At 37.0% G+C, this 57,671-nt stretch carries 60 protein-coding genes, 2 tRNA genes, 1 pseudogene and 1 riboswitch; of the genes and pseudogenes, 17 read left to right on the top strand and 46 right to left on the bottom strand.

The genetic code is table 11. From position 1 onward, the window contains the following. Positions 1–44 precede the first annotated feature (44 nt). The 9 genes and pseudogenes from G7084_RS01205 to G7084_RS01170 form a co-directional block, all read right to left on the bottom strand. Entirely contained in the window at positions 45–1,088 is a 1,044-nt protein-coding gene (locus tag G7084_RS01205; protein ID WP_166009284.1) for a hypothetical protein, read from the bottom strand. Between the two features lie 93 nt (positions 1,089–1,181). Then, positions 1,182–4,304, bottom strand: a complete 3,123-nt coding sequence (locus G7084_RS01200; RefSeq protein ID WP_166009282.1) for a Cna B-type domain-containing protein — start codon at positions 4,302–4,304, stop codon at positions 1,182–1,184. Positions 4,305–4,322: 18 nt separating this feature from the next. Next, on the bottom strand, positions 4,323–5,510 hold the full coding sequence (locus G7084_RS01195) for an Ig-like domain-containing protein (protein ID WP_166009280.1): 1,188 nt from the start codon (positions 5,508–5,510) through the stop codon (positions 4,323–4,325). Positions 5,511–5,976: 466 nt separating this feature from the next. Further along, on the bottom strand, positions 5,977–7,608 hold the full coding sequence (locus G7084_RS01190) for an ABC-F family ATP-binding cassette domain-containing protein (protein ID WP_166009278.1): 1,632 nt from the start codon (positions 7,606–7,608) through the stop codon (positions 5,977–5,979). 183 nt (positions 7,609–7,791) lie between these two features. Further along, positions 7,792–8,574 carry a metal ABC transporter permease gene (locus G7084_RS01185; RefSeq protein ID WP_166009276.1) on the bottom strand — a complete coding sequence of 261 codons (783 nt, stop codon included), beginning with the start codon at positions 8,572–8,574 and terminating at the stop codon, positions 7,792–7,794. Then, complete coding sequence (locus G7084_RS08175) at positions 8,567–8,812, bottom strand: P-loop NTPase family protein (RefSeq protein WP_246163903.1); 246 nt, start codon at positions 8,810–8,812, stop codon at positions 8,567–8,569. The genes G7084_RS01185 and G7084_RS08175 overlap by 8 nt, the downstream gene beginning before the upstream one ends. An 18-nt stretch (positions 8,813–8,830) precedes the next feature. Beyond that, a pseudogene (locus G7084_RS08170) lies at positions 8,831–9,243 on the bottom strand (ATP-binding cassette domain-containing protein); the annotation flags it as partial. After that, positions 9,240–10,157 carry a metal ABC transporter solute-binding protein, Zn/Mn family gene (locus G7084_RS01175; RefSeq protein WP_166009274.1) on the bottom strand — a complete coding sequence of 306 codons (918 nt, stop codon included), beginning with the start codon at positions 10,155–10,157 and terminating at the stop codon, positions 9,240–9,242. The pseudogene G7084_RS08170 and the gene G7084_RS01175, both read right to left, overlap by 4 nt. Before the next feature lie 6 nt (positions 10,158–10,163). Beyond that, positions 10,164–10,625 (bottom strand): MarR family winged helix-turn-helix transcriptional regulator, encoded by a 462-nt coding sequence (locus tag G7084_RS01170; RefSeq protein ID WP_166009272.1) that lies wholly within the window; start codon positions 10,623–10,625, stop codon positions 10,164–10,166. A gap of 839 nt (positions 10,626–11,464) precedes the next feature. Between G7084_RS01170 and G7084_RS01165 the strand changes: the two genes are divergently transcribed. Next, on the top strand, positions 11,465–11,989 hold the full coding sequence (locus G7084_RS01165; protein ID WP_166009270.1) for a GNAT family N-acetyltransferase: 525 nt from the start codon (positions 11,465–11,467) through the stop codon (positions 11,987–11,989). Between the two features lie 48 nt (positions 11,990–12,037). Here G7084_RS01165 and G7084_RS01160 read toward each other — a convergent pair whose 3' ends face one another. After that, entirely contained in the window at positions 12,038–12,646 is a 609-nt protein-coding gene (locus G7084_RS01160) for a cadmium resistance transporter (RefSeq protein ID WP_246163831.1), read from the bottom strand. Between the two features lie 59 nt (positions 12,647–12,705). Here G7084_RS01160 and G7084_RS01155 point away from each other — a divergent pair, with 59 nt between their 5' ends. Continuing rightward, positions 12,706–13,023 (top strand): ArsR/SmtB family transcription factor, encoded by a 318-nt coding sequence (locus G7084_RS01155; protein ID WP_166009268.1) that lies wholly within the window; start codon positions 12,706–12,708, stop codon positions 13,021–13,023. Positions 13,024–13,306: 283 nt separating this feature from the next. Here the strand turns inward: G7084_RS01155 and G7084_RS08330 are convergent, their stop codons facing one another. Continuing rightward, on the bottom strand, positions 13,307–13,429 hold the full coding sequence (locus G7084_RS08330) for a hypothetical protein (RefSeq protein ID WP_281346936.1): 123 nt from the start codon (positions 13,427–13,429) through the stop codon (positions 13,307–13,309). 16 nt (positions 13,430–13,445) lie between these two features. Between G7084_RS08330 and G7084_RS01150 the strand changes: the two genes are divergently transcribed. Together G7084_RS01150 and G7084_RS01145 are read left to right on the top strand one after the other, a co-directional pair. Further along, positions 13,446–14,515 (top strand): IS3 family transposase gene (locus tag G7084_RS01150; RefSeq protein WP_166009266.1). Its coding sequence is split into 2 segments (ribosomal slippage): positions 13,446–13,662 and positions 13,662–14,515, totalling 1,071 coding nucleotides; the frame shifts between segments, so codons are not numbered across the junction. A gap of 188 nt (positions 14,516–14,703) precedes the next feature. Continuing rightward, on the top strand, positions 14,704–14,853 hold the full coding sequence (locus G7084_RS01145) for a hypothetical protein (RefSeq protein ID WP_166009264.1): 150 nt from the start codon (positions 14,704–14,706) through the stop codon (positions 14,851–14,853). A 224-nt stretch (positions 14,854–15,077) separates the two neighbouring features. Here G7084_RS01145 and G7084_RS01140 read toward each other — a convergent pair whose 3' ends face one another. The 4 genes from G7084_RS01140 to G7084_RS01125 all read right to left on the bottom strand — a co-directional run bounded on the left by G7084_RS01140 (position 15,078) and on the right by G7084_RS01125 (position 20,460). Further along, complete coding sequence (locus tag G7084_RS01140; protein ID WP_166009262.1) at positions 15,078–16,910, bottom strand: acyltransferase family protein; 1,833 nt, start codon at positions 16,908–16,910, stop codon at positions 15,078–15,080. A gap of 83 nt (positions 16,911–16,993) precedes the next feature. After that, the gene (locus G7084_RS01135) at positions 16,994–17,731 is read right to left on the bottom strand and encodes a DUF975 family protein (RefSeq protein ID WP_246163829.1); all 738 of its coding nucleotides are present in this window, start codon (positions 17,729–17,731) and stop codon (positions 16,994–16,996) included. A 615-nt stretch (positions 17,732–18,346) separates the two neighbouring features. Beyond that, a complete protein-coding gene (locus G7084_RS01130) occupies positions 18,347–19,807 on the bottom strand; it encodes a peptide MFS transporter (RefSeq protein ID WP_166009260.1) in 1,461 nt (486 codons plus the stop codon). A 245-nt stretch (positions 19,808–20,052) separates the two neighbouring features. Next, positions 20,053–20,460 carry a MerR family transcriptional regulator gene (locus G7084_RS01125; protein ID WP_166009258.1) on the bottom strand — a complete coding sequence of 136 codons (408 nt, stop codon included), beginning with the start codon at positions 20,458–20,460 and terminating at the stop codon, positions 20,053–20,055. Positions 20,461–20,545: 85 nt separating this feature from the next. On the opposite strand from G7084_RS01125, the gene G7084_RS01120 reads away from it, so the two are divergent. Next, on the top strand, positions 20,546–21,280 hold the full coding sequence (locus tag G7084_RS01120) for an SDR family oxidoreductase (RefSeq protein WP_166009256.1): 735 nt from the start codon (positions 20,546–20,548) through the stop codon (positions 21,278–21,280). Positions 21,281–21,371: 91 nt separating this feature from the next. Here the strand turns inward: G7084_RS01120 and G7084_RS01115 are convergent, their stop codons facing one another. The 14 genes from G7084_RS01115 to rsmG all read right to left on the bottom strand — a co-directional run bounded on the left by G7084_RS01115 (position 21,372) and on the right by rsmG (position 32,870). Further along, positions 21,372–21,971 (bottom strand): MucBP domain-containing protein, encoded by a 600-nt coding sequence (locus tag G7084_RS01115; protein WP_343032829.1) that lies wholly within the window; start codon positions 21,969–21,971, stop codon positions 21,372–21,374. Then, positions 21,972–23,996 carry a MucBP domain-containing protein gene (locus G7084_RS01110; protein ID WP_166009252.1) on the bottom strand — a complete coding sequence of 675 codons (2,025 nt, stop codon included), beginning with the start codon at positions 23,994–23,996 and terminating at the stop codon, positions 21,972–21,974. Between the two features lie 37 nt (positions 23,997–24,033). Next, the gene (locus tag G7084_RS01105; protein ID WP_166009250.1) at positions 24,034–24,702 is read right to left on the bottom strand and encodes a Crp/Fnr family transcriptional regulator; all 669 of its coding nucleotides are present in this window, start codon (positions 24,700–24,702) and stop codon (positions 24,034–24,036) included. A 555-nt stretch (positions 24,703–25,257) separates the two neighbouring features. Beyond that, positions 25,258–25,329: transfer RNA gene (locus G7084_RS01100), tRNA-Gln, on the bottom strand. 5 nt (positions 25,330–25,334) lie between these two features. Beyond that, positions 25,335–25,420 (bottom strand) — tRNA-Tyr (locus tag G7084_RS01095). 68 nt (positions 25,421–25,488) lie between these two features. After that, entirely contained in the window at positions 25,489–26,295 is an 807-nt protein-coding gene (locus tag G7084_RS01090; protein ID WP_166009248.1) for a metallophosphoesterase, read from the bottom strand. 219 nt (positions 26,296–26,514) lie between these two features. Further along, complete coding sequence (locus G7084_RS01085) at positions 26,515–27,615, bottom strand: sensor histidine kinase (protein WP_166009246.1); 1,101 nt, start codon at positions 27,613–27,615, stop codon at positions 26,515–26,517. A gap of 5 nt (positions 27,616–27,620) precedes the next feature. Beyond that, positions 27,621–28,310, bottom strand: coding sequence for a response regulator transcription factor (locus G7084_RS01080; RefSeq protein WP_166009244.1), 690 nt, complete (start codon positions 28,308–28,310; stop codon positions 27,621–27,623). 21 nt (positions 28,311–28,331) lie between these two features. Next, on the bottom strand, positions 28,332–29,063 hold the full coding sequence (locus G7084_RS01075) for a DUF1129 family protein (protein ID WP_166009242.1): 732 nt from the start codon (positions 29,061–29,063) through the stop codon (positions 28,332–28,334). A gap of 26 nt (positions 29,064–29,089) precedes the next feature. Beyond that, positions 29,090–30,190, bottom strand: a complete 1,101-nt coding sequence (gene ychF / locus G7084_RS01070) for a redox-regulated ATPase YchF (RefSeq protein WP_166009240.1) — start codon at positions 30,188–30,190, stop codon at positions 29,090–29,092. Positions 30,191–30,211: 21 nt separating this feature from the next. Then, positions 30,212–30,403, bottom strand: coding sequence for a DUF951 domain-containing protein (locus G7084_RS01065; protein WP_166009238.1), 192 nt, complete (start codon positions 30,401–30,403; stop codon positions 30,212–30,214). Positions 30,404–30,419: 16 nt separating this feature from the next. Next, the gene (locus G7084_RS01060; protein WP_166009236.1) at positions 30,420–31,322 is read right to left on the bottom strand and encodes a ParB/RepB/Spo0J family partition protein; all 903 of its coding nucleotides are present in this window, start codon (positions 31,320–31,322) and stop codon (positions 30,420–30,422) included. After that, complete coding sequence (locus G7084_RS01055) at positions 31,309–32,088, bottom strand: ParA family protein (protein ID WP_166009234.1); 780 nt, start codon at positions 32,086–32,088, stop codon at positions 31,309–31,311. Before G7084_RS01055 ends, G7084_RS01060 begins: the two co-directional genes overlap by 14 nt. A 62-nt stretch (positions 32,089–32,150) precedes the next feature. Continuing rightward, on the bottom strand, positions 32,151–32,870 hold the full coding sequence (rsmG, locus tag G7084_RS01050) for a 16S rRNA (guanine(527)-N(7))-methyltransferase RsmG (protein ID WP_166009232.1): 720 nt from the start codon (positions 32,868–32,870) through the stop codon (positions 32,151–32,153). A 320-nt stretch (positions 32,871–33,190) separates the two neighbouring features. Here rsmG and G7084_RS01045 point away from each other — a divergent pair, with 320 nt between their 5' ends. Beyond that, the gene (locus G7084_RS01045) at positions 33,191–34,219 is read left to right on the top strand and encodes a tRNA dihydrouridine synthase (RefSeq protein WP_166009230.1); all 1,029 of its coding nucleotides are present in this window, start codon (positions 33,191–33,193) and stop codon (positions 34,217–34,219) included. 173 nt (positions 34,220–34,392) lie between these two features. Here G7084_RS01045 and G7084_RS01040 read toward each other — a convergent pair whose 3' ends face one another. Genes G7084_RS01040 through G7084_RS01035 form a run of 3 tightly spaced genes read right to left on the bottom strand, consistent with a single transcriptional unit; the run spans position 34,393 to position 35,528 of the window. After that, complete coding sequence (locus tag G7084_RS01040; protein ID WP_166009228.1) at positions 34,393–34,611, bottom strand: hypothetical protein; 219 nt, start codon at positions 34,609–34,611, stop codon at positions 34,393–34,395. Positions 34,612–34,626: 15 nt separating this feature from the next. Continuing rightward, positions 34,627–34,890, bottom strand: coding sequence for an alpha/beta hydrolase family protein (locus G7084_RS08165; RefSeq protein WP_246163828.1), 264 nt, complete (start codon positions 34,888–34,890; stop codon positions 34,627–34,629). Beyond that, a complete protein-coding gene (locus tag G7084_RS01035; RefSeq protein ID WP_246163827.1) occupies positions 34,887–35,528 on the bottom strand; it encodes an alpha/beta hydrolase in 642 nt (213 codons plus the stop codon). Before G7084_RS01035 ends, G7084_RS08165 begins: the two co-directional genes overlap by 4 nt. A gap of 145 nt (positions 35,529–35,673) precedes the next feature. Between G7084_RS01035 and G7084_RS01030 the strand changes: the two genes are divergently transcribed. Next, positions 35,674–36,081: a DUF6508 domain-containing protein gene (locus tag G7084_RS01030; RefSeq protein WP_166009226.1), complete on the top strand. Its 408-nt coding sequence runs from the start codon at positions 35,674–35,676 to the stop codon at positions 36,079–36,081. 113 nt (positions 36,082–36,194) lie between these two features. On the opposite strand, the gene G7084_RS01025 is transcribed toward G7084_RS01030, so the two are convergent. The 4 genes from G7084_RS01025 to G7084_RS01010 form a co-directional block, all read right to left on the bottom strand. Further along, on the bottom strand, positions 36,195–37,325 hold the full coding sequence (locus G7084_RS01025; protein ID WP_166009224.1) for an AI-2E family transporter: 1,131 nt from the start codon (positions 37,323–37,325) through the stop codon (positions 36,195–36,197). Between the two features lie 12 nt (positions 37,326–37,337). Beyond that, a complete protein-coding gene (locus G7084_RS01020) occupies positions 37,338–37,613 on the bottom strand; it encodes an acylphosphatase (RefSeq protein ID WP_166009222.1) in 276 nt (91 codons plus the stop codon). A 58-nt stretch (positions 37,614–37,671) separates the two neighbouring features. Next, positions 37,672–38,181, bottom strand: coding sequence for a YbhB/YbcL family Raf kinase inhibitor-like protein (locus tag G7084_RS01015; protein WP_166009220.1), 510 nt, complete (start codon positions 38,179–38,181; stop codon positions 37,672–37,674). An 88-nt stretch (positions 38,182–38,269) separates the two neighbouring features. Next, a complete protein-coding gene (locus tag G7084_RS01010) occupies positions 38,270–38,827 on the bottom strand; it encodes a TetR/AcrR family transcriptional regulator (RefSeq protein WP_166009218.1) in 558 nt (185 codons plus the stop codon). A gap of 383 nt (positions 38,828–39,210) precedes the next feature. On the opposite strand from G7084_RS01010, the gene rlmD reads away from it, so the two are divergent. Next, the gene (gene rlmD / locus G7084_RS01005) at positions 39,211–40,647 is read left to right on the top strand and encodes a 23S rRNA (uracil(1939)-C(5))-methyltransferase RlmD (RefSeq protein WP_166009216.1); all 1,437 of its coding nucleotides are present in this window, start codon (positions 39,211–39,213) and stop codon (positions 40,645–40,647) included. A gap of 52 nt (positions 40,648–40,699) precedes the next feature. On the opposite strand, the gene G7084_RS01000 is transcribed toward rlmD, so the two are convergent. Further along, positions 40,700–41,266: an ECF transporter S component gene (locus G7084_RS01000; protein WP_166011646.1), complete on the bottom strand. Its 567-nt coding sequence runs from the start codon at positions 41,264–41,266 to the stop codon at positions 40,700–40,702. Between the two features lie 157 nt (positions 41,267–41,423). Beyond that, positions 41,424–41,562: riboswitch (FMN riboswitch) on the bottom strand. 216 nt (positions 41,563–41,778) lie between these two features. On the opposite strand from G7084_RS01000, the gene guaA reads away from it, so the two are divergent. The 5 genes from guaA to G7084_RS08415 all read left to right on the top strand — a co-directional run bounded on the left by guaA (position 41,779) and on the right by G7084_RS08415 (position 44,746). Continuing rightward, the gene (gene guaA / locus G7084_RS00995) at positions 41,779–43,329 is read left to right on the top strand and encodes a glutamine-hydrolyzing GMP synthase (RefSeq protein WP_166009213.1); all 1,551 of its coding nucleotides are present in this window, start codon (positions 41,779–41,781) and stop codon (positions 43,327–43,329) included. Between the two features lie 94 nt (positions 43,330–43,423). Next, the gene (locus G7084_RS00990) at positions 43,424–43,714 is read left to right on the top strand and encodes a helix-turn-helix domain-containing protein (RefSeq protein ID WP_166009211.1); all 291 of its coding nucleotides are present in this window, start codon (positions 43,424–43,426) and stop codon (positions 43,712–43,714) included. 440 nt (positions 43,715–44,154) lie between these two features. Continuing rightward, a complete protein-coding gene (locus G7084_RS00985; protein WP_166009209.1) occupies positions 44,155–44,319 on the top strand; it encodes a transposase family protein in 165 nt (54 codons plus the stop codon). Between the two features lie 126 nt (positions 44,320–44,445). Continuing rightward, positions 44,446–44,643 carry an IS3 family transposase gene (locus G7084_RS08420; RefSeq protein ID WP_166009207.1) on the top strand — a complete coding sequence of 66 codons (198 nt, stop codon included), beginning with the start codon at positions 44,446–44,448 and terminating at the stop codon, positions 44,641–44,643. After that, entirely contained in the window at positions 44,630–44,746 is a 117-nt protein-coding gene (locus G7084_RS08415) for an IS3 family transposase (protein ID WP_166011644.1), read from the top strand. Before G7084_RS08420 ends, G7084_RS08415 begins: the two co-directional genes overlap by 14 nt. A gap of 54 nt (positions 44,747–44,800) precedes the next feature. On the opposite strand, the gene G7084_RS00970 is transcribed toward G7084_RS08415, so the two are convergent. The 5 genes from G7084_RS00970 to G7084_RS00950 all read right to left on the bottom strand — a co-directional run bounded on the left by G7084_RS00970 (position 44,801) and on the right by G7084_RS00950 (position 48,428). Beyond that, positions 44,801–46,006, bottom strand: a complete 1,206-nt coding sequence (locus G7084_RS00970) for an ArgE/DapE family deacylase (RefSeq protein ID WP_166009205.1) — start codon at positions 46,004–46,006, stop codon at positions 44,801–44,803. 93 nt (positions 46,007–46,099) lie between these two features. Then, entirely contained in the window at positions 46,100–46,543 is a 444-nt protein-coding gene (locus G7084_RS00965) for a threonine/serine exporter family protein (RefSeq protein WP_166009203.1), read from the bottom strand. 4 nt (positions 46,544–46,547) lie between these two features. After that, on the bottom strand, positions 46,548–47,324 hold the full coding sequence (locus G7084_RS00960) for a threonine/serine exporter family protein (protein ID WP_166009201.1): 777 nt from the start codon (positions 47,322–47,324) through the stop codon (positions 46,548–46,550). Between the two features lie 205 nt (positions 47,325–47,529). Further along, positions 47,530–47,850, bottom strand: a complete 321-nt coding sequence (locus G7084_RS00955; protein ID WP_166009199.1) for a DUF1801 domain-containing protein — start codon at positions 47,848–47,850, stop codon at positions 47,530–47,532. A 62-nt stretch (positions 47,851–47,912) separates the two neighbouring features. Continuing rightward, the gene (locus tag G7084_RS00950) at positions 47,913–48,428 is read right to left on the bottom strand and encodes a methylated-DNA--[protein]-cysteine S-methyltransferase (RefSeq protein WP_166009197.1); all 516 of its coding nucleotides are present in this window, start codon (positions 48,426–48,428) and stop codon (positions 47,913–47,915) included. A gap of 208 nt (positions 48,429–48,636) precedes the next feature. Here G7084_RS00950 and G7084_RS00945 point away from each other — a divergent pair, with 208 nt between their 5' ends. Together G7084_RS00945 and G7084_RS00940 are read left to right on the top strand one after the other, a co-directional pair. Next, complete coding sequence (locus G7084_RS00945) at positions 48,637–49,416, top strand: NAD(P)H-binding protein (RefSeq protein WP_343032828.1); 780 nt, start codon at positions 48,637–48,639, stop codon at positions 49,414–49,416. Positions 49,417–49,427: 11 nt separating this feature from the next. Continuing rightward, the gene (locus tag G7084_RS00940; protein WP_166009195.1) at positions 49,428–50,429 is read left to right on the top strand and encodes an aldo/keto reductase; all 1,002 of its coding nucleotides are present in this window, start codon (positions 49,428–49,430) and stop codon (positions 50,427–50,429) included. Between the two features lie 101 nt (positions 50,430–50,530). Here the strand turns inward: G7084_RS00940 and G7084_RS00935 are convergent, their stop codons facing one another. Next, entirely contained in the window at positions 50,531–51,184 is a 654-nt protein-coding gene (locus tag G7084_RS00935; protein WP_166009193.1) for a DedA family protein, read from the bottom strand. Positions 51,185–51,278: 94 nt separating this feature from the next. Between G7084_RS00935 and G7084_RS00930 the strand changes: the two genes are divergently transcribed. After that, positions 51,279–51,947 carry a DUF6198 family protein gene (locus G7084_RS00930; RefSeq protein WP_166009191.1) on the top strand — a complete coding sequence of 223 codons (669 nt, stop codon included), beginning with the start codon at positions 51,279–51,281 and terminating at the stop codon, positions 51,945–51,947. Positions 51,948–51,990: 43 nt separating this feature from the next. On the opposite strand, the gene G7084_RS00925 is transcribed toward G7084_RS00930, so the two are convergent. Continuing rightward, positions 51,991–52,722, bottom strand: coding sequence for a ribonuclease H family protein (locus G7084_RS00925; protein WP_246163821.1), 732 nt, complete (start codon positions 52,720–52,722; stop codon positions 51,991–51,993). A 542-nt stretch (positions 52,723–53,264) separates the two neighbouring features. Between G7084_RS00925 and G7084_RS00920 the strand changes: the two genes are divergently transcribed. Continuing rightward, positions 53,265–53,996, top strand: coding sequence for an agmatine deiminase family protein (locus G7084_RS00920; RefSeq protein ID WP_166009187.1), 732 nt, complete (start codon positions 53,265–53,267; stop codon positions 53,994–53,996). A gap of 109 nt (positions 53,997–54,105) precedes the next feature. Here the strand turns inward: G7084_RS00920 and G7084_RS00915 are convergent. Beyond that, a protein-coding gene (locus tag G7084_RS00915; protein ID WP_166009179.1) for an IS3 family transposase occupies positions 54,106–55,175 on the bottom strand; the annotation gives its coding sequence in 2 pieces (ribosomal slippage) (positions 54,106–54,959 and positions 54,959–55,175; 1,071 coding nt in all). Then, the gene (locus G7084_RS00910; RefSeq protein WP_166009185.1) at positions 55,153–57,411 is read right to left on the bottom strand and encodes a MucBP domain-containing protein; all 2,259 of its coding nucleotides are present in this window, start codon (positions 57,409–57,411) and stop codon (positions 55,153–55,155) included. Before G7084_RS00910 ends, G7084_RS00915 begins: the two co-directional genes overlap by 23 nt. Positions 57,412–57,671 lie beyond the last annotated feature (260 nt).

The following is a 57,671-nucleotide window of genomic DNA, read 5'->3' as shown; positions in this document are numbered from 1 at the left end:
TAAATTATCCAACCTCATCATCATAAAAACCAATACCCAACGGATTAACGCTTACGAAAATACCAATATAACATAGATCCCAAACTCAGAATTAATAAGTTCAGACATACTTTACTTCGTTTATCTGCATGAGTTTGTGGTAAAGAGATTGCTAAATTTGATTGACACTTCGCCAACAACTGCTGAGAGGTTATCTGATGGATACTTGGGTACATTTTATGAGGTTTTATCGAGTTAATACTAGTCAAACTGTAAATATTTCGTTGGTTCACTCGGTCGATTGCTAAAGGCATAGATAATATTTCATTAGTCTTTTTTGATATTCCAACCAATGATTGGTCTAAATTAAATGCCCTTTTTACCATCTTTGATGCTCCGAATTCAACTGGTAACACCGATTCTTCTACTCTTTCAGTGGCTGGCTGTTGCTTAATTGTTTCAACCACTTCTGGCTTTGGTGTCATCGGATATGCTGCTTTTACTTCAAGTTTTACAACTTTAGATACAACTGGTTTTGGCACTTCTGTTTTATTTACATCAACCTTGGCTTGGTCTGATTCTAATGCTTCATTCCTCAAATCAACCGGTGTTTCAACTTTAACTTCCGTTTCCAGCTTACTCTCATTCGTGGTACTTTTATCAACGGTTTCAGCGACTGGTTCTTCCTTGATTGTTTCCACTACTTCTGACTTTAGTGTCTTCGGGTCTACTGTTTTTACTTCAGGTTCTTCGATTTTAGGTACAGCTGTCTTTGATGCTTCCGGGTTAAGTGCTTCTGGATTTACTTGGGTCGGTTCTGCTTTTGCGTTCTTCAAATCAACCGGTGTTTCAACTTTAACCGCTGTTTCCACCTCCGTCTCAGTCGTGGTACTTTTATCAACAGTTTCAGCGACTGGTTCTTGCTTGACTGTTTCAATTAATTCTGACTTTGGTATCTTCGAATCTACTGTTTTTACTTCAGGTTCTTCGACTTTTGGTACAGCTGTTTTTGATGCTTCCAGGTTAAGTGCTCCTGACTTTACTTGGATCGTTTCTGCTTTTGCGTTCTTCAAATCAACCGGCGTTTCAACTTTAACTGCTGTTTCCACCTCCGTCTCAGTCGCAACATTTTCTGTGCTTGGCTGATTCTTAGTTGTTTCAACGACTCCCGGCTTTGATATCTTCGGATCTACTGTTTTTACTTAAGGTTCTTCGATTTTAGTTACAGCTGTCTTTGATGCCTCTGTTTTATTTACATAAACCTTGGCTTGGTCTGATTCTGATGTTTTATTCTTCAAATCAACCGACGTTTTCTCTTTTACTGAAGTCGCTATCTTACCATCAGTTACGGTACTTTGATCAGTATGTTTTGCAACTGGTTGTTGCTTGGTTGTTTCAAGCACTACTGGCTTTGGCGTCTTCGAGTCTACTGCTTTCACTTCAGGTTCTTCGACTTTGGGTACAGCTGTTTTTGATGCTTCCGGCTTTACTTGGGTCGGTTCTGATTTTGCGTTCTTCAAATCAACCGGTGTTTCAACTTTAACTGCTGTTTCCACCTCCGTCTCAGTCGCAACATTTTCTGCACTTGACTGATTCTTAGTTGCTTCAACGACTCCCGACTTTGATGTCTTCGGATCTGCTACTTTTACTTTAGGTTCTTCGATTTTAGGTGCAGCTGTTTTTGATGCCTCTGTTTTATTTACATCAACCTTGGCTTGGTCTGATTCTGATGTTTTATTCTTCAAATCAACCGACGATTCAACTTTAACTGCCGTTTTCAGCTTACTATCATTCGTGGTACTTTTATCAACGTTTTCAGCGACTGGTTCTTGCTTGATTGTTTCAACCACTTCTGGCTTTGGTGTCTTCGAATCTGCTGCTTTTACTTTGTGCTCTTCGATTTTAGGTGCAGCTGTTTTCGATGCCTCTGTTTTATTTACATCAATCTTGGCTTGGTCTGATTCTAATGCTTCATTCTTCAAATCAACTGGTGTTTCAACTTTAACTGCTATTTCCACCTTCTTCTCATTCGTGGTACTTTTATCAACGGTTTCAGCGACTGGCTCTTGCTTGGTTGTTTCAAGCACTACTGGCTTTGGCGTCTTCGGGTCTACTACTTTTACTTTAGGTTCTTCAACTTTAAGTGTTTCTGACTTCACTTTGGTCGGTTCTGCTTTTGCATTCTTCAAATCAACCGGTGTTTCAACTTTAACTGTTGTTTCCAACTTAACATCAGTTGCGGTACTTTGATCAGTATTTTTTGCAACTGGTTTTTGTTTGGTTGTTTCAACCACTGCCTGCTTGGGCATTGCTACATCTATTACTTTCGCCTTAATTTCTTTAGCTTTTGGTACAACTGGTGTTTCGACTTTAACCGCTGTTTCCGACTTTTTACCATTCGCAGCATTTTCTGCGACTGGATGGTCCTTATTTGTTTCAACGACTACTTGCTTTGGTATCTTCGAGCGTACTGTTTTCACTTTAGGTTCTTCGACTTTAAGCGTTTCTTGTTTCGGTGCTTCCGACTTCACTTTGGTCGATTCTGATGTTTTATTCTTAAAATCAACCGGCGTTTTCTCTTTTACCGAAGTTTCTGTCTTATCCTCAGTCATATCGTTTTTATCAGTATTTTCTGCACCTGATTGTTGCTTGGTTGTTTCAACCACTGCCTGTTTGGGCGTTACTACATCTACTACTTTCACCTTAGATTCTTCAACTTTTGATACAACTGGTTTTTGGTTTTCTGGTTTGACTTTATCAAATTTTGTTTTGTCTTTTTTTTCTTTAAAAATAAACCTCGGCTTTAAACTACCCATAAAATCATAACCATCTGAATGAGTTACGTATTGCGGAACTTTTTGTACAGACACATTATAAAGATATTTTTTACCGTTCTGATCATATTTCGGTAAATTTTCAAAGATATAATGCCAGTCATTATTAGCATCAATAATTCTCGTTTGAGTCTCTTTCCCATTTTGTGTTAAATAAACGACGATCTTTTCGGGTCTTACTCTAGCTTTATTTTCCTGATCTTTCCAAGAATGCCGCCCTGTTATTTGAATTTCACCCATTAGAGCACCAATAATCTGGTCCCCCTCATAACTAGTCTGATAATCTTTCACTGACTGCTCACGTACTTGGTATTGAATCTTACGACCATGCTGATATTTTGGGATATTTTTAAATTCATAATTCCATCCACTCTTTGCATCAACCGTTTGTGTTGCAAGAACCGTGCCATCTTTAATCAACTCCACAACTATCTTTTTCGGCCGAGTTTGATCCTTATTATCATCATCACGCCACACCTTTGTTCCTTGAATCTTAGTCTGATTTGGTAATAATGTGTTTTTTAGATCATATCCTTGAACCTGTTTTTCATAATTAGCGACTGAATCTTCAATAATTTGATATTGTATTAAACGCCCTTGATCATCTAACTGCTCTAATTGATCAAACTCATAATGCCAATTTTTATAATTCGTTACCAATTTTTTACCAATGATTTGTCCATTTTTTAATAGACCCACAGCAATATTTTTGGGTCGCAAACCTTCTACATCATTATCGTCTTCCCAAATTTTATGTCCCATCACCTTGGTGAAATTTGGCTTAAAACTATTTGTGAAATTATAACCACTTTTTTGACTAATATAATGTTTAACTGGCGATGATACCACATCGTATATATACTCGCGGCCATGCGAATTATATTGTTCTAAATTATCAAACTCATAATGCCAGTGCGTAGATGCACTTATTTGCGATTTTTGGATTTTTTTACTATTTCTAAGTAATTCAATTTCAACAAAAGGCGGTCTGAATTCAGCTTGATTATTTTGATCTTGCCAAATGGATTGTCCTTGCACGTTAGTTTTACCAGTTAAGCGATAGGTCACATCAAAATCTTTAGACTGATGGATATATTTTTCTACTTCAGGGCATTCTAAGGTATATTTATATTTTTTTCCTTGCGCATCGAACTCGGGCAATCCGTTGAATCGATATTTCCATTGGTTTGTTGGACCCACTTCAGTATTTTTTAAAAACTGACCATTTTGCATCAAATTTAACTTTATCTGCACTGGACGATAATGTTTTAGATCTCTCTTATCAAACCACTTCACAACACCTTTAATAGTGGTAATTGCAGGTTTAGGCGTTCCATGAATGGTTACGGTCGCAGTTTTACCAGTCTCAATTTGAATCTCAAATATTTTTGGATTAATTAAATAATTTTCCGGAGCCTTAATTTCCTTTAGGGTATATGATCCAGGTTTAACTTGTGGTACCTCGATCTTTCCATTTTGATCTGTTTTCAAGTTGGCTTGGACTAATTTTTAATTTTGATCATATAAATTAAAAGTTGCCCCAGGAACGGCTTTTTGCTTGGTTTGATCTTTATGAATTACTTCCAAAGTGCCTGGTTCAATGTAATCACTCATCTCTTTTTGCGTAAAAGCAAAAGATAAATTAGAAGTATACTCTCCTAGAATATTTTGGTTAGCATCTTCTAATTTTGCCACATTTTTAACCACAATCGCATTGCCTTGTTGCAAAAACTTAAAGTTCCGATCTAGGCCATTAATGGAAGTTGTATAACAAATTTCATAGTCATTTTGGTTATTTATTGGAACCTTACCCCTGATGACTAATTCACGCCCTTGCAATTCTTGGATCGATATATCTTGATTTTGAACTGAACCGCGTCGTTCAAAACCACCCAGGTAAACATGATTATCTGTATCTCTATTTAATATGAGCTGCCCAGAATGAACGTTGAAACTCGCTTGATCAAAATTTACATAACGCGGCAAAGTGTCACGAATTACAAATTCATCTCCTTTTAATTTCGTATGATTAATAATAATTCGCCAAGTATGCGTCAAATTTTTAGTTTGGCGATCATAATCATAGCGCCCACTTTTAATGATTGGTGCCTGCTCATAGTTCCTTTGATTATCAAGTTCTTGTTTCACAGGTACATTACTTTGCTGATATCGTGCATCCAAAAGTTGATAACTTTTTTGATTAATTTTAAAATCAGCCCGGCCATCTTGGTTATATGTCAAATTAACTTTCAAGGTCAAACGACCTTTTAATTGATATGCGACTAAATCATTTTTAAACACAAATTTGATTTGTTTATCATGACTATTGTAATGCCCGTTGGCAATAATTCGACCTTTCATATCCATTACATCAATGTTTAAGCCCATATCACTTTCAGCCTGAAATGATTTTGGAATGCCGGAAACCATAAAATAATCATTTGCGTTAATTTTTTGACCATCTGGAATTTGCCAATCGTAAAAAACCTCCACATCTTTACTTTGACTTTCCATCACAGTCTCAATTGGCAATTCCTGACCATTCTGTTTTACCTGAATTTGAGAGTATTTAACCCCAATTTTTTTCGGTATGGTATGTTCTTGCTCCATACTACTCGCTAATACTTCCATTGGCACCATTATCACCCCTAGTACCATGACTAATACTTGAATATAAGAAAAAGTCTTTTTTATCATATTAGATCTACTCCTTTAACATTGATTGTGCCAGCTTTCTAAACTCCATTTCATTCATATAAATGAATGATTTATAATGTTAGTTGTATTGAATAACACGATTGCATTTTTTTAATTATTCCATATATTCCTCGTGGTCTTCACATGATAATATACAAATTCGTCCTTGGCAATATCGCTCTTAAATTCACAATCTAATTTTAATTTACCTTTAATTAAGTTCGCTTGAAGTCCTACTATAACTAACCAAATTAATAATACGCATAAAAAATATTTGATGGTTTTATCCATCATCCACCTTGAAAAAGCATCACAAGCTATCATTCTTTCACAAAAATTTCACAAATTATTTTAGAAAATCACATGAAAAAATACATAATGTTTTTTTGCATTTAATATTAATTTTATATCTAAAAAAAGGCTCAAGGTGAGAATGTTTCTCATCTTGAGCCTTTACATAATATTCTTATAGGACGATTTGCTTTTCAGCCAATTGTTTTTGCACTTCTGGATGTTCCATAAATTCATCGAATGTCATTTCTGCTCGATCAATTGAACCTTGATTGGACACCACCACAATGTGGTCAGCAATCGTTTGTGCGAAAGTTCGATCGTGCGAAGTAAACACTAATGATCCTTGGTACTCAACTAAACCGTCATTTAATGACGTAATTGATTCCAAATCCAAGTGGTTAGTTGGATCATCTAATATTAATACATTAGTCTTGGTTAGCATCAACTTTGACAGCATCACCCGAACTTTTTCTCCTCCAGACAAAACATCCAATGTTTTGTCTGCATCTTCACCACGGAATAACATCCGACCAAGCAAGCCACGCAAGAAAGTATTATCATTTTCTTCTTTGGAAGCATAATCCCGTAGGAAATCTAGAATCGGCATTTCAGGTTTTTCAAAATTCGCGGCCATATCCTTTGCCAGGTAATCACGAGTTGTCGTCACACCCCAAGTCACTGAACCAGTATCGGGTTCCATGCGACCAGCCATGATATCTAACATCGCCGTTGCTGCAATATCGTTTTCGGCCATAATCAATGTTTTTTCATTTGGTGATAATGTAAATGAAATATCATCCAAAATTTTAACACCATCGACTGTTTTAGAAATATTTTCAACCCGAACTAAGTCATTTCCAATCTCACGCGTAATATCAAAATGAATGTATGGATACTTACGAGATGAAGGTTGAATATCGTCCAACGTAATCTTCTCTAATTGCTTTTTTCGTGAAGTAGCTTGTTTTGACTTCGAAGCATTTGCTGAAAAGCGGGCAATGAAGTCTTGCAACTCTTTAATTTGCTCTTCTTTTTTAGAATTAGCATTCGCTTGCAAACGAGAAGCCAGTTCAGATGATTCTTTCCAAAAATCATAGTTTCCAACGAATAATTTAATCTTACCAAAATCAACATCCAAAATCATAGTTGAAACTGCGTTCAAAAAATGCCGGTCGTGGGAAACCACTAGCACGATATTTTCATAATCAGCTAAGAAGTCTTCAAGCCACGCAATCGTCTTAGTGTCCAAACCATTGGTTGGTTCGTCTAAGATTAAGATATCTGGATTTCCAAACAAAGTTTGTGCCAATAAAACCTTCACTTTTGTGGTTTCTGGTAAATCAGCCATCAAAGTATAATGCAAATCAGATGGAATCCCAATACTTTGCAGAAGTTGAAGCGCATCTGTTTCAGCATTCCAACCATTCATCTCTTCAAAGCGAGCTGATAATTCTCCAACTTCAATTCCATCTTCATCCGTGAAAGGATCATGCAAATAGATTTCATCCATCGCTTGTTTTACATCATATAATTCTTTATACCCACGCATCACGGTTTCTAAGACGGTATATTCGTCAAAAGCAAAGTGATCCTGAACCAATGATGACATCCGCTCATTAGCGCCCATTGATACATTTCCCGTCGTAGGTGCTAGCTTACCTTCAAGTACCTTAAGAAAAGTTGATTTTCCGGCTCCATTAGCCCCAATAATTCCATAAGTATTACCAGGTGTAAATTTTAAATTAACATCGTCGTAAAGTTTTTTCCCGTTAAAAGCAACGGAAATATTTGAAACTGTTAACATTTATGTTTCTCCTTTGATCTGTTTTATCAAGCAGCTAGTCTCAAGTGGACCATTACTGCGATACTTTCCAATAAATTAAATTTGATTTTCATCAACTCCAGCCTTACATCATTTCAATTGTTAAAATGACAAGTCTTATTTATTCTAACAGAAACCAGACATACGCGCTGACTTTTTATGAAATTAGTGGGCTTTAAATACACTTGAAAAATAAATCCCCGCTTCGATTAATGCAATGTAAAAACTAACTGGTAAATTTGTCCAATACGCAAATATGAGTCCTCCCCAAACACCAATTAGAGCAAATACAATTGCCATACTAAGCATTTGCCACACGGTGCGCCCCCAGCGCATCGCTGAAGAGGCTGGCAAAACAAGTAAAATAAAAATCAATAACGAGCCGACAACTTGGGCAGAAATTGCAACTGTGACCGCAATCATAAGTAAGAACGTAATTTCTAACCCTGTTTCGTGCTGAAGGCTATACTTAGCCGTTTCATAATCAAACGCAAAATGCCGAAGTGGGCGGTATAAAACTAGTAGAAGCCCTAAAATTACGAACGCCAGAAGCACAACTTGCCAAACATTTTCCGTACTAATACTGAAAATCGAACCAAACAAAATTCCCGTTGCCGAACTAGCACTTTTTTCTGACAACGATAGAAAGGCAACCCCTAAACCAATCGCCACCGCACTTACAGCGGAAATGATCGATTCTGAACGTTGTTCACTTAACCCTAACTGACCGATACTAATCGCGGAAAAAGCCGTAAATAATAACATCCCCCACAGTGGAGACCAACTCATAAATAAACCAAATGATGCTCCTGCAAACCCAATTTCACTCAGTACATGTCCAAAAAACGCCATTCGTTTGGCCACCACAAATACACCCATCATTGCCGATATAATCGCAATTAAAGTTCCCACAATCCACGCATTTTGCATAAACGTATAACTAAACATTTTGCTCCCCTTCATGCAATTTTAAGTTTTGACAAGCGCCAAAATCACTTCCGTTTGGTTTCAGTCGTAAATAATCATCAGCATAAGCACGAATAATTTCCAAGTCATGGCTAACCATGATTACACTTAAATTATGATGATCACGATAATGCTTCACAACATCCATTAATTCAAATTTAGCTGATTGATCTAAATTTGCCGTAGCTTCATCTAAAATTAAAATATCGGGATTTTTCAATAAAGCTTGTGCTAGAAAAGCTCGTTGACGTTCCCCCCTGAAGCTTGATCAATCCGTCGTTTAGCAATTTTAGCCAAATTTGTATCTTCAATAATATGCTGTAACCATGCTTTTTCATTCCGAGTTAACCACGGGCGCCAACCATGATCAAAACTCAAACCAATATATTCTTTAATATTCAAAGGAAACGCTTGCATATCAGAGCGGTATTGCGGAACATACGCAATTGACAAGTCTTTCTTGGTCCATTCAAACTGGCCTTCCGTCAACACCACTTCTTGCATCAAAGCTTTCAATAAAGTTGTTTTCCCTACTCCATTCTCACCTAATAAAGCTAAGACTTGATGTTCGTTCAAGCTGAAGTTAACCCCTCGGTATAACCAACGTCCATCCAGATTAATTCCAATCTGATTTCCCGTCAAAATTTTCATTTTTTCAATGCCTCTTCAATTTGTTCTAAAATTCCTAACTGCCATTCTAGATAATTTTTACCATCTGGCTTAGTTTCAGTTACCGATATTATTGGAACCTGGAATTGTTGTGCCTTTTTAACCGCTCGCCTCGTCACTGCATTCTCAGTCTGTGGATTATTAATGACAAAGGCGACTTGCCCTTGCGTTATCGCGTCATTCCATGCTAAAACATCCGTTGGATTAGGATCATTTCCCGCTTCGATTGCATGTGCAAAATTAGGATTTAAATCGTGAACTCCTAACCCAGCTAAGGCATTATCATAGACTGGTTCCGTGACTAAAACACTTTTCCCTTTTAATTGTTTCGTTAACTCCGCTCGCTTCTCAGCTAATGGTTGGATCGTTTTAATATACCGTTGCGCATTAGTTTGAAAATATGAACGCGAAGCTGGTTTGAGTGCACTTAACTTATCCACTAATGGATCCATCATGGCTTTAGTAACCGTTGGTTGATACCAAAAGTGCTCATTATCACCTTCATGATATCCAACGATCGTGCCAACATTTAACTTTTGAGCTTGTGTGTTCGCTTGCGCAAATTTTGTGGACCACGCATCGTAGCCTGCACCATTTGCAATAATTAATTGAGCTTGCGCATACGCCTTTGCGGTTTGGACACTGGGTTCATATTCATGGGGATCAACGGAAGCTTTATTAATAATACTTTGAACCTGTCCTTGATCACCTACGACTGCCTGTGCCATTTCACCATAAACAGCCAAACTAGTTACAATTCTAATTTTTTCTGCAGTATTAGTCTTGTGCACCCGCTGTTCATTTTGCCAAGTTCGATGAAAAATCAACCCCAAAAGTATGATTATTGTAACTACCGGAATAACCATCCAATAACGACGGTTTCTTTGCTTTGTCATCATTCTCTACTCCTCTTGTAAACATTCATCCAATGCCGTAATAAAGCGACCAATCACCTGTTGCTCACTTGACGAAAATTCTTGCATGATTTTCTCATAAACTGCTAAAGTTGCTGCATGTTGTTCGCCATGTAACTTAGCAAAAATGGCACCTTGGTGATTAACAGTAAAACGAATTAACCGCGCATCTTTTGCATCTAGTACTGGAATGACACAGTTACATTCACTCGTTTGTAATCCCTTCATCGCCTTCGTGATTGCCGCCCGACTCACTTGCAAGGCTTCTGCTAACTCTTTATTAGTTTGTGGTCCCTTCTGATTTAACAGCATTAAAATATGCCCTTGTGTTGTTGTAATATCGCTTTGTACCGTCCCAAATAAAATTTCACGTTGTTGCTCTGCCACCGTATGTAATTGATTTAATAATGTATCAATTTGAATGGCTTTATTTTCAACTTGTTGATTCATATCACAAACTCCTTAACTGGTTAATAAACTGGTTAACAATATACCTTATTTTTTAATCTTTTGTCAAATCTAGAAATTTTCTTGCCAAAAAAGACATCTCCATTAGAAGATGTCTTTTCAACCAAACATTTACTGATTTTTGTCTCACATATATAAACAGCTTAAAATAGCCATTCAAAATAGATATTTTGTCAAAATTGAACACGATTTATACAGGTCTATCTTTGCAAAACAACTTATATGAAATATAAGAACTATAATATCATCGCCAAAAGTAGCAATAGCTCTGCTATCAAATTAGTAACGCATACCCATGCACAATATTACACCAAGAGAATGAAAAACGTGTGCTCCTAACGCACTGAAATAGTGCCACAGATATATTTTTGGGAGGTGGTAACACGCCACCCCCTTTTATATTTAAGGATGTAAACATTATTTACTTACTTATCCTTGTTCCATATAGGTATGTCTAATTTAAATACCTTTTTTCGGTCTCCCAAATCTACCCATACCAATTACCAATTCATGACAGTTTCCAATTATGCAATAATCGTTAAGCCTATCGAAATCGAGGGAGTTTAATTGTAGTAGGGAATTCATTTATCGCCTGTTTTTATAACTTTTATAATGAAGTTACATTATTAATTTAACAATTAAACAAGATTCTCACGGGGATGGTTGTGAAGCATAAGGAAACCCATTGCTAAACAATTAACCGAATATCAAAATCACAAAAATTAACAAAATGTTTAATAAATCCATAAAATATATCACCCACTAGTTGCTAATATATATTCTTTATTTATAATAAATCTAAAAGTTTTTAGGGAGATACTATGGCACTAATATATTTACGTAAGGCTAAGGACGTTAACTTAAAACGAATAATGGACATTATCAAAGATGCACAAGCATCTTTAAAATCAGAAAACGTTCCTCAATGGCAAGATGGTTACCCAGATAAAAATAATATTTTACTGGATATTAAAAATAATAATTTGTACGAAATTATGTTCAATAATAATATTGCTGGCATCATTGCCATTCAATATACTAATGAACCAAATTATGATTCATTAACGGGTGGTAACTGGGAAAATGACGATGATTACGCTACAATTCATCGGCTGGCCATAGATTCAAAATATGCGGGTAATAATCTAGGTGTTATTTCATTCTATAATGCTATTACCCTTATTAAAAATAATAACTATAAATCAGTACGAATTGATACACATAAACAAAACAAACGAGTACAATATTTGCTTAAAAAAATTGGATTTAATCATCGGGGAACCATTCACATAAATGATCCTCATGGAGATTTAGATACAAATGCGTATGAACTAACAATAAAATAAAAATCGTTATAAATCAGCAATTAAGTTGAATATATAACGGCTTTAGTTTTAAAATAATAAATTTAAAATTTTATTTAGCAATCCGCTTTCTATGATTACGAATAATCCTATACCAATGTAAATAATTCTAGTAATAATATCTCCAAACTTATCAAAGATAACTGTTACAACTCTTATGTTACTTATACGATGGGCTAATATACCTGTCATTATTGCTAAAACAATAAAGTACAATCCATAAATAACGCTTTGATTAATTGATAATGTTGATAAAACAGGGACATACAGTGCTAAATTATCCGCACTACATGAAGTTAAGTACACAATAGCCACAGTGAAAATAGACATAGTTAATTTAGTATTTTTAGCCTCCTCATCTCCACCCCGTATTCCATACCAAATAGGTACTAAACCTAAAATACCAATCACCCACATAGGTAGTAAAATTTGAATAAATTGACCCATGGTTGCACTTATTAAATACATACCTATAACACCAAATACATATCCAATAATAGTATTTTTAAATCCATGTTTTTTAAATAATGGTATAAGTAATATAAAGAAATCTAAATTAGCTCCAATAAATAAGCTAGTCATCAATGTAATATACATATAAACACCTTTCTTTTTATAACCATTTGGTTTTATAACCATTTGGTTATATAACGTTTTGATTATATAATATGTATATTCATTATTCAAGGAGTGCACAAATGACAGAAAACATCGAATTAATTAACGAAACACAAAAGATACTAAAAGTCTTAAGTAACTCTACCCGTTTAAATATTCTACTGTTGCTTGAGCATAATTCTCTATCTGTTAATGAATTAGTTCAAAAATTAAAGGTGTCTCAACCAGCAATATCAAAGCAACTAAATATATTAAAAAAATTCCAAATTGTAACCTTTAAACAACAAGGTACTACAAACTTTTACAAGTTAGATGATTTACATATCCTTACTGTTATTAAATCGACAATGGATCATGCACAACATATTCTAAATAATCAAAAGTGTGACAATAACTAACTCTCCGTACCGTTGATTAAGAGAAACGATGTAGTATTGTCGTTTTATTAATTTTTCTCAAAAAATAACTTTTGAATACTCATATTTTATCTATATGAGTCTCATCATATAAATAATATTATTCAAATTCATCCCCTATCAAAGCAAATAAAATAGGGCGTAAAAATATTTACATCCTGAATATTATTGAAAAATAACCCATGAATATACTAAAACAGAACACTTAAATACTACACTATATACACAGGGTATCATTTATGGCATTCTCAACAAATTTATACGACTATTTTGGCGGACGTTTAGCAATTGAATTTAAATTATGCAACATGATATAAGATAGTAACTTTAAAACACCAGAGGCTCCTATGATGGAATTACGGACAAATTGTTCGATATAATACATCATAAAGGAGCTTTTTATTATGGTTATCAAATATTCAAATGACTTTAAAGAATCGATCGTAAGCTTGCATAAAGTTGGTCGTTCAGCTAATTCATTAGCAAAAGAATACAACGTTAGTGTTTCAACGGTTTCTAAATGGGTTAATCAAGCCGATCCTAACAATACGAAAGTATTGTCAGCAAATGAAAAGGCATTGATTAAAGAAAATAAACAACTAAAAGAAGAACTTGATATTTTAAAACGAGCAGCGGTGCTTATGGCGAAAAATTGATCATCAAAGGACGTATTCCTACCTTAAAAATTATTAATGACAATCTACAGGTTGGGCACCGCATTACTAAAATTTTGAACGTCCTCAGAATTCCACGATCGACTTATTATGGCTATATACATTGGAAGCCTGGTAAAACCCTTCTTCGTCGCAATTTCATTAAGCAAAAGGTATTAGATGCATGGTTAAAATATCCTATGTATGGATACCCGCGATTAACAATTTTATTAAATCGTCAGTTAAAAATTAAAATTAGCCAGCGTATGGTTTATAAACAGATGTACGCTTTAAAAATTAGGTCTAGGATGACTAAACGAATTAATAAGCCTAAAACACATACTGAATATGATCAACGACCAAATCTAATTAAAGGATTACCTGATCAATCCAATATTCTTTTAACAGATATTACGTATATTCCCGTTAAAAATACTTGGGTTTATCTAGCTAGTATGTACAATCCCGTAACCCGGCGGGTTATTTCTTATAAAGTTGGAAGTCATATGACTAAGGAATTAGCAACCGACGTCATTAATCAAGTCGCAGTAAAGTCTGTTAAACCAAGCATTATTCATAGCGATATGGGGAGTCAGTATACAAGCGATTTATTTGAAAGTACTTTAACTCGTTTTGGGATTAAGCATTCTTATTCTCGTAAAGGACAACCTGGTGATAACGCAAGAATTGAGAGCTTTCACTCAATTTTGAAGCGTGAATACATTAATTTTCAAGAATTTAAGACAATTCATGAAGCAATAGCTGGCATTGATAGCTATATTCGCTGGTATAACAGTGATCGAATTTCCCTTGTAGCGTAGCTACAAATAAATCATATTAATATCCCGTTTAAAACGATAAGTATAGACGGGTTGTTTAGAATGGCATGGAAACATTAAAGGATGCACTTTTTTAGATAAATCACATACTTTACCAGTACGTTAAATAATTAAAACGTTTTTCAAAATTTATTCGTATTTTTATGTCCGAATTATTGACATAGGAGCCAATGCCTAATCACATCAATAAGGTACGTCCAAAGTATACTCAACGTTATAAGCAAACTGGTAGAGATGTCCGAAACCATCACGATCTACTAGATATTACTGTACAAATTAATGTGATAGCAGCCAAACAAAAGCACAATACAACGGTCTAAGTTAGTCTTAGGTCGTTTTTATTATGACAAATAAAAATCGCTTCAACAATTAAGTCAAAGCGAACACGCCAACGGGCAAATCTTTAATTTTTAAACACAATGTTAATCAAAAAGTACTAAAATAAGCGCATACTAGGTAATAGCTATTACAAGTTAAATACTTGGTGTATATGTGCTTTGGATAACTATCAGCACCTATCTATTATTAGGTTAAACCCAAACATTTACTGATTCTTCCCCGTTTTTAAAATACTACGGAGAATCGTTTTAGTATACTCGACAGATCCAGTCGGGTTTGGGTGTACTTGATCGCGCCCAAGCCACTCCATGTGTTGTTTTGCAGTTACGTCCCAATTCACGATTTTTAAATTCGAATGCCGTGAAGCTACCTGCAATAAATTTTGATTATTTCCAGCTACCCAATTACGTTCAGCAAAGTCGTTCACCCAATAAACGGTTCGATGCTTTCCCACTATTTCCATCACCTGCTTGATCTGATCTTTTGAAACGGTCCCATTCGTTCCACTAGTAATCAGAACTTGATCTGCTAAATTATTTTGCTCCTTTAAAGTTTTAATGATATTAATAACGTCTGTTACTTGTCGGCCAATTTGTGCATCGACTGTCATCTGTGGCATCACTTTTTGCAAATTAGGCCCGGCATTCAAGAGTAAAGAATCACCTACGGCTGAAATTGGCAGATTTTGTAATTTTTGATACTGTTGCTCATTAATAGCGTATTGATCCAATAATGCTGGTTCAACCTTAACCGGCCGATTGGCTTGTTTTTCAGCTTGCTGCGCTTTTCGATTAGCCTGTTTTAGTTGTTGTTGATTTTTAGTTAATCGATGCTCTAATTTTGTCTTGGGTGGCTGTTGTCCCGTCTGTGGTAACATCAACGCATGTGTACCACTAACTATTAAAAAGAGCAGCCCCGCGGCATAGATTTGCGGTCCGCCGTTGGTTGGTATGTTATGCCAGAAACGGCTACTTTTAAAAACCTTTTCAATATAACGATAACTAATTTCTGCCAGGACTAAAACCCATACGAGTTCAATTACAATATCAACCAATTGAACTGGTCGGTGAATCCAATGACTATAAAGTACAAAAACCGGTAACTGATATAAATAAATACTATACGAGCGCGTTCCAAGATAACGTAAGAAACTTTGATTCAAAATTTTACTAAAAGCCGAAGCCGGATGCGCCGTAATTGCAACCAAAACCACCATTATAAGTGTGATCAAAAACATGCCACCATAGTAGGTGAAGGCCCACTGCCCGTTTAGAGTAAAGATCGCCAGCGCCACGATAAGCAATCCCACCCATCCGATAAGATCAAGGCTACGTTTAACAGTTGGTTTAATTACCAACTTAAAACGATTAGAAGGCCAAACAAATGCTAAAGCCGTGCCCAATAGCACTGCAAACATACGTGTATCCGTACCATAATAAACCCGATTGAGGTTAGTAGAGCTGTAAAGGATTGCCATCAAGATAGCTGAGATTGCAGCACCCAGCATTAATCCTCCACCAATTTTACGTCGCGAAAATTTCAACTTCATTAAAATCAAAACAATAATTGGCCAAAGTAGATAAAACTGCCCTTCAATTGATAACGACCAAAGGTGAGTAAACGGCGAGGGATGATTCCATTGATCAAAATATGATCCGCCATGCTTAATAGCCCAAAAATTATATATATAAATTAAATTAGTACTGATGATCGCTCTTAAATTATATAATAGCGGTTTGAAATACCAAAAGATGACCACAGACGTCAATAACAACATCGTAAACAATGCAGGCATTAGTCGTTTTAATCGTCGCACCCAAAAGGATATAACCTTAATATGACCAGTTTGTTCATATTCTTGGATCAATAAATCTGTAATTAAATAACCCGATAGAATAAAGAAAAGCGGAACTCCTAACCAACCACCCACAATTCGATCCGGCCATAGATGAAAACCAATCACGCCCAGTACTGCTAGCGCTCTTAACCCATCAAACCCAGTTATATATCGGCGCTTTGGCGCTTTTTGTTGTTCCATCTATACACCTCTAGACCAACGCTACTTAACTTTCTTATAAAATAAAACCGGAACAAAAAAGTTCCAGTTCTAGTTACGATTGCTTACTTATCATCCTCAATTACTTCAGAGGTAGAATCATCCTTTGTATCTAAATCGTCAGCTTGTGCCTTTTTCAAACCTAGATAGAAATTAGTCATTGTTAATTCATAATATGGTATCACCCAAAAAGTAGCTAACCCACTAGTCAAAGCCACTAAGATCCACCATGGAATAAATGTAATTTGAAGTAAAAAGTATTCCCATTTATGACCATCCATTAAGACTCGTGAACGGGTGATATATTCATTAATGGATTCAATTGCGACGCCCCGCTTCACATCTTCTGCATAAATAAATTCAGCCTGTGAATAAGAAATATTTTTAATAATTCCAGGAACTACCAATAAACATGACCATAACAATGTGTACAGGAAGCGAATGGCCATCAAGACGACTGAATCAATCACCGTTTCACGTTTAAAGAAACGAAAGCTCAACAATCCGGTTTGTTTGAACTCCATTTTATCGCGACTCCACTCCACCATTGTCCACATCACACCTAGTGAGATGACACCAATGATGATCGCCTCAATTAATCCCGCCCAAAGGGTCCGGCTCAAAGCAAACAAAACGGACGATGGCTTAACAACCGTCACTCCTTCTTGAATACTATCGCCATATGATAATAACAATGTAAAAATTTGCCATGCGATCAAAGGCCAGGTTAAAACTACCAAAAATCGCCAATTATTTCTTAATTTTTGCCATGCTTCTTTTTTTAATGTGGTTATTCCCATCATTTATTTTTTCTCCTCAAAATATCCATTCAAATACTACCTATATTGTATAGTTAATTGTAGCACAGTTGATCAATATTCTCATAAATAGCTTTAAATCAGCATTTAAAATCAATCAACATTATCATCAAACCAAATTGTCTAACCCTATTTTTACTTCCATTAAACTATATCATTCATATTGACTTACTAGCCCGATTATCATATACCCCATTGATGAATCCAAACTTCAGCCATCAATTCAATTTATACATCCCCCCAATCTCATCTTTTAATTAAACGATGGCTCTAGCATCTGTAAATAAATTAATTAAATTTATTTTTATTTTCTAATATTTTCGTTTCTAAATCAAGCTACTTCATTATCAAAAAAGATCTTACCGTCTTAAAACAAATAGTAACTAAACACGTCAACATCCATACACGGCACCATTTAATTCTCGAAAAGCCCTCGTTCAATTAATTGAATAAAAATAAATATTAATTTTCGGGGCTCAGTTTATATACCTAAATTAGGGTTATTAAAAAACTATATTTATGCCATTAAAACTAAAATCAGTATTCCTGATATATAAAAAAAGAGATTAGGATTCCTCCTAACCTCTAACAAGATTCAAATTATTCTACACCATCCATCAAACGAATAATCATTCGAACTAAGAAAATCATAATGATTCCCAAAATCACGGCTACTAATCCGAAAATAAAGAAGTATTGAACTTCCGTTTGTGGTGAATATAGACCAACGAATTGCGCATTCAAGGCTGATCCTACGGCAGATGACAAGAACCAAAGTGACATCATTTGCACAGTGAAGGCTCGTGGCGCAAGCTTAGTTGTTACTGATAATCCTACTGGTGAAATCAACATTTCTCCAATAATGATTAGCGCCCATGAACCAAGCAGCCAGAATGGTGAAACACGTCCACTGGTCCCCCATAGAGAACCAGGAATTGCCAACAACAAGAATGAAGCACCCGCAAAAATTAATCCAATCGCGAATTTCAAAGGAGCTGAAGGCGCATTCTTCTTCCAACGACTCCATAATGTCGCAAAGAATGGTGTATATAACATAATGAAGAAGGGATTAAGTGACTGGAACCATGCCGCCGGGATCCATGAATGAACCACTCGGTTTTGAGCAAAGGTCGCCAAGACTACCGATCCTTGTTCTTCCAAGGCCCAAAATAATACTGCTCCAAAGAACAATGGTAAGTAAGCCAACACCCGTGACCGTTCTTGCTTTGAAACCTTACTTGATGTCAACATCTGTACGAAATACATCACCGGAATGGCAACAGCGACAATTGTTAACAAATTAATGAAGTCAGAAATGTTATTCCATCCCATTAACATCATTAATGTGATTACCAAACCTAATGTAATTAGAGCTAAAACAGTTTTGATAATCAATGGCTTAATTTCTTCTGGCTGCAACGGATCTGTTGGATACATTCCATCTGATGGTAAGTCTTTCTTACCCCCGAAGTAATATTGAAGAAGTCCAAAGAACATCCCAATCGCTGCTAAACCAAAGGCAACATGAAAGCCAAAGTTTTCTTGTGTCCATCCAACTAAGAGGGGTGAAATAAACGAGCCAAGGTTAATCCCAAACACGAAAATTGAGAACCCAGCATCACGTCGCCGATCTTGTGGGGTATAAAGAGAACCAACTAACGAAGAAACATTGGGCTTAAGAAGTCCTGTTCCAATGATAATTAATGCAATTGAACCAAATAGTGCTGATGATCCAAAGGGCAATGCTAGCACGATGTGTCCTAACATAATGAACACTCCACCTAAGAAGACAGCTTTACGTGATCCAATCATGCGATCCGCAATATATCCTCCTAACGAACCTGACAGATACACCATCGAGGCATAAATTGCCATAATCGATGCTGCTACAGCTCGTGTGATATTCAAATCACCAACAGCAATTAAATGCCACATATAATACAACAAGATGGCCCGCATTCCATAATATGAAAAACGTTCCCACATCTCAGTCATAAATAAAGTTGCGAGTCCAATTGGTTGACCGAAAAATTTCTTTTCTTTTGTTTCTTCTGTACTCATACACGCCCAAACTTTCCTTTTAAGCTATTATGCAAAAAATCTAATAATGTTTTAATTTTAACAAAACAACCACTTAGATACAAGGAATAAATGTGTTCATTGTCAGATAACCGTACACACTTTCTCATTTTCATCCCATAAATCCAATATTTCCGCCATTGGTGTTTTTTGGAAAAATAACATATTTTTTTAAATAATTACCACTCATGCCCATTTTTTATAGAAAAGCACTCCCTCTCAACCTGCTACTCATCAAAAGGTGATGGTAAATTACGTACAACATCTTCGGTCCCCGCTTGGACAGCTGTTTGATAATATTGCTCTTTCCAGTCAATAAAATGCATCTGACGTTCTAAATTTTCAATCTGTGCTTGCAACTGAACCTTTTGAGCCTGAATATATCCCAAACGAGCTTGTAAAGTTTCATCCCCCTGCATACATAAATCAATAAATAACTTAATCTGGCTAATTGATAAACCAATTTCTTTCAAACAATGAATTACATGAAGATATTTAATACTATCTTCGGAAAAAACCCGTTCATTTTTTTGATTCCTACTCGCAAAGGGTAACAGACCCTTTTTATCGTAATATCTCAGGGTTGAAACGGGGATTTGAAACTGTTTTGAAATTTGTCCAATATTATAATTCATATTCTTTATCCTTTTTTATTTGACCTAAACCATAGTTTAGCATGTATGATTATCAATATTAAATAATTATTTATAGGAGAAAAAAATGACAAATAAAAAATTAATCGTAATTACTGGAGCTAGTTCTGGTTTTGGAGCAGAAATTGCAAAACTTTTCAACGTGGCAGGTAACCCCTTGTTACTCATCGGACGGAATATCAAACGCATGGAGGCCTTACCTCTTGATTTCCAAAACGTCATGTTGGCTCAAGTTGATGTCACTAATTTAGAAGACTTTACCGCCAGTGTACGGGCTGCCGAAGCAAAATTCGGACCAACCGACTTGTTAGTTAATAATGCTGGTGTGATGCTACTTGGTAATGTTGAAAATCAATCAGCACACGAGTGGCAAACCATGTTGGATACCAACGTCATGGGAGTCTTAAATGGTACACAGGTGGTCCTACAAAACATGATCGATCGTCAAGGTGGCACAATCATCAATATGTCTTCAATCGCTGGATTCAAAGCGTTCACTAACCATGCCGCATATGTGGCTTCTAAGTTTGGAGTCCATGGTGCAACTGAAACTATTCGCCAAGAAGTGGCTAGTAAAAATGTTCGTATCTCGCTCGTTGCTCCCGGAGCTGCCGAAACGGATTTATTAACCCATGTCACTAGTGCATCCGCTTTATCTGATTATCAGGCTTGGAAGGAATCAATGGGTGGTTTGACCCTCGATCCTAAATATGTTGCCCAAACCGTTAAATATATTTATGATATGCCTCAAGCAGTCGAAATCCGAGAAGTCTCAATTGCCGCTACCCGTCAAGACGCATAATTATCTTTTCAAAAATATGCCTAACATAAAACCTCCGAAAGTTAATTCGGAGGTTTTTCTATTAATTTCAAAGATGAGCACTACAAAAAGCTTACTTGCGGCGCTTCATAATTAATAATCCAGTTAAGGCCGCTAAGCCCAGACTAATCAATCCCAAGAAGGTAACTTTTTGAGCAGCCGTATGAGGAAGGACCGTCGTCACAGTTTTAACTACGGTATCAACCACGTTATTTTTTGGTGCTGGTTGATCTGGATCCTCTGGTTGCACTGGCGCTGGTTGGTCTGGTGTAATTGGCTCAGTTGGAATCACTGGCGTATTATCAACATCTTTGCTATAGATATAGGTCACAACTTGATCCGCCTTGGCAAATTGTCCCAAAGCATTACCTTCGATCTTTTTGAAGGTATACCCATCGATTGCTATTTTATCAGTCACATAATTTGTCCCAAGATCTCCACGTAAGATCTTAGCATCCGCAATCTCTATACCTGCTTCATCAACATACTTAACTGTCACTTGGCCCTTTTGAACTACATCTTTTTGATAGATATACGTCACAACTTGAGCTACCTTAGTAAACTTACCAGTAGCATTACCTTTAATTTCTTTGAAGGTATACCCCGCAATATTCTGTTGTTCTGTTTTAAAGTCGGTACCAAGATCTCCACTCAAATGCTTTTCAGCGGCAATTTATTTTCCCGCCTCATCGACATATTTAACCGTAACTTGACCTTGTTGGGCTACATTTTGGCTATAAATATAAGTTACAGTTTGATTTTGGGCGGTAAACTTACCCTTTGGGTTTCCCTTAACTTCCTTAAAAGTATATCCGGCAAAATTCTTTTGTTCAGTTTGATACGTTGCTCCGGCTTTATCCGTTAAAATAACTGGAGTTGTTAAATCTTTTCCGCTTTCATCTACGTATTTAGCTGTCACTGTACTTTCGGCAACCGGCTTAGTTGGAATGGCGACCGTGATTGGCTTGTAAACATAATAAACGTTCGTCGTTCCATTTGCAGGATAGTCAATATTTTGATCGCTCGTCAAAACTTGATTTTTCCCCACTACAGCTTGACCTTGTGTCGTTAAATCGGCTTGGCCTTTTTTGAGATACTTTGGAATATCAATTAACTTAGCTTCGGCTACATCAGTTGAAATTGATCCGTCAATTGGGTTGGCCGCTCCAGTTGGATAACCATAACTTGGTGCAGCATTGGCTATCTCATTTCCATTCACATCAATATAATGAACCTTCACCGTCGTTTGACCTTGAATCCGACCATCATCAGGTACCGTTGTTTGATCAGAATCTACATCAATATCAGATCCATCAATACTCTTAAAATGCGCTGAATTGGCGGCAGTATTATCCGCAAAATTCAAAAAGGCCGACTGATGTTGCCAATTAGGGGTCATGTCACCCGTAAATTTAGTTTTTAATGTTGTTTCTTCGGCTGCCGTGTATGGTGATACACCATTAAAGTTTTTATCGATAATATACTGAATTGGATCGGGGATACTAAAGTTTTTCACGTGTTGTGTCGCCAAATTAGGAAGTTTCATTGCTAAGTAGCCATTATTAGCACTGCGTTTCACCCACAAAATAGTTCCATAATCAGCACTATCAATTTGCTTTTTCAATTCGGCTTTTGTCGTTGAGCTAGACAAGACCTTCACACTATTACGATACATATTAAATGTTGATTGCGCAGTATTAATAACTGTGGCTGTTCCGTCACCTGTAACCGCTTGTAAGGCTGCATAAATTTCAGTAGATGAGATACCAACCAAATCACCCTGGGTAATGTTATATTCTTGCATATTCACAATATCACGGTTAGGGTGTTCTCGATCTTCAGGCATCACCTTACCATTGTTAAGCGCCTCTAGGTTATCCGACTGTCCAAAGACAATTCCTAAACGACTGGAATTATTAGTAAATGAAGACAATTTATGATATCGATCTGTATTAGTGACTAAGGTTTGTGTAAAATGGAATTCATTTTTCTTGGAAATATCATACGTTATTTTTTCTGAAGGATGCGTCATTGTTGTTCGCATATATGATTCACTTCCACTAGCGCGCACTTTCAAACTAAATACGTTCCGCCCCACTAGATCATCTTGCACATTAATGGTCATCTTACCATGTGCATCAATTTTCCAATCACCAATTTTATCGAGTTTTCCAGATCCTTGTGTTGTTCCAACTTGATTGTTATCTCCATTTTCATGGCTGGTAATTTGAAAGGTAATTGTGTCACCCTTGTTGATATGTCCATCACTATTATCAATTGCCCCTGCGATGTAAACCCCACCGTTCAAAGTTCCAGTCCCAATATCAATATTATCGGGATATCGCTCACCATCAGTTCCAACCATTGAAAAATCACTGACCGTAATCGCCTGATCTTGTTCCGCATCAATGGCACCTTTCGTTGTCTTATTGGCGCTTTTATTACTTTCTAATGGCGTAACCTTACTAGTTCCTACATTATTTTGAACCGTACTCTGCTGTTTCGTCTGTGACGCCTTACTACTCATACTGCTTTGTTGACTTTGACTTGAGGTCTGTTCTGATGTTTGACTGGCTAACGAGCTACTATTCGTATCCGTCGACCCTTTAACGGATGTGTTTTGATCTGCTAAAACAAGCATGGGATTTATCAATCCTAAGATCGTTGTGCTTAACAATAAATACTTACTAAATTTCATTTTTCCTATCCTTATTCTTTCTATTCATAATTTATATTTATACAAATTGCTTTAAATACTCTAAGTCTTTAACAGTGATATAACCGTGTTCATTGACAATGACATTATCACTCACAAGTCGATTAATAATTCTGGTCACAGATGTTCGCGAATTAATACCACAAAACTCCGCAATCGTCTGATGCCTAATTTGTTGATTAATTAATATATAGTGTGAATCAAGTGGGCTTGTAACCCCAAATAGTTGTACTAATTCATAAATAAACGTACACACTTGCCCTTTGCGATTATTACTCATCTGTCGTTTTAAACGAACAATGCTATTATCAAGACGTTGCCGATAATAATTTCGCATAAAAATTTGTGATTCTACATTGGCATTGATCGCTTCCCAAAATTTAAGACGATTAATCTTATAAAATTCAGCTTCATCCGAATCAACTAAAACATCCAGTGGCTGTTCAACAACCTTTTCGTTCTCATCCTTTAACGCAGTTACGATATTTGGTCCCTTTATATAATCAATATTTAAACTCCTACCATCCTTTTCAGTAATGGAAGTAATTACCACTCCCACTATTAAAACGTAAATGTTCGTCTCTAAATCTCCCGATTTAATCAAAAAGGAGCCTTTATGAATTTTAATTTTATGTACATATTCAGAATCAATTCCCAACAACAGGTCATACAATTTGTTCGGATTCATTATACTAACTCCTTAATACATGAAATATTTAGGTAAAAAAATACAGTTAATGTTTTAAACATCAACCATAATATGTATTTTGGACCAGTTAAATAAGCACTAACTGTGCTGTGCTGTGCTGTGCTGTGCTGTGCTGTGCTGTGCTGTGCTGTGCTGTGCTGTGCTGTGCTGTGCTGTGCTGTGCTGTGCTGTGCTGTGCTGTGCTGTGCTGTGCTGTGCTGTGCTCGGTCATTATGCGTTCCCTTCTAAAAATGTGTCAACTTTTAATTCATTAAATTTATCATAAATAATTATATATTTATGTTGGTCTCATATAATATTACATTTTTCACCTTTTTGATGAAGTAATCAGTATTTTTTTGTAACAGTTCATACAAAACACTTAGATATTTTGATCAATTTGTTCACTAAAAAACCTACAATTAATTATTGTAGGTTTTGAACTCAATGACCGATCGATCATCTCTAAATAGCGATGAATAAACATATTTTTTAACAAAAAAACGTCTTAACAATTAAGTTAAGACGAACGTGCCCGCAGGGCGAATCTCATGATTGGGGTAGTAGGAATCGAACCTACGCTACATGGTACCAAAAACCACTGCCTTACCGCTTGGCTATACCCCAAATACTGGTGGGGGGTAGAGGATTCGAACCTCTGAACCCGAAGGAATGGATTTACAGTCCACCGCGTTTAACCAGACTTCGCTAACCCCCCAGTATTATCTGACTCGTTTTTAACAACTCATCAACGTATATATATACTACACGGTGTTAATATATATGTCAACGATTTTGATAAAGTTTTTTTACCCAATTTTCAAAAAAAGTTGTTTCAGTCCATTCAATCGCTTTAGCACGCCGATAACCAACGCTAACATTATAATATTTTCCAGCTCTAATTTGACGCATCGGTAAATTCAAATGAGCATGCCCATATATAATTTGTTGAATTCGTGCATCAGTTCGATATAAGTCTACATACCGCTGCGATCCCATAACTCCATTTATCATTTGCCATTTCGGAAATTTCGCAGGATAGCTTAAATCTAAATTATGGGGAACAAAGTGTTGAACCATTAAAACTTTTTGATCCACAGAAGTTGCTGCTAAATGTTGTTGGATTTGATTTAAGCTTAACGTAGTTCGTTCAAAATCACTCATTGGTTGTTTGATTAAGCCATCATAGTAAAAACCATTTTTAAATTGACTCACCTGCTCTTTTTGCGGTCCTTGAGCAAAAGAATAATCATACCAACCATTATTTCCAATTAATGTTAAATCACCTAATTTTAATGACTTATTATGAAAGTACAATGGACTCAAATCCTGTTCTAACTCATCAAAGGTAATCCCATGCCCCATTTCATGATTACCCGCTAGAAAGCGTACTATCGTTTTAGGACCAATCATGTCTTGCAAATCTTCAGCAAATCGCAACGTCTTTTCAAAATAGTTATACCAATCACCCGCCATCAAATAAACATCAACCTTTTGATCAATCAAATATTGAGCCTGTTGATCTAAAATCATTTCCCGCTCCAGGCGGTTGACATCAATGTGATTATCACTACTAATAATTATTTTTCCCATATAAAACTCCTAACTACGATAAATACAACCTTAACCATTCAAAGCATACTCATCATCAATCAATCAATCAATCAATCAATCAATCAATCAATCAATCAATTTATATGATACTGCTAAATTCACGATCGCTCCGCTTAATTTTGCCCTATTAACAAAAAACCAAGAGTGATTACGATCCGCAGTTCATAAATCACTCTTGGTTTCAATAAATTAAATTTTCTAAATTTCTAATTGTAAGGGTAAGGTCAGGATAAATGCCGTTTCTTGATCATTTGATTCAACTCGGACGGTCCCATTATGAGCCTCAATAATACCGCCCACAATGGCCAATCCAAGCCCTGAACCACCTGTATTAAGGTTCCGTGAACTTTCCACCCGATAGAAACGATCAAAAACGTGTCCGATTGCTTCTTCTGGAATTCTTTGCCCATCATTAGCCACGCGTACTTCAACGGTAGTATCCGAAACTAACGAAGCCGTCAGTTCAATATAAGTTGCTCTTTCTCCATATTTAAAAGCATTAGAAATCAAATTCATAAAGACCCGGGCAAGACGGTCTTGATCCCCCGCCATTTTAATTACATCAGGATCTGTTTTGGCACGCACTTCCATATGATGCTGTTTTGATTCAAGTTCATAATTTGCTACTAACTGACTCAACATCGCTGACAAATTCAAAGGTGCCATGTGCAATTGGAGTTTGAAATTATGATCGTTGACTTGAACATACTCATATAGATCTTCGACTAACGTCTTCATATGTTCTGCTTTATCGTATGCGATATTAACATATTTTTCCGTTTGAGCACCTTTCGGATCTAATTTAACCAAGCCCAAATAACCGATTAACGCTGTTAACGGAGTTCTAAGATCATGCGAAATATTACCAATCATTTCATCCTTGGAATTTTCAATATTTTTAACCCTTAATTCGGCCATATGGGCAGCTACAAAAGTATTATTAATACTTTTAATTAAACCACCCAAATGTAAAAAAAACATTTTATGCAACAATGATGATTCCTGATCGTTAAAGATATTTTCATTTTGTTGATTAATTTGGGTGGTTAGCATCTCCATGGCTGCCTGCTCCAACAGGGTATGCATTAACCATAACCACAAAACTAAAGTACCTAGAGTAATCACAATAACCATTCCGAAATGATGTTGCTGTAATATTAACAACTCTTGCACCCAGTTTTTGGTATCAAAATGCACCTGGGTCATCAACAATGCCCCCACTTCAAGAAAGAAAATGGCCACAGTCCCAACTAACATCTTTAATATCAACTTAGCCCAACCCTGAACCGATAGTTTCATAAGATCTACAATACCTCAATCTTGTAACCAACACCCCAAACTGTTTGCACAACTTGATTGCCATCGGTTGCTTCTTCCAACTTATCGCGCAAATGCGAGACGTGCACCATGACTGTTTTAGCACTAACAACGGACTCTTGCTGCCAAACTCGTTCAAAAATATCATCCGCACTAAATACCCGATTCGGATGTGAAGCAAGTAAGTAGAGAATTCCAAATTCCAACGCAGTCAAATTAACTGTATCCCCAGCCGCTGTTTTTACTTCGTGGCTGTCCTTATTAATTGTCAACGGACCAACATCTAGGATTTCTTGAATTGGCTGTTGAACACCATTTTGTGAACGGCGAAGCAATGCTTTGATACGTGCCATTACTTCAAGTGGATTAAACGGCTTAGTGACATAATCATCCGCCCCCGTAATTAAGCCTTGAATCTTATCCATGGCTCCAGACTTAGCTGACAAAATTAAAATCGGCACAGGATTATCTTTTCGAACTTCCTTTACGACTTCCGTTCCAGTCATCTCTGGCATCATAATATCCAAAACTACCAGACCAATATCAGGATTCGTTCGTAGCTTCTTTAATGCCTCTTTTCCATCAAAAGCCACGACTGGTTCATAGCCTTCATTCTTAACATAAATTTCTAGTAACTCGGCAATTTCATGATCATCATCAACAATTAAAATCTTCATTGCTCATTCTCCTAAAACATCTTATTTTTTATTACTTACTTGTGATCCACCCATAAAGCCACCCACGATTCCCGTTTTCTTACGCAAGAAACGGAACCCAGCAAATGCTACTACGGCGACAATTAAGTACACCCAACCTGGCAAAACCGGATTGATGACTTTGGGAAGAACCGAGGCCAGCATATAGATTAAGAACCATAATGCGAAGGCTAAGATAGCTGATAGCACTCGCAAAACCCGGCCTAAGTCACGACGCGCCATAATCTTTGTAATTAACGCAAACAATAATCCTCCACAAATTGAAGTTAAGGCCAACGCTAAGATACCAGCTGCCCCAGCATTTATTGAAGCATCTTTTTGGAATAATAACGTGATTCCAAACATTGCTGAAAATAGCATCAAAAACGTTAACATATTATCAAATGCCAGATCCCAATACCCAAAGTCACTGTAAACAGTTCCTTGGCTTTGGGTTTCTTGTGCCTTGGCTTCCATCCCCAAAGCTTCCGCTGGCGTGCCATAAATTTGCTTGGCTGTTTTTCCAACTTTTTGTCCTTCTAATAGATCAGTTTCCATTTTTTGAATTAGTGATAAATATTGTCCATCATTTTCTACTAATTCAATGGCTTGATACACAAATTTTTGATTTCGCTTACTCAAACCCGATGCTGCTAATTCTGAATGTGTGGGCATTATTGTTGCTTCGTCCGTTATATCGTTTGTTGCTGATGTTGCTTTAACTTCTTGCGTCATTTAATTATTTCCTCCATCGACTACTCCTAAACGTTGAACAAGAACTCCATGATGTCACCATCGGCCACAACATATTCTTTTCCCTCAGAGCGTAAGCGACCAGCCTCTTTTACTGCTTTCTCACTACCGTACTGATCCAAATCATCATAGCTCATCGTTTCAGCACGAATGAAGCCCCTTTGGAAATCAGAGTGGATCACTCCCGCCGTTTCTGGAGCTTTCGCCCCCGCTTTAAAGGTCCAAGCCCGAACTTCCTTAACACCGGCCGTAAAGAATGTTCTCAAATTCAATAAGTCATACGCCGTCCGAATTAAGATATTCAAACCTGGTTCTTCTACACCGGACATCTCCAAAAACTCAGCCTGATCTTCTGGTGCCATTTCCGCAATTTCTTCTTCCGCACGCGCGGATAAACCAATTACTTCTGCCCCTTCATTAGCCGCATATTCTTGAATGGCTTGGAAATACTTTGAAGCGGCCGGATCGCTCATATCATCTTCGCTTACATTCGCCACATATAAAGTTGGCTTCGTTGTTAATAGGAAGAGACTTCGCACAACTTTTTCCTGTTCAGCTGTAAATTCAGCTAACCGGGCTGGTTTTCCAGCATCCAATAGCGGCTTAATTTTATCTAGCACTTCAAATTCAGCTTTCGCTTCTTTATCGCCACTCTTGGCCGCTCTGGATACTCGGTCATAACGTTTTTCAATTGATTCCAAATCAGCTAAAACTAATTCTGTATTAATGGTTTCAATATCATCAATCGGATCAACGGTTCCATTGACATGGACAATATTATCATCATCAAATGCACGTACAACGTGAACAATGGCGTTCACTTGCCGAATGTTCTCTAGGAATTTATTTCCTAATCCTTCACCTTGTGAGGCTCCCTTTACAATTCCCGCAATATCTGTGAATTCAAAAGTAGTTGGGATAATTTTATTACTGTTCACAATTTCGGCAATGCGTGCTAAACGGGTATCTGGTACTTCAACCATCCCCATATTGGGTTCAATCGTAGCAAATGGATAGTTAGCCATTTCTGCCCCAGCTTTTGTAATCGCATTGAATAGTGTGGATTTACCAACGTTAGGTAGTCCCACAATTCCGGCTGTTAATGCCATAGTTTTATTCCTTCTTTTCTTTTAATTTTCTTGCTGTGCCTTTACCAAAACCTTTTTAAAGCGCCGATCAAAGTCGTGACGAGTCAACATGACGACCCGTTCACACCCCTGACACTTAATTTTCATATCGGCACCAATTCGAATGATTTGCCAACGATTGGTCCCACAGGCATGGGGCTTTTTCATCTCAATGATATCTAAAAGTTCATACATTGGTATTACCTCGTTTTCAAGCGTCTAGATCCAAACCTAAGACCGTCATAATTCGATTCAAGTCCTGGTCTGACCCATAATTAATTTCAATCTTTCCCGCGCCGCGTTGATTATGTGTAATCGCAATTTTAGTGGATAGCTTCGTTGCCAAGGCCATTTCCACTGCCTTTACCTCAGTTGAAATTTCTGGCGCCTGCTTTGGGCTACTTTGGGCTTCATTCATCTCATTGACCAGCCGTTCAACCTGCCGGACCGTCATATTTTCTTGCATTACTCGCTTTGCGACATTTAAAATTTGGCGCTTATTATGTAAGCCTAACAATGTCCGTCCTTGGCCCATTGATAGTTCGCCATTTTGAATCCAAGCTTGAACTGGCTCAGGCAAAGTTAACAAGCGAACGGTGTTTGCAACAACCGAGCGGGCCTTCCCAAGACGTTTAGCAACTTGAACCTGTGTCAAATGTAAGGTATCCATCATTTGCTTATAAGCTAAAGCTTCTTCAATCGGTGAAAGGTTCTCTCGTTGTAAATTCTCTAAGACGGCCGCTTGCATCATCGTTGCGTCATCATATTCACGAATAACCGCTGGAATAGTTTGATTGCCAGCTAATTGTGTAGCTCGCCAGCGTCTCTCACCCGCTAAAATCTCATATTGATCCTTTTGATCATGTGCTAATCGCACAATAATAGGCTGTAATATTCCATTTTCTTGGATTGAATTCGCTAACTCTCGTAATGCCCCTTCATTAAAATGATGGCGTGGTTGGAAGGGATTCGCAATAATTTTTTCAACTGCTAATTCCTTGATGGTATCACTTTGTTTAGCGTCAATTTCAATTCCTTGTTGTCCAAAGAGTGCGTTCAATCCACCACTGACAATGTTATCGCCTAAAACACTTTTCTTCTTAGATGTCGTCATGAGCTGTTAAAACCTCCTCAGCCAATTTACCGTACACTTCAGATCCCTTTGATTTAGGGTCATAATCGCTAATGGCTAATCCATGGCTCGGTGCCTCTGATAGCCGAACATTTCTAGGAATGACCGTAGTATATACTTGATCAACGGTGAAATAATTTCGCACTGCATCTTCAACTTCATTCGAAAGATTTGTCCGCGCATCCACCATTGTGAGTAGCACCCCTTCAATTTCCAGACTTGGGTTTAACAAACTTTTAATCTGGGTAATTGAATTTAATAACTGTCCTAATCCCTCTAAGGCGTAATATTCAGCCTGAACTGGAATTAAAATAGCATCGGCGGCAGTAAAAGTATTAATTGTAATTAATCCTAGTGAAGGTGGATTATCAATTAAAATATAATCATATTCGCCAGAAATTACGCCAACGGCCTCCTTCAATCGAGTTTCACGAGCCATTACTGGTGCTAATTCTAATTCTGCTCCCGCCAAACGAATCGTTGCTGGAACAATTTCTAAATTATCATGGCTTGTTGGAATAATAACATCAGCTAGCGGTACCCCATGCACCAAAACATCATAGATTTCATGTTCTGGTTGAATGGCTGATTTTTTAATTCCTAACCCAGAAGTCGCATTCCCCTGTGGATCAGCATCAATAATTAATACTCGATGTCCTAAACTAGCAATCGCGGCTCCTAGATTAACCGTTGTGGTCGTTTTTCCAACCCCACCCTTTTGATTGGCTAATGCAATAATATGTGCCATGAATTTACCTTTCTCTGTTTCTTATTCTATTTTTATTATTTCAAAGTTCAACGTTTTTATTTTTATAATGTTTTATTCTTAATATCACTAAACTTACGTGGATATTTCGCTGGTGTATTCTTGATTTTTTTAATCACCACAATCTTACGTGCATCACCGTTAGGTAAATCTACATCAATTTGTGCCTCAACAGCACCACCCACCGTTGGAATGGCCTCGGATGCCGCCCGGAGTTCCTCACTTGCTCGACTCCCTTTCATGGCTAACAACACACCACCTTGTTTCACCAATGGTAACGTCATTTCAACTAACATTGGCATCGCCTTTAAAGCGCGTGCAGTGGCGACGTCAAATGTTGCACGCGTGGATGCGTTCTTAGCTCCAAAAATTTCAGCTCGTTGATGGATAGCTTGAACCCCATCTAGTTCTAATTTCTCAATCAACTGATTTAAAAAATTAATGCGTTTCTGTAACGAATCAACAATCACAATATTTAATTGTGGAAAAGCAATTTTCAATGGTAACGATGGGAATCCAGCCCCCGCCCCAACATCAACTAATTTCAACGCTTGCGTTTGTAGGTTTGGGTACGCCCAAGCTAACGTCAATGAATCAAAAAAGTGTTTTAAATATACTTCATTTTTTTCAACAATATTAGTTAAATCCATTACTTGATTGATCTCAATTAAGTAATCATAGTAAATCTGATACTGCTCTAATTGGCGCTCGTTTAATATAATACCTTTTTTTGCTAAGGCAGTCTCAAATTCTTCGGGATTCATCTATTTTCCTCCATGTAAACAATTACATTAAGAATAACCTAAAAAAACAGGTGTTTCAATACTTTTGATTGCGTTTCACGTGAAACATAACCATAAATCTTTTTTCCGATCAACCAAGTGAGATAAAATAAACTAATGCTTCATCTCTAAATCTCAATGAGATTACCATTCTGATGAAATTAACATTCATTACATTCGTTCATTCCTTTTTTAAACTTGTCAAAGTACTTAAAAATATTTATAGTAATATAGGTTAAAATAATTGTTGAATTAAAACGTTAACTACTATATAAGAACTAATTTGAAAGGACCTCATCATCATGATTAAAGCCAAGTCACAATACTGGCAAAACATTATTGATCAAGCGCAAATTGCAGGCCAAGATCACATCCCCTTTTTTACTTTGGCTCCCATGGAAGCCGTCACTGATACCGTCTTTAGACGCGTTGTCGAGCGAGCAGCCGGTCCTGATGCGTACTATACTGAGTTCACTAACGCTCGAAGCGTAGCGCATCCAAAGGCTAAATTCTCTGTCCAAGGGCGCCTTGCTGTTGCCCCTAATGAAAGAATGCCCATTGCTCAAGTTTGGGGTGATCGGCCCCAAGATTTCGTTTCATCGATTACGGAGCTAAAAGAACGTGGTTACCAAGCCGTCGATCTCAATATGGGATGTCCCGATGGTACTGTGATCAAAAATGGTGGTGGTTCTGATTTAATTCGTAATCCTGAAAACGCTGCAGCCATTATTACTGCAGCTAAAGAACCAGGTCTACCCATTTCTGTTAAAACTCGGCTAGGCTTTAATCATCTTGACACCTATAAAACATGGATCCCATTTCTCTTAAAACAAGACGTTCAAGTTCTCACGATTCACTTACGTACTCGCAAAGAAATGTCTAAAGTCCCTGCTCATTATGAATTAATCGACGAAATTTTAGCCATGCGTGACGAAATTGCTCCAAATACGTTAATTCAATTAAATGGTGATATCAAAAATCGGGCCGAGGGATTAGCTTTAGCCAAGGCTCATCCCGGCATTGATGGATTTATGATTGGTCGTGGTATTTTTGAAAGTCCTTGGGCCTTTGAAAAAGAACCACAGGAACATACCTTAGAAGAGGCTTTAGGTTTATTAAACCTTCAATTGGATTTACATGATGAAGTCACGCAGTTATATGGTCCTCGCCATTTTCAAAAATTAAAGCGTTTCTTCAAAATTTACGTCCGTTCATTTTCATATGCATCAGATTTAAGAATGGCACTGATGGAAACTAATTCTACCACCGAAGTTCGGCAGGTTTTAGCAGAATTTGATCAACAGTGGCAAGCGCATCTAGCCCAAAACTAAAGTGGTGCCTCGTTCACAAATTAGAGTTGCTAAGTTAATGATCTCAACTGATAATTTATGCTAAAATCAATTTTAAAACCCTCAACCGTATCCATTATCGGGCTGAGGGTTTTATTGAATTAAAGACCGAACCTGCTTAAATTTCAGGCCTACATCGTAACAATATTTATACTTTATTTTTGACGCCATTCATCTTGATTTTCTAATAAGAAATTTCTAAAACTGAAGATCGTCGACAGTAAATCTGGGAGTACAAATAATAAAAAGGCAAGCAAACGCATAAAAAGACCTGTGGGTTGCAGCAACCAAATGAACAAATAATCCATGGTTATTGTCAAAGCTAATATGGCTGGTGTAGCATGTACATACCCATCAATAAATTGTTTTCGCATTTTAATTACCTCACTTTATTTGGTTGCGAATACTTTTTGAACAAACTCTAGCTTCATTTTAAAATGTTTTGGATCCATGAAATCATCAATACCATGGCGGGCTTCCGCGACGAGTTCTAGTTGGGCTTTTTGAGTCCCAATCAATGCTTGAGCCGCATGAATTAAGTTAACCGTTTGTTGATATGGTACTACTTGGTCTGCAGTCCCTGCCATACCCAAAATTGGGGGCATCTGTGGGGTCAAATATTTTACTGGGTCAATCTGTTCGACTAAATTCAAAGCGTCTTTGGGGCTCTGTGACCTAATAATTGACCTTCAAATGATTCTGCGGTCCCTGTTTCAGCATACTTAGGTTGGATACCAGTTGCTTTAAATTGGGACGTAAATTGATCAACCCGGTATGGTCCATACATAGCAATAATACCCTGGACGGTCTCACTCTCATCCTCAAAATCACCAAATCTAGCCTGTTTAAAATACGGTGTATTTGCCGTTAATCCAGCTAAAACTGCTAATTGTGCGCCTGATGACTCCCCCATTAATATCGCATTCGCTAAGTTTAATTGGTACCTAGACCCCTGGGCATGTAACCAACGTAAAGCTGCTTTTACTTCATAAATTTGAGTTGGAAACGCGGCTTGCCAAAGCAAAGAATAATCTAAGCTAACTACCGCAAAACCAGCCGCTAAGAATTGCAAAGCAGGTTTCATTTTGATTGAGCTTTTTTGACCACGCCATAAGCCACCACCATAGATATCAATAATGACTGGAAATGGACCTGTCCCGTGATTAGGTAAATAAATATCTAATTGATGCCTTTGCCCAGCCATATATTGAATATCATGCCATTGATGCTCAATCATTTTAGTTGTCGCCGGCTTAAAATTGTAATCCTGCTCAATAAATTTATTCTTCATGATGCCCCCAATTCAAAAGCGTTGTTTCATACTATTTTAACAATTTTAATCCCAAAAAGTTAGAACTCGTTGAATCAAAATAGGCTTTTATTAAAAAATGTTATATAATAATACTTACTTTTAAATAGTTAATTGGAGGTTCAGGATGTTAACATTACATAATTTTAATTTCACCACCTGGGATCACTACCTGCAAAAACAAATCGGTCATTCGATCCCCTGGCACATCGGTTCAGATCACTTAGAACACCCGCTCTATGCAACTGACTTCTTTAAAATGTTGCATGAATTCAAAGCTTCAGACTTTTATGATCATAATTATCAACGGACACTAATGCAAAAGAATATGCCAACACCCGTTACAGAAGCCGATATCATTACCATTGCCAACGAATCCCATGATTTTTTTAAATTGCGAGCAACCCTCTCAATGATCATTGAGAATGAAAAATATTTTGAAGGTTTATGGGCCGCAATGTTAGAAAAAGGAATTTTACAAAAATTACTAAAACAGCTAAACCTCACCACCCCTAAAGATTTTCCAATGTGGTAAGTGCTCTGTAAGCAGGAAACTGACGTTCCCCCTTATTGCCAATATTTTTCAGCATCTCTGTAAAAATTAATCCTAAATAAAAATCATCATTTTTAAAAATGATGATTTTTTTATTATACTTTCGGTTGTGAGCTAGTCTCAACTTGTTCCTGCCGATTAACAAAAAATTCCCACAAATAAACAAAAAGCGTTCGTAAAATCGCATAGGTTGGAATGACCAAAATCATACCTGGGGCACCAGCGACATTTCCAGCCGCTAACAATAACACAATAATCGTCATCGGATGAATATTTAATCGTGAACCAATAATCCGCGGATAAATTATATTACCATCAATTAGATGCACAATTGCTACAACCACAATGGTGAAAACTACTTGCCAAATACCTTGGGTAACAGAAACAAATAATGCTGGGATAATCCCAATATATGGGCCCAAATAGGGCACAATGTTAGCTAAACCGGCGATAATGGCTAATACCAACGCATATTTTTCGCCGATTAAGAAATAACCAATTCCCGTTGCAAATCCCACAAATAACATTTCCATAACTTGACCCATAATGTAATTTGAGAGTGTATCATTCAACAATTCAGCAACTTCAGCCATATCATCTTTACGCTTGGGGAACCATTTTTGCACGAATGGGAGTAACTTGTTCCCATCACTTAACATGTAAAAGGTCATTACTGGCACGGTTAAGGCGTAAACTAGATAGCCAATTAACGAACTAGCAAAGCCCCCAATTCCATTTGCCATCCCATTCGCAATTTGTGTCCCATATTTTTGGACTCCCCGCTGTAAAGTATTAGCATCCATGGTCACGCCCATCCGATTCACCAACTCAAGTCGATCTTGGCTTTCCATCCAATGTTGCATTTGACGTAAATATGTTGGTGCCGACTGTACAAAATTAGTGATTTGATCCACTAAACGCGGAACCACAACGGCAATAGCTAAACCGATTAAAAACATCATGAGCACCACTAGAAAGAGGGCGATCAAACTACGTGGGATATGTTTTTCTTTGGTGATTTTGACTTTTTCAATGATTTTAATAATCGGATTTAAGATATAATACAACAAACCTGAGATCAATACTGGAATAAAAACTGCTCCAATAAACTTAAAAATAGGTTCCAAAATGAAATCTAATTGAGAAACCACCATTAATAGTAGGGCAATAATTAATAATTCCAAGGACCAAAATAAAATTGATTTTGATCGGATTTTTTCTAGCATAGCAATTACTCCTTAGTAAATCTTAAAAGTTGTATAGTCAGGATTTAACCCAACACTCGCAATTTTAACATGATGTACTTTTGTCCCATTAGACGGTCCAATTTCAATCTGGGTAATAAACTTACGCAAATTAAATTCTTCACCTTGTGCCTCAACTAGCACCGATCCGTCATTTTCATTAATCACAAATCCCACAATGCCTAATTGGTCGGCTAATCGCCGGGTCGCCCATCGAAACCCAACTCCCTGTACCAGTCCATAGACTTTCATTCGAATTGCTTGTTCCATATCATTTATTCCGTTCCTTTCCTGAAATCCAATGTTTTAAATTCAGCACTAGCTTAATTTAATGATATTGGCGATATTTAGCTGTTAATTTAGCTGTTGTTATAATGTGTTCTTCCATTTGATCGTAAAGTTGATTCAAATAAAAACCAGATTCTAAATCTAAAATAGTGTCCAAAGCATAGACTTTTAAGACATAATTATGATCACGCCCCCGCGGTTTCATTCCTCCGTAATGACTTGCTGTTCCTTTATCTTGATTATATGCCATTGGACTATGGGAACTGTTTACCCCTTGCACAAATGCTACAGAAGTCTGACTAGCATTTTCCAATACTTCTGGCATCGTGAGATTTGCTAAAACCCAATGAATCCAGATAAAGCCTTTGGTCACCTCATAAGCATCAAGATCATATAAAACTGCGGCATAACTTTGCACGCCTTGTGGAGTATCTAATATTTTTAAAGGGATTGAATAAGTAGGCATTTGATTTTCATTCATATACCTACTATGCCCGCCAAAAATATCTTTAAAATATCCATTTTCAATTCCAGTACTTGTTATCTTCATGATTTTTTAGTTCCCATCCCCCTCAACTACCTGCACAAATAATACTGATCACCTAAACTCACCTCTATGAATTGCCTCATAATTAAATTTATTGCGTCAAAATTGGTAATAATTCAATCCAGGTTGATTCAAATAAGGGCAAGGTCAGATTACCATCCCATTTATTCATAAAATATGGGTGGTAAAAATATGTAAAAGCCATCATAACTGTAATTCCACGTTGTTGCCGAAATGTATCCCAAGCCATCATATACTCAACCCGGTTCGCAAAAGCAAGTAATTCATCATTTAAAAGTTCACTCTGTTGATTAACTGACTGGACATATAGCTTCGTCAAAGCTGGGTCAGTCTGAAAAGCGGTCTGCCGTTGCTGAACCAGATTTTGAAGCCAATCATGAAGTCCATCAATTCTCTCCGTCTCTGGCAGGCGTACTGCTTGCGCTAAAATTGGTTGATCAATTTGTGATAACCAATTTTTGATTAAAGCCGCCACTAGTGCCTTGCGATTGCTAAAATGTTTATATAAAGCTGCATGGGAAACGTCTAAGCGTTTGGCAATTGCGGTCATTCGCAAGCTATTTACTCCACTTTCGATCAAGACTGAACGCGCGGCCGCAAAAATTTGATCTTCCGTTATTTTACCCATCATCATGTCCCCACTAGTTTTCTGTTATCTTTTATTATAAAGCAGTCATCCGTATCTGTCCTGCCTCTTATATCAAATCATCGATCCCCACTTTTGTAAGAGAATCGTATTAAAAAAATAAATTAAGGTTTTAGCTATTCAATTATTTGTCGCTGCAGCGGAAACGATCGATTCGATTCTTCAAATCACTGTTCCAAATCGTTTGTAATTTTTAAACTTATTTTTTTCGACCGTCCTTTTATCACTACTTTGATATAATTCATACCGTATGATAATGCTGCCATCTATTTTATATAATCATAATGCCAACAATAAGCTTGGATCATGCTAAAATAAGATATTCTTAAAAAAGGAGCTGGGGTTCACCCTTGTAGTACGAAAATATGGCATATAATCGCAAACCAAACCAGCCTGGTAAACCTTACCAAGCTTCCCGTGGCGCACGTTCCACCTCAAATAACGTCATCGTTAAAGTTGGTGATAAATTACTCATCACCATCAAACGCCTAGGCATTAATGGCGAAGGAATTGGTTATTTTAAACGTAAAATCACCTTTATTCCTGGCGCTTTACCCGGTGAAGTAGTTGATGTTAAGGTCACTAATTTTACCGATCGCTTTATTGAAGCCGAAATTCGCAAATTCAAACAAACCTCCCCTGATCGCGTCCAACCAGTCGATGATCAAAGTGTCGGTGGTTTTGAATTAGAGCATTTAGCCTACCCTAAACAATTAGAATTTAAGCAAGATGTCATCCGTCAGGCGCTTGAAAAATATAAGCCTCGTGGCTTCGAAAATATTAAGATTAAACCAACCATTGGGATGGAGCAACCACAAGGTTATCGCAACAAGGCTCAATTCCCGGTCCGGCAAATGAAAGATGGCTCAATTGCCGTTGGAATGTACCAGCGAAACTCACATTTCTTAGTGGATCTACCGAAAGTTTCAACTCAACATCCAGCCACTTTGAAGGTAGTTCGGACTGTCCGAGATATTTTGGCGGAATTAAAAATTCCGATTTATGAAGAAAAGAAAAATTCTGGAATCATCAAAACACTGGTCGCACGTGTGAGCGAATCAACTGGTGAAGTGCAACTAACGATTGTGACTAACTCAGATAAGATTCCTGAACTTTCAAAATTGATTGCTTATATCCATGATGATCTCCCAGAAGTGGTTTCCATTCATCAAAATGTCAATCCTGGTGAAACATCTCTGATTTGGGGTGGAGAAACTAAATTACTCTGGGGTGCGGCATACATTACTGAGACCATTAATGGGAAACAATTTAAATTATCACCCCGTGCTTTCTTACAATTAAACCCCCGGCAAACTGCCCGCTTATATCAAGAAGCGCTCACAGCTTTGGATTTACAACATGCTGATAAATTAATTGATGCCTATTCTGGGGTTGGAACCATTGGAATTTCATTGGCTGATTTCGCAGGAGAAATTCGCGGAATGGATACCATTCCAGAGTCAATTACGGATGCAAATCAAAACGTCTTAGATAATCACGTCAACAATACTAAGTATTTTGTTGGTGCAGCTGAAGATCTAATTCCACAATGGACCGCTGCTGGTTGGATTGCCGATGCAATGGTCGTCGATCCACCTCGAACTGGTTTAGATATTAATTTAAGAAATACAATCTTAGCTCACGCCCCAGAAAAATTTGTCTACATTTCATGTAACGAATCGACGTTGGCTCGTGATTTGGTCGATTTACTCCAAGTTTATGATGTTGAATATATTCAACCGATTGATATGTTCCCACAAACTGCCCGCTGGGAAGGAATCGTTAAATTTACTAAACGCTAATGCTATTAAAAGCGCCCAATCAACGGTTTCGACCGGATTGGACGTTTTTTATTTATATCATTGCAATTAATCGCCGTACAAACGGCAAAATCAATAAGCTCAAACCAACTAAAATAAGTCCCTCTAATAAGTTAAAGGGCACAACCGCAAGCAAAAGATAATTGAAAACACCAAAGACTTGGCCGATATTGAAATTCGCAAATTGCGCATATAACGGAATGGCATACACGTAATTTAGTACGACCATCACTATCGTCAAAGCCCCCATTCCAAATACCACGGCTAAGCCTTTTTGAATCCATGAATGCCATTTGTTTTTAGTTAGACAATAATATAACACGGTCATTAAAATCATGAACCCGACAATATTCATCGGCAGACCAATGTAGTCGTTCACCCCTGAATTATTCAATAATAGCTTCAATAGTGATCGAATCAATAAGATCAAATACCCGCTTTTTAAATCAAGTAGCATCATGCCCATGAAAATCGGGATGAATGATAAATCAATTTTTAAAAACGGGACCGTTGGAATTAAGGGCACGGAAATAAATACCATTAAAACAAACGCTAAAGCTGAAAAAAGGGCAATGAGGCTTAATTTTCTAGTCTGCATTATTCTCTTCACTCCATTCATATTAATTTAAATTAAAAAAACCCCCTGAGTTAAAAACTCACGAGACTTATCAAAGATAGTTAAAAACACTCTAATTCAGCGACATCAAATCTCTTCTTTCAAATTGAATTTAAAAGAAATTGATACCGAAAAAAGCTTTTTAGTTCTTCTCCCATCCAGACTTTAACTGTCGGTGCTAGATTCACACTAGCTCAACCATTGAAACAATAGTTCACGGACTTTGATATCAGATATCATTTACCGTCGGTCGGGAATTACACCCTGCCCCGAAAAATTTCTTTAATTTAAAATTATTATATACACAAACTATGTTTTTTTGCAAAATGATTAAATTTGATGCCCGTTAAATTGAAAGCCCTTAAACCATTCTCCATAAATTATATGCAATACCAAAAATTTAAGCGACTACATAATCCCCGTAGATTTAGCTTTAAAATTATAAGATTCTTTCGTATAATTAAAACATTCATTTAAATTACTTTAGGAGGACTATGATGGCTGAACCAAAGCAACAAGAAAGCATCCTCGTTCTCGATTTCGGTTCACAATACAATCAATTGATTGCCCGCCGAATTCGAGAAATGGGAGTATACTCAGAACTGAAGCCCCACACGATTACCGTCGATGAAATTAAGGCAATTAATCCGGTGGGCTTAGTCTTTTCTGGAGGACCAAACTCAGTCAATGATGAAGGTGCCTTTACAATTGACCCTGAGATTTATAACTTAAATATTCCAATTTTGGGAATTTGTTATGGGATGCAGTTAATGGCTCACCAACTTCCTGGTGGAAAAGTTGCACCGGCTAACAATTCATCAGAATATGGTGAGACTGAAATGGAAGTTACTGATCCAAATGCAGTCCTCTTTAAGGGAACACCTGAAAAACAGGTAGTCTTGATGTCCCATGGTGATTACGTCGATCAAGTTCCTGATGGCTTTACTGCTGTAGGAACTTCTGACAATACACCCATTGCGGCCATGCAAAATCCAGATAAAAATCTTTACGCAATTCAATTTCACGCAGAAGTGCAACATACTGTCTATGGGCGTCAAATTCTAGAAAACTTCATCAACGCAACCAACGCTAAGCGCAACTGGTCAATGGATGACTTTATCAACCAACAAATTGCTGAAATTCGTGCAACCGTCGGTGATAAAAAAGTTTTGTTGGGACTTTCTGGAGGTGTCGATTCTTCCGTCGTCGGAGTATTACTTCAACGCGCCATCGGGGATCAATTAACTTCAATTTTCGTCGATCATGGACTTTTACGTAAAAACGAAGCTAATGAAGTAATGGAAGCCTTAGGTGGTAAGTTTGGATTAAACATCATTAAAGTCGATGCTCAAGCTCGTTTCCTTGATAAGTTAGCTGGTATTTCTGATCCTGAAAAGAAGCGTAAAATTATTGGAAATGAATTCATCCAAGTTTTCGATGAAGAAGCTACCAAATTAAAGGGAATTGATTTCCTAGCTCAAGGAACCCTCTATACCGACATTATCGAATCTGGAACTGAAACAGCCCAAACGATTAAGTCTCATCATAACGTTGGTGGCCTGCCCGAAGATATGCAATTCTCTTTGATCGAACCGCTTAAGACACTCTTTAAAGACGAAGTTCGTGCTTTAGGTGAAAAGTTGGGGGTGCCGCATAATCTTGTTTGGCGTCAACCATTCCCCGGTCCTGGACTTGGCATTCGCGTTTTGGGTGATATAACTGAAGCCAAGCTTGAAATTGTTCGCGATTCTGATGCAATTTTGCGTGAAGAATTTGCAAACCGTGGATTAGATGCCGAAGTTTGGCAATACTTCACCGTCTTAACTGGCATACGGTCAGTTGGAGTGATGGGGGATGGTCGGACTTATGACTATACCATCGCTATTCGTGCGATCACTTCAGTTGATGGAATGACGGCTGATTTTGCTAAGCTCCCTTGGGATACATTAGAAGAAATCTCACGTCGTATCGTCAACGAAGTAAGTGGCATTAACCGCGTCGTCTATGATATTACAGCTAAGCCACCAGCAACCGTTGAATGGGAATAGATAATTTAAAAGCGCAAGGAGGCGTTTCAAGCATCCTTGGTTAACAAAAACCCCCTAAGTTGGACAATAATGTTCAACTTAGGGGTTATTTTTTATGACAAAGTATACAAATAAATTCAAGGAGTTAGTCGTTAGGGAATGTCTTGAAAATTCTAAGACACTATCTCAAATTGCACGAAATTTCAATATACCATCGCAAAAAACGCTGCGTACATGGATTAATCAATGGCGCGATCCTGGAACTTTTGAAAGGTCAGTTTATCAATACTATTCAGCTGATTTTAAAATTACTGTGTTGCAATATACTGAAACGCACACCTATATAGAGGCTGTGTCTGAATTTGGTTTAAATACGAATTCGATTATTTCTCGTTGGCGAAACTAATTTAATGAATTTGGGTATAATAGTCTTATTCAAAACTGAAAATTATAACTTGAAAATATTGTATAAAAAAATTAAACGCCTTAGTTAAGCAACTAACCAACAAAAAGCATCAGTAGTTACTGAATTATGGCGAAGCGGCGATTATAAATTGGATGAATTACTCGAGAGCGTTAAATTAAGTCTAAGTAGCTACCTATTTCACTCTAACCATCACAAAAGTGATGAGGTTAGCATCAGTACCATTCAGGATATAAAATCAACTAAATTTCAGACATAATATGGTTATCGCAGAATCACTATACTTTTAAAGAAGAAATGATTCGAAATTAATCATAAACGCGTTCTACAAATCATGCGTCAGAACGGATTATTAATTACGACTTTCAAAAAAGTACCCGTCGTTATATTAATTATAAGGGGGTGATTGGGAAAGTCTGCGATTGATTAAATGCGATGTTCAAGCAAGTGCACCTTATCAAAAATTTTTCACAGATATACCAGAAATTCACTATGCACAAGGTCAGAAAGCTTATATAACAGCTTACATGGACCTGTTTTCTGGAGAAATTCTTGCTCATCATATTCAAAAAAGACCAACTGCATAGCTTTTGTTAAAACCATTGTTCAATATTCTAAAATACAAAAATGCGATTATTCATAGCGATCAAGCAATGTATTATCAATTGAAGCAATTTACAGACAATATAAAACAAGCGGGCCTTTAACAGAATATGAGTCGTAAGGCAACGCCACTTGATAACGCACCTATCGAAAGCTTTTTCCACATACTAAAAGTAACTTTAACTCATAATAGATTATATGCCAGTTATGCTGAATTTAAGGAACAATTCAAAGAATTTATTCAGTATTACAACAATAAGAGAATAAAAGAAAAACTCGGCAGCCTTTCATTCAATTTTCAAACGTGAGTTTGTTTACCTAACTAAATTCCAAAGTTATGATGATTTAATTTTGAAAATTGAAATTTATATGTATTGGTACAATCACCATAAAGTACGGACAGCCGTTTAACTATTTCTGTACCATTTATTGACACAGGAGAAAAAGTAGTTTATTCTTCTAAAATTAATTAGCCAAGAATTGCTCAAACAATTGAATATATATTTCGATGAAATCTAGGTACATACTTTGATCAACATATTCGTTCGCCATATGTGAGGTCGTATTTCCCGGTCCAAAGACAATAAAGGGGACCTTAGTATCCTTTTCACGCATCAAGTTAGATGCATCTGTAATTCCAGGTGAAGCCAGAACTGGAATCTTTTGTCCAGCGAACTGCTCCCCAATAGTTTGAGCTAATTTAATTAATTGATTTTCTTTTGAGGAAATTACGGCTGGTTCATCCATCATTACTTCATAACTAACATTTGCATGTTTTAAGGCCCCTGGCAATAATTTAGCCATATTTTGATCATAATTTAGATTATATTTTTGCAATTCATTTTTTACAATCGAATCAAATTTATTAATAACCGCCCGGCCATCAAATTCTGGGATAGTTCGAATATTAATCAGCGCTTCAGCAGATTCGGGTAATGAATTAACTTGAACACCACCAGTTAATACGTCGGTGTTAACTGTAACATTCCCCAAAACTGCACTAACCGGAATCTCATTTGCTCGGAATTGTTCATTCACCACATTCAAAATGCTAATTAATGGATCCAACGCGTTAAAACCCAGATTGGGCATTGAACTATGGGCTGCTGCCCCTTTGGAAGTTAATTTCAGGTCGATTGAACCTTTTTGCGCGTACGCAATTTGATAACCTGATGGTTCTGCAACTAACAAAGCATCGACGTCTTGCATATCACCATTTTCAAAAAAGTGATGAGACCCTTCTTCACCGACTTCTTCACCTAATGTAGCCAATAAGCGAATGGTTCCATGAGCTGGTTTGTTTTGCGTTTTCATCTCAATCATTGAGATAATTAATGCTGCCAAACCACCCTTCATATCCGAAGCGCCACGACCATATAATTTGCCATCTTTTTGTGTCAGTATGAATGGATCACTTTCCCAAGCTTTCAAATCTCCAGGATCAACCACATCCATATGCCCTGTTACCGCTAGAACTGGAGATCCGGTACCAATTTCAGCCATTAAATTCGCACGATTTTTACCAAGAGTCATAATTTTGGCTTTAATATCGTACTGCGCTAAAAGCTCTGCTAGATAATTCGCAACATCTAATTCATGATCATTAACTGATGGAATGGCCACCAATTTCTGCAAAATATCGATCCGTGCTGCATCATTTAAAAGTACCATATTAGCTTGCCTTCTTTCTAACATTGTCAACTTTGATTTATTCTACCAACTCATTTTACCACTTCATTTTTTTAAAAAAAACCTATTAAAAAGTTACTTTTTATGTCCAAACAAACTTTTCTTTTTGCGCAAGGTTAAACCAAGTGAGGCAATCGAAAAACCACAAACTAACCCAATAGCAATCACTACCGTATTAAAAACCTCGGTGATTCCTGCATTAATATTCCCCTTTGTAAAGCTAGTAATTGTTTCAAATGCCATGCCCCCAGGCACCAAGGGAATTAGTGCACCTACGTAAATCATTAACGAAGGTACTTTATATTTTTTAGCAAAAAGTAATCCAATCACTCCGATCAAAAAAGCAGCCATAATATTTGCTAAAAATAAATTATCGATGCTTTGAACAACCAAAAGATACGCGCCCCATGAAACCGCCCCGGTAACGCCTGAAGGTAGTAGTGCACGCCGTGGGACATTGGCAATCACCCCATAAAAATAACTTGATAAAAAGGCCAATCCAAATGAAATATAATTCATTATATTATCCTCCCAATGCAAACTTAATTATGAAATTTCCGGCCGCAGCCCCCAGAGACAAAGCTACTAAAGCAAATACAGCATCAATTGAACGGACAATGCCAGAGATAATTTGACCATCCACAATTTCACGTAAGGCATTGGTGATCGCTAGTCCGGGAACGAGGGGCATAATCGCACCAAAAATAATATTATGCATCCCCAATTTTGGGAAAACATCGGCCATCATTCCAGCTAACAAGCCAATCATTAAACCACCAATAAATTCACTAAAATATGTATTTAAACTAAGTTTATTAATTTGATTAAAACAAAAATAGGCAATGGCTCCCACCAAGAACATTGCCAAATAAGCGCTAGGACTAGCTATATTTACCAATAATGGTGTCAGTGAAACCATTCCGGCCGCCATGACTTTTTCCCATGTTTTAAATGAAATTACTGCTTTTTTTAACTTCTGAATCTCTATTTTAAACTCATCAAAATTCATATCATGACTAGTTAAGCGTCGCGAAAAATTATTAACATCGTCAACAGTTTGAAGATTAAAACCAGATAAACGTGTTTTAATGACCTTTGTGGCAATAATTTGATTGGCTGAAATTGAAACAGACGTCAAAGTTACAATGCATGTTACCGGCAGGTCAATCGCGGATCCAATATATTCTATCGTTTCTTCAATTCGAAATGATTCGGCCCCACCTAATAATAATAATGATGCCGCATCAGCCATCACGGCCATTCGATCGCGAATCTTTTGTTCACCTTGTGTATTATCCATGCCCTATCCCCACGATCAATTATTTTTAAAGTATCTGCTTCATTAAGTTCCGGTAATTGGTCCCAATAACAAGGTTGACGCTACGACTTTCTAAAATATAGAGCTAAGTCTTTTGCTACCGGAGCTGCAAATTGCTTTTCTTAAACCTGCTTTTAATTTATGGACCACGTTAAAAAATGGCTAGCCCCAGCTAACCAAATTATGCTCATTTAATTGCGTGACCTGCGGCTCTTAAAATCAAATTTTCAACCTGGGCAGCGACGGCATCGTTCCAAGCCAATAGGGCGTATGAAGTCGGCCACATCGCTGCATCATCCAACTGGGCAGCGTCTTCAAACCCTAGGGTACAATAACGCGATTTGAACTTAGATGCATCTTTAAAGAACAAGACTACCTTACCCTCTTCATTAGCGTAAGCAGGCATACCATACCACGTTTTAGCTTGCAATTCTGGTGCTAACTCATGCACCAATGCACGCTCTCGCATAGCCTCTTTTTCAAAATCCGAAAATCCACTTTTCTCCATCGTTCCATCACCTCAAATTCTATTTATTTTACATTTATAATATTCCATTCCAGAGCAATTTACTAGCTATGCTTTTTATATTTAATTCGCTCATGCTGGAGTAACCATTTTTTACGTTCAATTCCACCAGCATACCCAGTCAGTTCCCCGTTCTGACCCAAAATTCGATGACAAGGAATTATTATTGAAATCGGGTTATGACCAACAGCTCCACCAATGGCCCGAGCGTAAAAGTGCGCCCGCTTTCGATCCAGGACTATTTTTTGACCTAGGGAACCATACGTTGTTTGTGTTCCATATGGAACATCTTGAAGTGCCTCAAGAACCCGGCTTCTAAATTCCGTAACCTGTGGTTTTAGTTTTATAGCAAACGGATCAGGTTGTTGCCCCGCAAAATATTGATCGAGCCAATCAATAACCGTTCTAATTTGTGGTGTTGCTTTAATTTCAATCTGTTCTAAGTCATATTGCGCAGCAAAATGCCGTTGATCATTAAACCATAATCCTACTAATTCATCTGCCTCAACGAGTAAAGTCATCGGCCCTAACGGTGAATGATATTCAAACTGTGATAACATCTCTGTAATTCCTTTCAAATATATTTATTTTTACTATTTTAACAAAAAACAGGTATTCATTGACACCGCTTTCAAAGCTGTATATGATAACGATAAAAGGTTCTGTTACTATCTTAAAATAAGGAAAGGATGTAAAAATATGACGACTTATGCTATTACCAGTGTGACCGGCCGCTTTGGTCAAGCCGCAATCAAACATCTCAGTTAAATCATCCAACCAGGTGACCAAATTATCGGATTGGCTCGAAATATTACCAAAGCCAAAGCAATAGTCCCAGAAAATGTCATTATTAAAAAAGGTGATTTTAACGAGCATATCACGATGCGAGCATCACTAAAAGGCGTTGATAAATTATTATTTATTTCTTCCCAACCTGGGCAAGCTGTTAGCCGGAGCACCCAACATTTGAATGTGGTCCGTGCTGCACAAGAAGCGGGCGTTAAATTTATTGCCTACACTAGTTTCCCACATGCTGATACTGCTACGACACCTCTAGCCGTTGACCATCAAATCACCGAAAAAGCTCTTCAAGCGACTCATATTCCAACTTCTTTCTTACGTAATAATTGGTATTTAGAAAACGAAACTGCAACTTTAAAAACAGCTTTAGAACAAAAAATATTCATTGATGCCACTGATGGGCAACCTGCGGGATGGGCCTTAGAAGCGGAATATGCCCAAGCTGCTGCCAATGTTTTGACCTTAACCCATCCTCAACCAGTATATGAATTATCCGGACCTGCTCAAACCTATCCCGAATTACTTGGTTATATGCCAGCTTCTATCGCCGTAAAATCCGTTGCTTTCCCTCAGTTGAAAGTGGAATTAGCGGCCGCCAAATATCCCAACGATCAGGTTGCAGCTATCACTTTCAACCAACAAATTATTGCCGATGGACAATTATCTCAAACTTCCAATGATTTACCTAAACTACTTGGTCATGCTCTCATGAATCCCCATGATGCATTACAACAAGTATTAAAATAAGGAGCAATAATATGTATCAAGCTAATCCTAAGCGTTACCAACACATGGAATATCGCCGAACCGGCCATAGTGGGCTCTTACTGCCCGCCCTCTCTTTTGGATTATGGCATAATTTTGGTGAAAAGACGGAATTTAGCCAAATGCAGAACTTAATTTATACAGCTTTCGATCATGGAATAACTCATTTTGATCTAGCTAATAACTACGGACCTCAGCCTGGGGCAGCTGAAACCAATTTCGGTCGTATTTTACACCAAGATCTCAAAAATTACCGGGACCAACTAATTATCTCAACCAAGGCTGGCTATGAGATGTGGGATGGGCCTTATGGAAACTGGGGAAGCCGTAAATCATTACTAAGTAGTCTCGATCAAAGTTTACATCGGATGCAGTTAGATTATGTTGATATCTTCTACCATCACCGCATGGACCCTCAAACCCCACTTGAAGAATCAATGTTGGCATTGGCCCAAGCTGTTAAGAGTGGAAAGGCGCTGTATATTGGACTATCTAATTACGATGGTCCTACCTTACAACGTGCCACGGAAATCTTGGATGATCTACATGTCCCCTTTATTATCAACCAAAATCGCTATAATCTTTTAGATCGAACTGTAGAAAAAAATGAACTTTTAGCGACCGGATCACAATTAAAAAAAGGTCTCATCACATTTAGTCCGTTAGCACAAGGACAGTTAACAAACCGGTATTTAGACGGTATTCCACAAGATAGTCGGATTGGTAACGATCCTCGCTTCTTAAATGCGACAATGCTAACACCCCAAAAATTAGCAGCCATTCAAAAATTAAATACAATGGCTACGGAACGTGGCATTACTCTAGCTGAAATGGCTTTAAAGTGGTTACTACAAAAGCCTGAAGTAACGAGCGTCTTAGTTGGTTCAAGTAAGCCTGATCAAATTATTGATAATATTGGGGTACTCGCTCTTGATAATTTAACATCAGCCGAATTAGATCAAATTGATCAAATTATCAAACCAATTCTAAACTAATTTATTCTAAATAAAAAAACTCGAAAAACCGGATCCAATCAGGATTTGAAGGATCTTCCTTCATCTGATTAGATCCGGTTTTAACAAGTTTCAACAATTTTTTAAGCTTCCAACCCTATAAATAAATTAATTACTTTTTGGCGAAATTTTTTATTACTAAACATGAGGCCAAATCCTAATAACATGAGCCCTAAAATAGCCCAATTCAATCCATGTGGTAGGGTTAAATGACCGAAAAAATACCCAATTGATGTAATCACCAATGACCACACCAAGCTAGCGCCGGCGGCCAAGGATAAGTAAGTTTTAAAGTTTAGCCCCAAACGATGCACCGTTAGCGGAACTAGCGTTCGCACAAATGGCACAAACCGTCCCGCAAAAACAAATAAGAACCAGCGTTTGCGATTAAAATGTTGCATGAGGTTTTGAAATAATGGGCCGTTCACATGCCGATCAATATACGCAATTCGGCTGGCTTGGCGCATCAACCACGCTCCAAAATAATAATTAATTGCATCTCCCAGCCATGATGCTACTGCAAATAGTAAAATCAAAATTCCTAATTCCAAAACATTATGATGAACTCCAGCGATACTTCCGGCAGTAATTAAAATCGTATCACCCGGGATAAATCCAGCAAAAATGGCACCGGTCTCCACTAAAATCAAAATAAAAAGAATTGAAAATTCAACCCAAGTCAAGGTCCCATGAACCGTCATCATTTGATTAAACCATTCAAGTAAAGTATTAGTCATCAGAATTCACCTCAATTCTGGCAATTTACTTACATTATAAAGTTAATAGGTTAAAATTAAATTAAAATCATTTTTGCGAGGATCGTTTATTACTATGTACATTCAAAATAACCAAACTCGGCCGCTCAAGGGCTCTGAAACCATTCTTTTTTTACTTTTAGGCTTATTCTATAATGGGTTGGGCAACGGACTAGCCGTGGCAACTAATATGGGTTCAGCTGCCTGGACTGCTGCAGCTACCAATCTTCAAGCCTTCACCTTAATTCCAAAAGGATACTTCCTTTTTACCTTTGGTATCTTAGCTGCTTTAACCCTCATCCTTTTAACTAAAGAAATTTCATGGCCACATTTGCTGGGAAATTTAATTTTTGTCAGTTGTTTTAGTTATCTCGTAAATTTTTCGAGTCAAATGTTTGCCCCCGTCATTGGTGCGCCACTTTGGCTTCGGATTATTTTAGATCTAATTTCCATTATTATGGTCGGAACTGGCGTTTCAATTACCATGCGCGTCAATGTCATAACGCATCCTCTTGATGATTTAGTCTTGTATACCCGTTTTAAATACCTGCATGGAAATGCCTTTGTGGCTCAAGTCATTAACTTTACCTTCCCGCTGATCATTTCACTCACAATTTGGTATGTTTCCGGTACGATTAAATCAGTTAATTTAGGAACCTTAATCTCGTTTTTCGGTCAGGGATTAGTCATTGGTTGGGCAGATACCCATGTAATCAGATCATTAACTTTCCGCAAAAATTTTTAAGCAAGCTGATGTTCTCAATACAAAGATTGATAAATCATAAAAACTATTTTAATTGATCCATGGCCTCATTTAATAATCGATCTACCAACACATTACCAGCACTGGTCGCATGTCCCTTAACCCAGATGAATTCTAGACGTTCAGCAATGGGTTGAAGCAATTGATCCACCTTCTGCCATAACTCCAGATTAGCAATGGTTCCTGTACTTTTCTTCCAGCCTGCTGCTTTCCAATTATGCATCCAATTAGTGACACTATCCAAAACATATTTTGAATCACTTACGATCACGACAGGAGCCGTAACCTTTTGAGCTTGCTCTAAACTATGAATGACCGCTAAAATTTCCATTTCATTGTTGGTTCGCCCAAAGAAGGCCTCGGCAGCCTGAAAGAGTGGCTCAGTTAAATTATTACCACGATAGATCGCAAGGGCCCAGGCAGCTTTATCCGTTGCCTTAACGTGTCCTCCGGCTACATTACCCGTATTACGGCTGCCACCATCAGTAAACAAGTAGTATTTTTCAGGATCCGTTTTAAATTGGCCATCATAAGCAATAGAATATTTTCTAGAACTCAGGTCTTGACTATTTTTTTGTTCGTCAAACCAACTTTGAGCTGCACTGGCTGAGGTAAAGCCTTTATAACGCGGTGCTGGTTTAGTTTGAGTATATTTCTGTACTGTACTCCATGGTTGGGTATATAACCCCTCATATTGATTGCCAACGATTGCATAGGTTTTCATATTTTTTAATTCTCCGTTAATGATTTCGATCATTCTTCTGTTAATGTTTGTAAATACCTTTCAAATGTTAATAAGTCACTGTACTGTTATTTAATCGCAGTTAACACATGCTTTTCATAAGGCCATTTACATTTACACACACGCTACGCTCATTATCTATCTATGTATTGGATAGCTCAGTAACTTTATGAATTACCTAGGTCTTAGAATGGAACAGGCTGCTCAAAATTGAGTAACCCTAATGCGTATTAAAGCATCTAAAACTATCTTGCTTTTAATATCGTATGCAGAACTTGCGATATGCCAATAATAACAATAAAACCGATAATTTTAATGCCCCAGTTATTTGGACTGAATAAAAGCCACAGCAAGATGGCCACTAGTTCGATTGTAAATATCAAATACTTCAATTTTTTTAATCTCCTATTTTAATATTAAATATAATTATAAAGAATGTTGTCAACATCGAATTTATGCCCATATATCTGCCTTATATAATATATATAATTATATAACTTTTCTTAGTGATACTATCTTACTTGTAAACATAATTACTCAATACAAGGAGCTTTTGGATGGCACAAAAATTATCTATATTAATCATCTTTGCACTCTTCATTACAATGGGAATATCTACTACAAGGGGAAGCGTTATGGCATCAGAATCAGAAGGAACTATTTACACAGGTACACCCGACATTTTTGATTCTTATTATATGAAACAAAAACATAACTTAAAAATATTCTCTAATGATTTAAAGGTAGAACCTAATAATCAACTTCATTATGGGGATATTTGGGTCAGAGACATTGCCCCGGTTATTACTAATAGAATCGTTAAGTTTAAATATGCCCCTTCTTATCTTGATAGCTCATTTGAATTAAGTATTAATAAACGATTCAATAAATGGTTAAGAAATCAAAATTTGGATATTATCAAATCAGATATTATTTTAGATGGGGGTAATTTTGTCTACAACAATAAAGAAACCGTAATTATTACTAAACGCATTTTATCTGATAATTATCAATATGATCAAAAGACATTAATTCGTAAGCTCAAGAAAATCCTTAATGTTAAAAATATTATTTTAATAAATGAAGAACCTGGCGATATTTTGGGGCACGCCGACGGTATGGTTAACTTTATTAATTCAAATACATTATTGATAAGTTCATTTGAAGGTGTAGATACTGTTAAACAACAAATTAGAAACATTTTACCCAATGGCTCCTATGTCAATAATTCGGACATAAAAATACGAATAAATTTTGAAAAACGTTTTAATTATTTAACGTACTGGTAAAGTATGTGATTTATCTAAAAAAGTGCATCCTTTAATGTTTCCATGCCATTCTAAACAACCCGTCTATACTTATCGTTTTAAACGGGATATTAATATGATTTATTTGTAGCTACGCTACAAGGGAAATTCGATCACTGTTATACCAGCGAATATAGCTATCAATGCCAGCTATTGCTTCATTAATTGTCTTAAATTCTTGAAAATTAATGTATTCACGCTTCAAAATTGAGTGAAAGCTCTCAATTCTTGCGTTATCACCAGGTTGTCCTTTACGAGAATAAGAATGCTTAATCCCAAAACGAGTTAAAGTACTTTCAAATAAATCGCTTGTATACTGACTCCCCATATCGCTATGAATAATGCTTGGTTTAACAGACTTTACTGCGACTTGATTAATGACGTCGGTTGCTAATTCCTTAGTCATATGACTTCCAACTTTATAAGAAATAACCCGCCGGGTTACGGGATTGTACACACTAGCTAGATAAACCCAAGTATTTTTAACGGGAATATACGTAATATCTGTTAAAAGAATATTGGATTGATCAGGTAATCCTTTAATTAGATTTGGTCGTTGATCATATTCAGTATGTGTTTTAGGCTTATTAATTCGTTTAGTCATCCTAGACCTAATTTTTAAAGCGTACATCTGTTTATAAACCATACGCTGGCTAATTTTAATTTTTAACTGACGATTTAATAAAATTGTTAATCGCGGGTATCCATACATAGGATATTTTAACCATGCATCTAATACCTTTTGCTTAATGAAATTGCGACGAAGAAGGGTTTTACCAGGCTTCCAATGTATATAGCCATAATAAGTCGATCGTGGAATTCTGAGGACGTTCAAAATTTTAGTAATGCGGTGCCCAACCTGTAGATTGTCATTAATAATTTTTAAGGTAGGAATACGTCCTTTGATGATCAATTTTTCGCCATAAGCACCGCTGCTCGTTTTAAAATATCAAGTTCTTCTTTTAGTTGTTTATTTTCTTTAATCAATGCCCTTTCATTTGCTGACAATACTTTCGTATTGTTAGGATCGGCTTGATTAACCCATTTAGAAACCGTTGAAACACTAACGTTGTATTCTTTTGCTAATGAATTAGCTGAACGACCAACTTTATGCAAGCTTACGATCGATTCTTTAAAGTCATTTGAATATTTGATAACCATAATAAAAAGCTCCTTTATGATGTATTATATCGAACAATTTGTCCGTAATTCCATCATAGGAGCCGTCGTTCTTGGCATTAGTATTTGAATCCGTCTGGTTATCCGGTGTATTCGGCTGAACTGGTTCACTTGGCTTTACACTATTGTCATCATTCTTAGTGTAAATATATGTCACGGTTTGTGCCTTATCAGTAAACTCGCCGTTGGTTGATCCCTTAACTTCCTTGAAAGTATATCCAGTAAGCTCTTTCTTTTCAGTCGTATACTTATCGCCAACATTTCCAGTCTTCACTTCTGATTTGGCAAGCTCCTGACCATTTTCATCCGTATACTTGACGGTTACATCCGCACCTTTTTCAGGATTCTTAGTATAAACGTAAGTTACTGTTTGTTCTTGCTTGGTAATTTGGCCTGTTTCATTTCCTTTGACGGCTTTAAAGGTGTAGCCTTTAATATCTTTCTTTTCGGTCTTATAATTTGAACCTAATTTGCCACCATTAATTTCACTATCGGCAATGGTCTTGCCTTGTTCATCAACGTAGTTGGCTTTGACGGTTCCAACTTCGCTGGCCGGTAACTTCGTTAAGATGTAGCCCGCGCCATCATGAACTTTGCCAAAGTTTCCCTTAATGACCCCATAATTGGAAACTGACTGATAGCCCTTGGCTTTTAAGGCCGCTAAAGTTTTATTAACTTGATCCGTTAGATCATACGAATCTTGATAGGTTCCAGTTCTGTTAATCTGATCAGCAATCTTTTTACCATTCATATCATAAAAATTAACAGTATGATTTGACCCATTATTCTTGTAATAAGTATATATGATAGGTTTTACACTGTCTGTAAGTCGACCGGACACATCCCCCTGAACATCATGAAAGGTATATCCCTCAAACACTTTTTGCTTTGTACTATAAGGGTCGCCCACATTGCCCTGAATTACGATGGGTTTTTCGAGATAATTATTGTTTTCATCAACATATCTGACGGTTACATCATCTGCTTTTCGTGGGTCCCAAACATAAGTACCTGCATCTTTTGATCTATCGAAAAAGCGCATAAAATTCTCTGATGACCATGAATTTTCACCAGCGGGGTTATCAACGGTTCCTGCGCCAATATTGCGCCAACCTCCAAGATATTCATACCCATTTAGATCTTTTTCACCCACGGCGTGCAAACCAACATTATAATGGTTACCCGCACCATCCACACTTTTAAAATTATTATTGACCCCTACCTTTAATTCCTTCAATTGTATCATATTAGCCAACATTGAATTCAAACCCTCACCAGGTGTCCAGTCCCCTCCTCCAGTTCCTGTCCCGGGTTCTTGTGTTTTACTATCGCTTGTTAACATAGCAGTATTCGTCATATTGATGGTTGATATATCTAACTTTTTCATGGCTGAGTCACCATTAAACATGTTTTTAACACCATCTAATTGATCTGAAGTAGTCCAATTCTCAGTATCTACAGATTCAAGATTAACATCATGGAAAAACATCTTAGTCATTCGATGTACATTACTTAAATTTTGCTTACCAAATTTTACTGATTTCAGCGATGGATCAAAGGCAAACATCGATTCAGTTCTGGTCACATTGCTCATATCTAATGCTGTTAAATCAACATGTTCTAAATTAGGCATATTTCTAAACATTTCAGTGGTGTTATCAATTGATGCAGTTCCTAGACTACTAAGATCTAATGAACGATAATGAGTATTTAAAAATAAACTTTTTAGTGTATATGGGCCAGCGCCTGAAAAATCAACATTTTTAAGACCTTCAATTGTATTTGCTTCTGATGAAGCTCTAAATAAGGCAATATTATAGTAGTCATTATCACGAACAAAATTGATTTTACCATCAATGACAACATGTTCGGCATTATTAATATCTGCAATATTCCCATTAATAACGGAATCATCACGAGTAATATTATATGTCCCAGTATGATATGTCACCGTCTTAGTGCTTGCATCGTATGAGTAAGGTAATCCATTCAGTGTCGCATCTTCAGCTTCTGAAGTTGCTTTATTAGTTTTTGAATCAACATTGTTTTGTTGCTTACTTTTTTGAGTGGCTTGGTTATTGTTTTTGTTAATTTGTTCGGATGAACTTTGATTACTTGAATCGCTACTAATATGCGATTGTTCATCAGCTAAGGCCACCAAGGGATTCATCAATCCTAAAATAGTGGTGCTTAATAATAAATACTTACTTACTTTCATCTCGACTACTCCTAATTAATATATAGACAATTTTATGTTTCATTTAATATCAATTTCGAAATTATATATTAAAAATTACGTATATTAGTATTGCTTTTTTCATGATATGAACGTATTTTTTGTTTTAAAAACGTCACATTTGTCACCTTTTGTTTGAGCTTTGTTAAAGAACTAAATTTTATCGTTCACGTTAGCGTTACAAGTTATAACAAAAAACGCTTCAACAATTAAGTCAAAGCGAACATGCTTACAGGCAAATC

This window comes from Weissella coleopterorum, assembly GCF_011304355.1.
Classification (GTDB): domain Bacteria; phylum Bacillota; class Bacilli; order Lactobacillales; family Lactobacillaceae; genus Weissella; species Weissella coleopterorum.
This window is presented reverse-complemented; position numbering and strand designations above follow the sequence as displayed.

Excerpts from the sequence above, each read along its gene's own strand:
- G7084_RS01195 (WP_166009280.1), bottom strand. The coding sequence starts at position 5,510 with ATGATAAAAAAGACTTTTTCTTATATTCAAGTATTAGTCATGGTACTA.
- G7084_RS01190 (WP_166009278.1), bottom strand. The coding sequence starts at position 7,608 with ATGTTAACAGTTTCAAATATTTCCGTTGCTTTTAACGGGAAAAAACTT.
- G7084_RS01185 (WP_166009276.1), bottom strand. The coding sequence starts at position 8,574 with ATGTTTAGTTATACGTTTATGCAAAATGCGTGGATTGTGGGAACTTTA.
- G7084_RS01175 (WP_166009274.1), bottom strand. The coding sequence starts at position 10,157 with ATGACAAAGCAAAGAAACCGTCGTTATTGGATGGTTATTCCGGTAGTT.
- G7084_RS01170 (WP_166009272.1), bottom strand. The coding sequence starts at position 10,625 with ATGAATCAACAAGTTGAAAATAAAGCCATTCAAATTGATACATTATTA.
- G7084_RS01165 (WP_166009270.1), top strand. The coding sequence starts at position 11,465 with ATGGCACTAATATATTTACGTAAGGCTAAGGACGTTAACTTAAAACGA.
- G7084_RS01160 (WP_246163831.1), bottom strand. The coding sequence starts at position 12,646 with ATGGTTATAAAACCAAATGGTTATAAAAAGAAAGGTGTTTATATGTAT.
- G7084_RS01155 (WP_166009268.1), top strand. The coding sequence starts at position 12,706 with ATGACAGAAAACATCGAATTAATTAACGAAACACAAAAGATACTAAAA.
- G7084_RS08330 (WP_281346936.1), bottom strand. The coding sequence starts at position 13,429 with ATGATGTATTATATCGAACAATTTGTCCGTAATTCCATCATAGGAGCC.
- G7084_RS01145 (WP_166009264.1), top strand. The coding sequence starts at position 14,704 with ATGCCTAATCACATCAATAAGGTACGTCCAAAGTATACTCAACGTTAT.
- G7084_RS01140 (WP_166009262.1), bottom strand. The coding sequence starts at position 16,910 with ATGGAACAACAAAAAGCGCCAAAGCGCCGATATATAACTGGGTTTGAT.
- G7084_RS01135 (WP_246163829.1), bottom strand. The coding sequence starts at position 17,731 with ATGATGGGAATAACCACATTAAAAAAAGAAGCATGGCAAAAATTAAGA.
- G7084_RS01130 (WP_166009260.1), bottom strand. The coding sequence starts at position 19,807 with ATGAGTACAGAAGAAACAAAAGAAAAGAAATTTTTCGGTCAACCAATT.
- G7084_RS01125 (WP_166009258.1), bottom strand. The coding sequence starts at position 20,460 with ATGAATTATAATATTGGACAAATTTCAAAACAGTTTCAAATCCCCGTT.
- G7084_RS01120 (WP_166009256.1), top strand. The coding sequence starts at position 20,546 with ATGACAAATAAAAAATTAATCGTAATTACTGGAGCTAGTTCTGGTTTT.
- G7084_RS01110 (WP_166009252.1), bottom strand. The coding sequence starts at position 23,996 with ATGAAATTTAGTAAGTATTTATTGTTAAGCACAACGATCTTAGGATTG.
- G7084_RS01105 (WP_166009250.1), bottom strand. The coding sequence starts at position 24,702 with ATGAATCCGAACAAATTGTATGACCTGTTGTTGGGAATTGATTCTGAA.
- G7084_RS01090 (WP_166009248.1), bottom strand. The coding sequence starts at position 26,295 with ATGGGAAAAATAATTATTAGTAGTGATAATCACATTGATGTCAACCGC.
- G7084_RS01085 (WP_166009246.1), bottom strand. The coding sequence starts at position 27,615 with ATGAAACTATCGGTTCAGGGTTGGGCTAAGTTGATATTAAAGATGTTA.
- G7084_RS01080 (WP_166009244.1), bottom strand. The coding sequence starts at position 28,310 with ATGAAGATTTTAATTGTTGATGATGATCATGAAATTGCCGAGTTACTA.
- G7084_RS01075 (WP_166009242.1), bottom strand. The coding sequence starts at position 29,063 with ATGACGCAAGAAGTTAAAGCAACATCAGCAACAAACGATATAACGGAC.
- ychF (WP_166009240.1), bottom strand. The coding sequence starts at position 30,190 with ATGGCATTAACAGCCGGAATTGTGGGACTACCTAACGTTGGTAAATCC.
- G7084_RS01065 (WP_166009238.1), bottom strand. The coding sequence starts at position 30,403 with ATGTATGAACTTTTAGATATCATTGAGATGAAAAAGCCCCATGCCTGT.
- G7084_RS01060 (WP_166009236.1), bottom strand. The coding sequence starts at position 31,322 with ATGACGACATCTAAGAAGAAAAGTGTTTTAGGCGATAACATTGTCAGT.
- G7084_RS01055 (WP_166009234.1), bottom strand. The coding sequence starts at position 32,088 with ATGGCACATATTATTGCATTAGCCAATCAAAAGGGTGGGGTTGGAAAA.
- rsmG (WP_166009232.1), bottom strand. The coding sequence starts at position 32,870 with ATGAATCCCGAAGAATTTGAGACTGCCTTAGCAAAAAAAGGTATTATA.
- G7084_RS01045 (WP_166009230.1), top strand. The coding sequence starts at position 33,191 with ATGATTAAAGCCAAGTCACAATACTGGCAAAACATTATTGATCAAGCG.
- G7084_RS01040 (WP_166009228.1), bottom strand. The coding sequence starts at position 34,611 with ATGCGAAAACAATTTATTGATGGGTATGTACATGCTACACCAGCCATA.
- G7084_RS01035 (WP_246163827.1), bottom strand. The coding sequence starts at position 35,528 with ATGAAGAATAAATTTATTGAGCAGGATTACAATTTTAAGCCGGCGACA.
- G7084_RS01030 (WP_166009226.1), top strand. The coding sequence starts at position 35,674 with ATGTTAACATTACATAATTTTAATTTCACCACCTGGGATCACTACCTG.
- G7084_RS01025 (WP_166009224.1), bottom strand. The coding sequence starts at position 37,325 with ATGCTAGAAAAAATCCGATCAAAATCAATTTTATTTTGGTCCTTGGAA.
- G7084_RS01020 (WP_166009222.1), bottom strand. The coding sequence starts at position 37,613 with ATGGAACAAGCAATTCGAATGAAAGTCTATGGACTGGTACAGGGAGTT.
- G7084_RS01015 (WP_166009220.1), bottom strand. The coding sequence starts at position 38,181 with ATGAAGATAACAAGTACTGGAATTGAAAATGGATATTTTAAAGATATT.
- G7084_RS01010 (WP_166009218.1), bottom strand. The coding sequence starts at position 38,827 with ATGGGTAAAATAACGGAAGATCAAATTTTTGCGGCCGCGCGTTCAGTC.
- rlmD (WP_166009216.1), top strand. The coding sequence starts at position 39,211 with ATGGCATATAATCGCAAACCAAACCAGCCTGGTAAACCTTACCAAGCT.
- guaA (WP_166009213.1), top strand. The coding sequence starts at position 41,779 with ATGGCTGAACCAAAGCAACAAGAAAGCATCCTCGTTCTCGATTTCGGT.
- G7084_RS00990 (WP_166009211.1), top strand. The coding sequence starts at position 43,424 with ATGACAAAGTATACAAATAAATTCAAGGAGTTAGTCGTTAGGGAATGT.
- G7084_RS08420 (WP_166009207.1), top strand. The coding sequence starts at position 44,446 with ATGAGTCGTAAGGCAACGCCACTTGATAACGCACCTATCGAAAGCTTT.
- G7084_RS00970 (WP_166009205.1), bottom strand. The coding sequence starts at position 46,006 with ATGGTACTTTTAAATGATGCAGCACGGATCGATATTTTGCAGAAATTG.
- G7084_RS00965 (WP_166009203.1), bottom strand. The coding sequence starts at position 46,543 with ATGAATTATATTTCATTTGGATTGGCCTTTTTATCAAGTTATTTTTAT.
- G7084_RS00960 (WP_166009201.1), bottom strand. The coding sequence starts at position 47,324 with ATGGATAATACACAAGGTGAACAAAAGATTCGCGATCGAATGGCCGTG.
- G7084_RS00955 (WP_166009199.1), bottom strand. The coding sequence starts at position 47,850 with ATGGAGAAAAGTGGATTTTCGGATTTTGAAAAAGAGGCTATGCGAGAG.
- G7084_RS00950 (WP_166009197.1), bottom strand. The coding sequence starts at position 48,428 with ATGTTATCACAGTTTGAATATCATTCACCGTTAGGGCCGATGACTTTA.
- G7084_RS00940 (WP_166009195.1), top strand. The coding sequence starts at position 49,428 with ATGTATCAAGCTAATCCTAAGCGTTACCAACACATGGAATATCGCCGA.
- G7084_RS00935 (WP_166009193.1), bottom strand. The coding sequence starts at position 51,184 with ATGACTAATACTTTACTTGAATGGTTTAATCAAATGATGACGGTTCAT.
- G7084_RS00930 (WP_166009191.1), top strand. The coding sequence starts at position 51,279 with ATGTACATTCAAAATAACCAAACTCGGCCGCTCAAGGGCTCTGAAACC.
- G7084_RS00925 (WP_246163821.1), bottom strand. The coding sequence starts at position 52,722 with ATGATCGAAATCATTAACGGAGAATTAAAAAATATGAAAACCTATGCA.
- G7084_RS00920 (WP_166009187.1), top strand. The coding sequence starts at position 53,265 with ATGGCACAAAAATTATCTATATTAATCATCTTTGCACTCTTCATTACA.
- G7084_RS00910 (WP_166009185.1), bottom strand. The coding sequence starts at position 57,411 with ATGAAAGTAAGTAAGTATTTATTATTAAGCACCACTATTTTAGGATTG.